Source organism: Kosakonia sp., from assembly GCF_032104925.1.
In the GTDB taxonomy this organism is placed as follows: Bacteria; Pseudomonadota; Gammaproteobacteria; order Enterobacterales; family Enterobacteriaceae; genus Kosakonia.
This window is the reverse complement of record NZ_DAMCGF010000013.1, coordinates 1-56,636: the sequence shown is the minus strand read 5'-3', so window position 1 is coordinate 56,636 and position 56,636 is coordinate 1. Positions and strand designations below refer to the sequence as shown.

Here is a 56,636-nt window from a genome sequence, read left to right as displayed (position 1 = left end):
GCGTACAGCGATCTGCCGGCGCGGGCAGAAGAGACGCGCAAAAAAGCCGGGGAAGTGAGCGGCGTGATGGATAACAAGGAGGTTTTTGATGGCCGGATTAACCGAGCTTTTAAACGAAATCGGTGATGAAAATTTGTCGTTTCAGACGCTTCACCAGTCTGTAACTGGTGCTGCGAAAAAACGCAACGGCGACACTGAAGTGAAATTCGTCACCACCGGCATCAGGCCGGGGGATCTGTATGGCCGCCTGAAAAAAACCGCGGTCATTGTGTGGATGGACGCTGACAAATTCGATGCCGCGCTGCTGAGTCTTCAGAATAAGGCTGATTAGTCGTGACCGCAGTAAATCGCGGGCGTTACGCGCCATCTGATCCGCCACCGTTTCCGGGTAGTGCGGAAGACGCTACCCGTTACGCTTACGCGTGGAATCAGCCACGGCCAGCGGTAGGGCGGGAAATAGACACCAGGCGTGATGGCTTCGGCTATCTCACGCCCAACGGCACGCGAAAACAGCTCACCTTTGCCGATCTGGCCGAAGAAGACGAAAAGCCCGATCGCTGCAAATTCCTGCGCCGCCGCCTGGCGGCTTTGCCGCAGTACCTCCGCCACCACTATGCCCGCAAGCTGGAAACGCTGGACGCGCGCGATCGCCGGGCTGGCGACCGCTGGCTGATTAACACCTTCGAACGCCACATCCTTTCCCGTATCGACACCGTTAACGAACGTTATTTGCCGGTGGGCGTAACACCCGGCGCACTGCTGCCGGTGCGCGAGCAGCTTTTGCGGTTGTTATGGGCGAGGAAAAAAGAGCTAAAACGCCTCGCGTATACGCTTGTCGATATCTTTACCAGCGAGTTTATACGCGAGTCGAATTACCAGCTTTCCCGCACCGGTGATCCGGCGTTCGCTGCGCTTTCCGGTTATGGCCGCATTGCTTCGCTGGCGCGTCATCTGAATACGCCGATCCCCGGCTGGTCTGCTTACTGCAATGAAGAGCTGGAAGCGGAAGACGCATTACGCATTGTGCTGCGTCTTGAGTCGCCCAAATGGTGGCTCAACCGCCTGCGCCGTATTCACGCGCGCTGGCGCGAACATTTGCTGATCGCCGCCGGTTACGTGCAGAAAAAATCCACGCCGTATGCCAGCGCGCCGTGCGTCAGCGAGTGGCACGCGCAAAAAAAGGCGAACACCAGATTTTTGCAAGCGATGGAGCTGGAAGACCAGGACACCGGCGAACGCACATCCCTGATCGATAAAGTTGCCGGGAGCGTGGCGAACCCGGCGAACCGCCGCCGGGAACTGATGACCAGAATGCGCGGGTTTGAAGATCTGGCGCAGCTACAAGGGCTGGCTGGTGATTTCTATACGTTAACCGCGCCGTCAAAGTTTCACGCGATGCAGCATGACGGCAAGCGCAACAACAAATACACCGGCGCATCACCACGGAAAACCCAGAAATACCTTTGCAACGTGTGGGCGAAAGTGCGCGCCGCGTGGAAGCGCCACGGCATTCGCGTTTTCGGTTTCCGCGTTGCGGAGCCGCACCACGACGCAACGCCACACTGGCACTTATTGCTGTTCATGCGCCCCGATCACGTCGGGCTGGCGCGCGCCACTTTCCGCCAGTACGCGCTGGAGGAAGACGGCAACGAGCCGGGCGCAGAAGAGAACCGCTTTAAAGTCGTGCCGATCGACAACGCGCGCGGCGGCGCGACGGGCTACATAGCCAAATACATTGCAAAGAATATCGATGGCTTCGCGCTGGACGATGAGAAGGACGACGAAACCGGCGAAGATCTGAAAGCGATGTCACGCCGCGTCAGCGCCTGGGCTTCACGCTGGGCGATTCGCCAGTTTCAGCAAATCGGCGGCGCGCCGGTCACGGTGTATCGCGAGCTTCGCCGCATGCGCGAGCGCGATCTCACGCTTCACCCGGACATTTCACCGGCCCACGTTGCGGCCGATAGCGGCGACTGGGCCGGGTATATCACGGCGCAGGGCGGGCCGCTGGTCACCCGCGACGCGCTGCGCGTGCGCCTGAGTTATGAAACCACGGAAAACGGTAATGACTTCGGCGATGACGTGTCGCGGATCTCCGGCGTCTATTCGCCGCAGGCGGGAAAAGATTCTTTAATTTTTACCCGCACCAGCGCTTACAAAATCGTGCCGAAGCTGAAGGCCGACGACACTGGCGAAAAGTTGGGCTTTTCAGGCGGCAGCGCCGCCCCTCGGAGTTCTGTCAATAACTGTACGCGGCAGGCCGCGCAAGGGTTTGACGGAGATTTACATGCCGACAGCGACGCAGCTGCACCGGCAGAAATAGCGGTGTTTGCCGGTGATGGCGCGACGCTGAATGTTGACGCGCTGACGCGGAAAGAAAAGCGGGAAATTGCGCAACGTTTAACCAGTGACGTTAAGCGGAAAAGGGGGAAACGGGGAACGCCGACACCGCCGCCGATATTAGAAGGACGCGAAACGATGATCGCGGAATTGCTGGCGGCCAAAGGGCTGGAGAGCAGCCCGGCGCTGGTGAAATCGGTGATGGCTGGCGCGGCTATCGCCTGCGGTGATCTGGTTTACAGCGTGGTGGACGGGCGCCTGGTTACACGCCGGCGCGGTGAAGAGAAATCACCGGCGCGGGTGATGGCGGCAAAGCAGCAGACCAGCAGCCTGATCAGCAGGATGAAGGCTAAATTTCGCAGAACTAAGCCGATATAAGCCGCTCTAAGTCGATATAGCACCTTGAAGACACAACCGAAATCGTTATGAGTTTCGCCGTTTTCTGCTTATAGTGTGCGCGTTTTTGTGTCATAACTAATAAATAATAAGGTTGCTGCTACATACAGCGTGGAATGCTTCGGAGGCTCTCATGACTATTCAAAAGCCAATGAGTCGTATATATGAAAAGATAAGCAATGCTGGTTTTAACCAGGCTTACATAAAAACATTACTACCAGAGTGGTGGGATGATAGCTTGGCTGAAACTCCGGCTGGTAAGCAGTATGCTAGCCTGCATTTAGCTCGTATCTTTAGCCTTGCGCCAGAAAGCCTCAAGGATGATTCAGGTTCTGTTAGTTTCTGTTTCGATGGGCATCATCGTTTTAAGCATCGTGTAGATCTGGGTGAAGATGATCTCACTGTGGCGACTGCTATCGCCTATTCAGCAGCACGAATTGTTTCGAGTAACTTCGGTATAGATTACGATCCTGATGTTGATTTGGATTGGACTTCGGTACGCGCGCAGTTGTTAAAAACATCACCTTACGTGACGCTGCCTGCTTTGGTTAGGTTCTGCCACATGTCAGGTATTCCTGTCGTCTACATTAAGAACTTCCCGCAGAAAGCCTGCAAAATGGCAGGCATGGCGCTTATGTGTGCCGGTCGTCCGGTCATTATTCTTACCCAGGCTAAAAAATACGGTTTTATGTTTTTCGACCTTGCCCATGAACTGGGGCACATAGCAAAAGGGCATCTGAAGGCCAGCGCCGAAGGTGTGTTTGTTGACAGGAAAATTGATTCTGGAGCCACGACTGATCTTGAAGGAGAAGCTAACAGCTACGCCTTTGGTTTGATGGCAGGAAAAGAATCTTTGAGGATTGTGCCAAAAGGGCGGTATTTGACTGCTGAACGTCTTGCCCGTGCTGCAAAAGCCTATGGTGAAGAGAATTCCATAGACCCGACACATGTTGTTTTGAACTATGGATTTAGCCTGAAACATTGGGGTGTTGCAACGAATGCCCTTAAGTACCTTTGCAAGGGCAATCCAGTGGATCAAGAAATCGTTCAAAGGCTGCTTATGGAAGATATCGATCTGGATTCCATTAACGATGATGATTTGGAGTTACTGACTGCACTCTGTGGGGCATAAGTAGTGATCGTTTTATCAGACAATGATGTCATTTTGAAACTTGCGCAGTGTGATTTGCTTAAGCATCTGCCTGAAATACTTGATGAAAATGAGCACGATATTTTTGTTAGCCCCTCCGCACGGTTTAAGTTGTTATCCCCTCGTAAACCTGAAAAAGCGTTGAAGCTATGTGGTAATGATACGGTTTACAGAAAAGTCTCTGACTTCCTTGATCGTGTGCAGGAAATACCAGAGGTCACAAATGAGCAATTATTCAACGAACTTGGGAAAGTTCCTCACATTGATATTGGTGAGCAATTGCTTTTAGCCTCCTGTATGGAAAACCCAGGCTCCCTCTTCATGACTGGAGATAAGCGTTGTTTGCAGGCTGTAATGGACAACCAAACTATCATTGCAACAGTGCATTCTCGCTTGATTAATAGTGTCGTGACTTTTGAAAGCGCTTTGCTTTTATCTGTAAGAATGTTGGGTTTTGATGCAGTTTATAAGCAACTACAGGAAAATCCGAAACCAGATTCAATGTTGAAACTTGCGATGCGTTCAGCACAGCACGATGATGTTTGTGGGTGTCTACTTTCATTCACCAGGCCTGTTTATGACTATCTGGCTTTCAAAGACAGGCTTCCGGTTCGGGCAGCATACATGTGATCCAATCTCTTAGGCTGTTCCTGTCAATTGAGCGGCTTTTCTTCCCCTCATCTCCCCTGCTTTAGTTGCACAATAGTGCTCAAATTTGCACAATTTTTTTGAAACTGTTTTTGCCTGATAAGCCCAGATGTGGTGTGGCCAGCCGTGTTCTGCAAGTTTGCACAAAAAAGCGGGACTTCTGCGTATGGGCTACGACCGCTCACGCGCATTAGCCTCCCCCCTCCGGGCCGATATTCAGCATCGCATATTTATTAAAGCGCACCACATCGATCCCCAGCCAGGTGTTTAACTCCTTCAGCGTTTCCATAACAAACGACATTTCATTGATGAAAAATACTTTCGCGGCCTTCTCCGAGTCGCCGAACCCGCCGACATTACATGGCATGACGGCCTACAGCACCGGCGGGATGCGGTCAGCAGCCAGCAGGTCAATGTCGCGCACTCACATGGCATCTTCTCCGGCTTTCCGGCCAGGCGAGGATACTGCACAAGCGTGCGAACGCGCGCCCGTCCCCACTCAGAGCGACGTCGCCAGCGATAGATCGGGTTGATGCCCACCCCGATTTTTTCAAAATCTGAATGACGCTATCCACCTGATTTTGCGCGGGTACTGAGGTCTTCGACGATATTCCTGGCGCCAGACTAACGCGCCCGCAGGTACAACCATCTCGGCTTTGATTGTGGCACGCCTCTGACAAAAGCAACGCTTTGCGCCGGGCTGCCATCGGGGGGGATGATAAGCCAACTGGTTAATATCAACCGCTTATCACCGGCGCTTTATCACATGCCAGTGATGAATTTTTCCGCGTGGCGGTCGGGGCGCAACAAAATACCCCTCGATCAGATCGGCGCGCGTAACTGAGGCGGTGTGAGACGTAAATAAAGGGATTTCGGCTGCAACTGAATTACAGGCAGGGCCGTTGGTTTATCTGCCTGATATCCGGCCGCCAGCGCAGCGAGAGATTGTGCAACTGTGGGACTCAGCGCGATATGAACAATTCAAACAGCGAGAAAAAAACAGTGAAATGGATCGCTACCCATCTGCCCATTATTTATGCGGTTTTGGCCGCTGTCAGCCTCTCTTCGCTGATGAGCCTTTATGACGGCCAGCCAGTTGTGAAGACCGTTACGGGCGCACTGGCCTGCGGCGTCATGACGGCGGTTCTGGCCACGTCTCTGGATTTCTTTGGCCTGCCGATCACCTCCGCAACACTCGTTGGCGCATCCGTAGGATTTATGGGCGCGGAAAAAATTCGGGACAAAATTACCAGTTTCGTCGATAGCCGGAATCGGAGAGTAAAAAGTGGGGAATAACTTTTCTTTCAGTCGGCGCAGCGATAGCAACCTGCGCGGCGTGCACCCCGATCTGGCGCGACTGGCGCGGGCAGCGCTGCAGCTTTCGCCGGTCGATTTTGGCGTCACCGAAGGGCTGCGAACTCTGGCGCGTCAAAAGCAACTGGTAGCCAGCGGCGCAAGCCAGACCATGAAAAGCAGGCACATCACCGGTCATGCGATCGACGTGTTTGCATACCCGACAAACGGCGGATCCTGGGAGTGGAAATACTATGAGACGATCGCCGCCGCCTTTAAGCAGGCAAGCGAAGCAATGGGCATCCCGGTCGAGTGGGGCGGCGACTGGCAGACGCTAAAAGACGGCCCGCATTTTCAGTTGCCACACGCGAGTTACCCGGCCTGATGGTGTCGTTTATCGGTCAATACTGGCTGAAGGTCATCACGGTGCTGATAAGTATCGCGCTGTTCTGGGCGGGAGATCACCACGGGGCAATGCAGGCAAATAACGCCTGGCGGATAAAGTGGGCGCAGCGCGATCGGGATGACGCAAACGCGCTGGCGCAACGCCAGGCGCAGGAAAGAGCAGAAGAGCACCGGCGACAGCGTGCAGCCGATGCAGAAAGGAAACAAGCCGATGAGGAACGGGCAAGTGCGCAGGCCGATGTTGATGCTGCTAAGCGTGCTGGCGACAAGCTGCACAAATCAGTCGCCGAACTTCGAAACAGCCTCGCCAGAAGTGAAACCGGCAAACTATCCGCACTTGCAGCAGAACGCGCGGCAAGGGAAAAGGCCGGCATATTGCTTGCCGACTTGCTCCGCGAATCTGACGCGGCAGCGGGAGAGTATGCAAAAGAGGCTGACCGGGCTTACACCGCCGGGCGCAGTTGTGAACGGACATATGACGCAGTGACCGGCGTGAAGACGGTCAAAAAGTGAGGAAACATCATGGAAAAAGCACAAATCAGTAAAGTAGTAAAAGACACCTACGTTGTAACCGCCGGGCCAAGCGCGACACGCTTTCTCGACTATCAGGAAGCGATGGATAACCTGCCGCTGCTTATTAAAAACTTCGGTTTCCCGGCGGGGGTAAGCAAAGAAACGGTGTATATGATCCTGGAAACAATTGAATAACCAGTGCAGCGGGCATTCGCAGAGTGCCCGCGACAGTGCGTATTCATTAAGGAACCGGCACATCGTAAACGCCGGTTTACTGTGCTTGGCGGCCGGCAAAAGCGGATTTAAGGCCGTGATCGACAGCGGGAACTGGACGATTACGCGCGGCGTTCATTATATGGGCGGCTGCGGGTTTACCACATCGCCAGCGCCGGAAGTGAAGAGCGCCAACGGGGCGGCAGAAAGTGACGATTCAACAGCGTAGACGTTATACTTGCGGCGATATTAACCCGCAAGAAAGGAGGCGCACGTATGGCATTACGCTGCCCTCGTTGCCGCGCAGCGGCAAAGACCCGAACCAGCACCGAACTAAGCCCATTAGTACGGCGCAGCTATCACCAGTGCCAGAATCTGACATGCGGTTACTGCTTCACAAGCATGACCCATATTGATGGCCCGCTAAATGAAGTCAAAACCGTACTCGGCGCAACGGTTCCGGATGTTTTCCCGCGAAGTCACAAGGGGGACGATCAGATATCGTTAGCGCTATAAAAATAACCCGCCTTTCGGCGGGTTTTTTATTTATCGAAACTTTTTCACCTGCTATGTTTTACGCCGGTTAAATAACTATTTCTATGGAGAGAAATAAAATGGCGTTAATTCATTGCCCGGAATGTGGAAAAGAAGTCAGTGATTCTGCATTAAAATGTCCATCCTGCGGGCAGCAAATAAGAAAACCGAAACGAACATTATTCGGGAAAGCGGTAAAATGGATATTTATTATATTCAACATATTTATGATTTATTGCCTATTTGCCGGTGCGGGTGGGAGTGGTGAAGTGATCGATGCCGCAACGACAGAAGCGGAACGTGCAGGCGCGACGATTGGCGCGGGCATCGGCGTGATGCTCCTGGGGGTGATATGGGTTATCGGCGATATTATTATCGGCATGATTGTTTTTCTGACCAGACCGAAAGTATAAGGAATACATTATGAATAAAATAATTATATTCATGGTGTTTTTGTTTTCGGCTTTTTCAAAAATATATGCTGCGGATAATATTGATAAGGAAGGTCTGACAACATGCCAGTCTGAAACAAACAGTGACAGGCGTCTGGCTTGTTACGATAAAATTATGCCACCTGCAGCAACTGCTCATAATAAAACAGCGGAAGGCGCCGGAAAATGGCAGATAGATTCAGAACTATCACCGGTCGATGATTCAAAAAACGTCACTCTCAGCTTGTCTGCTAATCAGCCAATTCGCTCACAATTTGGCGAGACGGTTACACCGGGTTTGTATGTTATATGCCGGGAGAATAAAACCGAGCTATTTATCAATTGGGGCGTATATCTCGGTATGGGGGATACAGAGGTGCTGTACAGGTTGGATAAAGCGAAAGCACAAACCAATTCATGGGGGATCTCTGCTGACAACAAGGCAGCCTTTTACCGGGGCAACACGATCGAGCTTGCCAAAGAGCTCGCAACATCTGCCCGCTTATTTCTTCAGGTTACTCCATATGGTGAAAACACGGTGAGCGCAACGTTTGATCTTGCCGGTCTGCCGCAAGCCATTAAGCCGCTTCAGGAAGCCTGCGGCTGGAAATAATTTGCGCAGATTTTTAAACAGACCACCGGGCAGATGCCCGGCCGCTTTGTCGATATGTAGTCAACAGGTAGACAGCTTTTGCAATAAATCCATTTATTACAATTGATTAAAGAGAGAGTTCCTTCCCCATCCCTGTCTTCCCCCACACGATGTGGGGGTTTTTTGCCCGCAATTCCACTGCTTAATTTTCCCATTGCTGTTGCCTGCCTTTCGTTATAATCCCTGCTGGATCCAGGCAGGAGCGTTTATGAATCAATCCTATGGGCGTTTGGTTACCCGGGCAGCAGTTGCGGCGACCGTCATGGCGTCGTCACTGTTGATCATTAAAATATTCGCGTGGTGGTTTACCGGTTCGGTCAGTATTTTGGCGGCGCTGGTTGATTCGCTGGTAGATATCGCCGCGTCGCTAACCAACTTGTTAGTTGTACGCTATTCGCTGCAACCGGCCGATGAAGAACATACATTCGGCCACGGAAAGGCGGAATCGCTGGCGGCGCTGGCACAAAGTATGTTTATTTCTGGTTCGGCGTTGTTCCTGTTTTTGACCGGTATTCAGCACCTTGCTAAACCTGAACCGCTTCGTGATGCTGGCATTGGTATTACGGTCACGCTGATCGCGCTGTTTAGTACTGTGATCCTTGTCACTTTTCAGCGCTGGGTCGTGCGGAAAACCCACAGCCAGGCGGTGCGGGCGGATATGCTTCATTATCAGTCTGATGTTATGATGAACGGCGCAATTCTCATCGCGCTGGGTCTCTCCTGGTATGGATGGCATCGTGCAGATGCATTGTTTGCGCTGGGTATTGGCAGCTATATTTTGTATAGCGCGTTACACATGGGGTATGACGCCGTTCAGGCATTGCTGGACAGAGCCTTACCCGACGAAGAGCGACAGGAAATTTTCACCATTGTCACCTCCTGGCCGGGCGTCAGCGGCGCTCACGATCTTCGCACGCGGCAGTCAGGGCCGACCCGCTTTATTCAAATACATCTGGAAATGGAAGATAACCTGCCGCTCGTTCAGGCGCATCTTATTGCTGAGCAGGTAGAACAGGCGATTCTGCAACGTTTCCCGGGTTCTGATGTGATACTCCATCAGGATCCTTGTTCGGTAGTACCTCAAGGACGATAAGCACGTAGAGGCTTTCGTATTTCGTTGTAAAAAAGTGAGCCAGACCAACTTTTTGTGTATAAATTACCGCCATTTGGTCTGACCTGAATCAATTCAGCAAGCTGGGATTGATATACTATTTGCAGCATAGTTGTTCGCTCCCACAGGGAGTCGCTTCGGGCCACAGAATTTTATTTTGCATTCCTAAGTTCAGAGGTAGTCATGATTAAAAAAATCGGTGTGTTGACAAGTGGCGGTGATGCGCCAGGCATGAATGCCGCGATCCGCGGTGTCGTCCGCGCAGCATTGACAGAAGGTCTGGAAGTGGCAGGTATCTATGACGGTTACCTCGGCCTGTACGAAGACCGCATGATCCAACTTGACCGCTACAGCGTGTCCGACATGATCAACCGCGGCGGCACATTCCTCGGCTCCGCCCGCTTCCCGGAATTCCGTGAAGAGCATATCCGCGCCGTGGCTATTGAGAACATGAAAAAACGCGGTATCGATGCGCTGGTGGTTATCGGCGGCGACGGTTCCTACATGGGTGCTAAGCGCCTGACTGAAATGGGTTTCCCGTGCATCGGTCTGCCGGGCACCATCGATAACGACGTTGCCGGTACTGACTACACCATCGGTTACTTCACCGCGCTGCAAACCGTGGTTGAAGCCATCGACCGCCTGCGTGACACCTCTTCTTCTCACCAGCGTATCTCCATCGTTGAAGTCATGGGGCGCTACTGTGGCGACCTGACGCTGGCAGCGGCGATTGCGGGCGGTTGCGAGTTTATCGTACTGCCGGAAGTGGAATTCAACCGTGAAGACCTGGTAGCAGAGATCAAAGCGGGTATCGCCAAAGGTAAAAAACACGCCATCGTGGCGATTACCGAGCATATCTGCGATATCGACGAGCTGGCGAAGTACATCGAAAGCGAAACTCAGCGTGAAACTCGCGCTACCGTTCTTGGCCATATTCAGCGCGGCGGCTCTCCGGTACCTTACGACCGCATTCTGGCTTCCCGTATGGGTTCTTATGCGATCGAGCTGCTGTTGCAGGGCTACGGCGGTCGCTGTGTCGGTATTCAGAACGAAAAAATGGTACATCACGACATCATCGACGCTATCGAGAACATGAAACGCCCGTTCAAAGGCGACTGGCTCGACTGCGCGAAAAAACTCTACTAAGTGCAAAAACGCCCTCAATAGCGAGGGCGTTTTTTTATCCCCATTTATTCCCTAAAGTTATAGCCAATCTTTTTTTATTCTTTAATCATTGGATGCCTTTCTGGCAGTCTGACGACATCAAAATCGATAACTTTAAGAGAGCGGGCGATGAATAAATGGGGCTTGGGGATTACATTACTGCTGGCTTCCACCAGCGTTCTGGCAAAGGATATCCAGTTACTAAACGTCTCTTACGATCCAACGCGTGAGCTGTATGAGCAATACAACAAAGCCTTCAGCGCGCACTGGAAACAAGAGACTGGCGACAACGTTGTGATTCGTCAGTCCCATGGCGGCTCCGGCAAACAGGCAACATCGGTTATCAACGGTATCGATGCCGATGTGGTAACTCTGGCGCTGGCCTACGATGTTGACGCGATTGCAGAACGTGGCCGTATCGATAAAAACTGGATCAAACGCCTGCCGGACAACTCCGCTCCGTACACCTCGACCATCGTTTTCCTGGTGCGTAAAGGCAATCCGAAACAGATTCATGACTGGAACGACCTGATTAAACCGGGCGTTTCGGTGATCACGCCGAACCCGAAAAGCTCCGGTGGTGCGCGCTGGAACTACCTGGCGGCCTGGGGTTATGCGCTGCATCAGAACGGCGGCGATCAGGCAAAAGCGCAGGAGTTTGTCAAAGCGCTGTTTAAAAATGTAGAAGTGCTGGATTCCGGTGCGCGCGGTGCGACCAATACTTTCGTTGAGCGCGGTATCGGTGATGTACTGATTGCGTGGGAAAACGAAGCGCTGCTGGCAACCAACGAACTGGGCAAAGACAAATTTGAAATTGTCACCCCGAGCGAATCTATTCTCGCAGAGCCGACCGTCTCCGTTGTCGACAAAGTGGCAGAGAAGAAAGGCACTGAGAAAGTAGCGGAAGCCTACCTGAAATATCTCTACTCGCCGGAAGGTCAGGAAATCGCAGCGAAGAACTTCTATCGCCCGCGTGATGCGCAGGTGGCGGCGAAATACGCCAGCGCGTTCCCGAAACTGAAACTCTTCACCATTGATGATGTGTTCGGTGGCTGGACGAAGGCGCAAAAAGAGCACTTCTCCAACGGCGGTACGTTCGATCAAATCAGTAAACGTTAATCTCGCCAAACGCCCTCGTAAGAGGGCGTCTTCTTTTCTGTCTGCGTAAAATCCAGGATTTTCAACTTGCCGGGCAATTTGCGCTATCATTCCGGTTCTTTCAGCAAAGGAAGCGGAAAAAATGAAAACAGTGCGTCGCGTCGTCATTGTTCTGTTGGTGCTGGCCTTACTGGCAGCGGCGGGAGCGTGGTTGTGGTTTAAAAACAGCGGTAACCCGGATGCGCTGCGCCATATCGTTACCGAACAATGTTTACCGAACATGCGTGAGCATGACTCGCCAAAACCCTGCGCCCAGGTGAACCTGAAAGGCGGCTATGTGCTGATGAAAGATCGCAATGGGCCGCTGCAGTTTTTGCTGATGCCAACGTACCGCATCAACGGCACGGAAAGCCCGTTGCTGCTGCAACCGACAACGCCCAACTTCTTCTGGCAGGCGTGGCAATCCCGCGATGTGATGAGCAAACTGCGTGGCAGCACGGTGCCGGACAACGCCATCTCCTTAACCATTAATTCACGCTCCGGGCGCACACAGAACCATTTTCATATTCATATCTCCTGCCTGCGTCCTGATGTGCGCACGCAACTGAATGACAATGCCGCACGTATCAGCAGCCAGTGGCTGGCATTTCCGGGGGGGCTGCTCGGTCATCAATATTTAGCGCGTCGCGTGACGGAAGCGGAGCTGGTGCAACGCAGCCCGTTTTTGATGCTGGCAGAAGAAGTGCCGGAAGCAAAAGCGCATATGGGCCGCTTCGCGCTGGCACTGGCGCAGCAGGCCGATGGCTCGTTTGTGCTGCTGGCCACCGAGCGTAATCTGTTAGCGCTTAATCGCGCATCGGCAGAGGAAATTCAGGATCATCAATGCGATATCCTGAAATAACCCCACCATAATTCACGTTTACTCCGCCTGCCTGTCACCGTAGACTTGCTGAAAAAAACTACAGGAGACAGGCATGTCGTTCTGGTTTTCTCACCCTCTGTTCCTTCCCTCTGTCATTGTCGGCATCACTATTGTGTTGTGGGCCACCTCGTTATTGCCGGAATTTATCACCGCGCTGCTGTTTTTTACGGCGGCGATGGTGGCGAAAATTGCTCCGCCGGAGGTGATCTTTGGTGGCTTCGCGTCATCGGCTTTCTGGCTGGTGTTCAGCGGGTTCGTGCTCGGTGTGGCAATACGCAAAACCGGGCTGGCGGATCGGGCGGCGAGAGCGTTATCGGCAAAGCTGACCGACTCATGGCTGCAAATGGTCGCAAGCGTCGTACTGCTCAGTTACGCACTGGCGTTTGTGATGCCTTCGAACATGGGGCGCATTGCGCTGTTGATGCCGATCGTCGCGGCAATGGCGGCGCGCGCGGGTATTCACGAAGGCACCCGTTCGTGGTACGGGCTGGCGCTGGCGGTCGGTTTTGGCACTTTCCAGTTATCGGCAACTATTTTGCCCGCTAACGTACCAAACCTGGTGATGAGCGGCGCGGCAGAAGGCTCTTACGGCATTCATCTTAACTATGTGCCTTATCTGCTGCTACATACGCCGGTGCTTGGCATTTTAAAAGGGCTGATCTTGATTGGCCTTATTTGCTGGCTTTTTCCCGGTCAGCCACGTGCGCCCCGCGAGCAAGCCCCTTCTGAACCGATGAGCCGGGCAGAAAAACGGCTGGCGTGGATGCTGGCGGTGGTGCTGACGTTGTGGGTTACCGAAAGCTGGCACGGCATCGGACCTGCGTGGACGGGACTGGCTGCCGCCTGCGTGACGCTGCTGCCGCGTGTGGGGTTTATCACGGGTGATGAATTTTCCAGCGGCGTGAATATTCGCACCTGTATCTATGTGGCGGGAATTCTTGGCCTGGCGATTACGGTGACGCAAACCGGGATCGGTAGCGCCGTTGGTGATGCGCTGCTGCATGTGATGCCGCTCGATCCGGCGCGGCCGTTCACCAGTTTCCTGGCGCTGACCGGCATTACCACCGCCCTGAATTTTATTATGACCGCTAACGGCGTACCGGCGCTGTTTACTACGCTTGCGCAGAGTTTTGCCGACGCCACCGGTTTTCCGTTGTTGTCAGTGATCATGATTCAGGTGCTGGGATATTCCACGCCGCTGTTGCCGTATCAGGCGTCGCCGATTGTGGTGGCGATGGCGCTCGGCAAAGTCCCGGCGAGATCGGGGATGCTGCTCTGTCTGGCACTGGCAGTGGTGACGTATCTGGTGTTGTTACCGCTGGATTACGCGTGGTTTAGCGTGCTGGGGAAATTGTGAGGTAAAACCCTCTCCCGGGTCGGGAGAGGGTAAAACAGAATTACGCCTGTTTTGCAGCTTCTGCCGCTTTAACGATCACCGCAAAAGCGTCAGCTTTCAGGGATGCGCCGCCAACCAGTGCGCCGTCGATATCCGGCTGGGTGAACAGCTCAGCTGCGTTGCCAGCGTTAACGGAACCGCCGTACTGAATGATCACTTGTTCAGCCACTTTCGCGTCGGCTTTTGCAATGTGGTCACGGATAAATTTGTGAACAGCCTGTGCCTGTGCCGGGGTCGCGGATTTGCCGGTACCGATAGCCCAAACCGGTTCGTAGGCAATTACCGCGCCTTCGAATGCCGCAGCACCCTGCGTTTTCAGCACGGCGTCGATCTGACGTGCGCATACTTCTTCAGTTTTACCGGCTTCGTTTTCTGCTTCGGTTTCACCGATGCACAGAACCGGCGTCAGACCCTGCGCTTTCAGCACGGCGAATTTCTTCGCGATCAACTCGTCGGATTCTTTGTGGTAAGTACGGCGCTCAGAGTGGCCGATGATGATGTATTTCGCGCCAATATCTTTCAGCATTTCGGCAGAGGTTTCGCCGGTGAATGCGCCAGACAGGTTAACGTCAACGTTTTGCGCGCCCAGTACAATGTGGCTGCCGTCAGCGGCGTGTTTGGCCAGATCGAGGTACATTTCCGGCGGAGCGATTGAGACAGCACAACCCGTTACGCCAGCCAGCTCGGTACGCAGGTTTGCAACCAGTTCGTTTACCATGTGGCGGCTGCCGTTCAGTTTCCAGTTACCCATCACTAAAGGATGTCGCATTTTTACTCTCCACGCGCTTGGCGAATTAAGGAATATGGCCGCCCCTCAGGGCAGCATGGTCTGTGAAACAGTATAGAGATTCATCCCCTGAAAGGCTTTGCTTTTTGTCATTTATTGTTCTCTTCCAGCGAATCAGATAGCGTCAGCTTAATCGGTTCAACAGCGAAGGTCAGCCCTTTTTCACCGTTGTCTGCTACCACATAGCGAATCGCGCCTTCCGTTTCGGCGTAGTAGGGTTTGTTTTTGCCGTTAGTCAGCAACTTTTGCAGCTTTTGCGTACTTTGTGCGGCGGTTAACGTCGGTGAAAAGGCGCGGATAAACGCCGCCATATACTCCTGAGCTTTTGCTTTCGCCGCTTTTTGCTCTGGACCTTGCACCGGCAGCCAGGTTATCTGCATCGATTTGATTTTCAGCGTACCGCGCTCCAGCGCCGTCGAGGCGTAGAGATAATCATTGATTTTCGTGGCTGCGCGCGTCAGGTTCGCCTGATCGCCCCGGCTATCCACCGCGCGAAATTCACTGAGCGCCAGCGTTGGGTTATCGGTGTTGAATTTCTCACGAAACTGACTAATCGACTGATCAAATGTCGGCGCGCCCGGCAATAAATAGGGCGCAGTGGTGGCGGTCGACGGCTCTTCTGCATGAGCCGGTATGCTGAAAACCAGCGCGGAAAAGAGCAGCCAAATGGGATAACGCCATGCTTTCATTCACATCGCCCTCTGTTGAGTTTGCTCACGATTAAAACGATATCGGGCTGGCTTGTCAAAAACTCCCGCCGCCAGGGTAAACTACGCGGCACTACGATAATAAGGAACCTTACATGGGCATACAGCAGTGGTTGTTCTCTTTTAAAGGGCGCATTGGGCGTCGCGATTTTTGGGTCTGGATGATCCTCTGGCTATTGAGTATGACGGTGCTGTTCACGCTCGCCAACGGCGGCATGCTCGATTTTCAGATGGCGGCATTTATCCTTGTGTGCCTGATCTGGCCGACAACCTGCGTGATGGTAAAACGTCTGCATGACCGGGGGCGTCACGGCGCGTGGGGTTTTTTGCTGGTGCTGGCGTGGATGCTGCTGTCGGGCAACTGGCAGGTACTGGGCGGTACGCTGGAGTGGACGGTGGGGCGTCTGATCCCGGTGGTGATTATTGTCATGATGGTCATCGACCTGGGCGCATTTGTGGGCACCCAGGGGGAAAATAAGTACGGCAAAGAGACACTGGATGTGAAATACCGCTGATCACCAGTAGTGTTCGGCGGTGATATGCCCGGGGCGGCGGCGCAGATGTTTCGCCATCTGGCGGGTATCTTTCAGTAACTGTGTGGTATCGCGCACCATCTGCGGGTTGCCGCACAGCATCACATGGCTGGTCTCCGCTGTCATCGGCAGCCCGACCGCTTCTTCCAGCGCACCGCTTTCAATCAACGCCGGAACGCGCCCGGTCAGCGAACCGGAAAGGGTTTCCCGGCTGACCACCGTCTGAATCCGCAGTTTCCCTTCATAACGTTTTTGCAGCTCCAGCATTAGCGGTAAATAACTTAAATCCGCCGCGTAGCGCACCGCATGTACCAGCACCAGGTTTTTGAAACGCTCCAGATCTTTGCCTTCCTGCAACATCGACAAGTACGGCCCAATCGCGGTGCCGGTTGCCAGCATCCACAAAGTGTCGCAGTCCGGCACTTCTTCCAGCACGAAGAACCCCGCCGCTTCGCTCACCAGTAACACCTCGTCTCCCGGCTGGAGTGCGGCCAGGCGCGGGCTAAGTTTCCCTTCCGGCACGGTGACAAGGTAGAACTCCAGATCGGGATTGCTCGGGGCGTTCACGTATGAGTAGGCGCGCTGGACGCGCTCGCCGTCAATTTCCAGCCCAAGTTTGGCGAATTGTCCGGCAGTGAAGGGGTGAACGGGGGCATGAACGGTGAGGCTGAATAGCGCATCGGTCCAGAACTGCACCTTTGTGACTTTTCCTGTTACCCAGTCCGCCATGGTTTTCTCCTGTTCTGTAGCGTTGCCTTATCTTCGTGTCTGTCGTGCGAGATTTCCAGCCCGTGAAGGCCGGAAAGCTCAATTGAACAAATACCCTTACAGTATATGACGCTGCACTTCCGGGTCTTTACGATCCAGATAGTGAATAGATTGAATACGGCGAATGGTGCGCGATTTGCCGCGGATCAGCAGCGTTTCGGTGGTGGCGATATTGCCCTTACGGGTGATGCCGTCCAGCAGGTCGCCTTTGGTAATGCCGGTAGCGGCGAAAATAACATTGTCACTGCGCGCCATTTCATCCAGACGCAGCACATTGCCCGCTTCAATGCCCATGCCGCGGCAGCGTTTTAATTCATATTCGCCAATACGACGGTTCTCTTCGTTATCGCCTTTCACCTGATGGCGCGCCAGCAGGCGGCCCTGCATGTCGCCATCAAGCGCGCGGATGACCGCCGCGGAAACCACACCTTCCGGCGCACCGCCAATGCCGTACAGGACATCCACTTCGCTATCCGGCATACAGGTGAGGATGGAGGCGGCAACATCGCCATCGGGAATCGCGAAAACACGGACGCCCAGCGCCTGCATTTCGGCAATAGTCGCGTCGTGGCGTGGTTTAGCCAGAATGGTGACCGTCAGTTCACTCAGCGGTTTGCCGAGCGCAGCGGCGACATTACGCAGGTTATCGGCCAGCGGCAGATTGAGATCGATAGCGCCTTTCGCACCAGGACCGACAATCAGTTTTTCCATGTACATATCCGGCGCATTCAGGAAACAGCCCTTATCGCCGACCGCCAGCACCGCCAGCGCGTTGGCCTGGCCCATCGCCGTCATGCGCGTCCCTTCGATCGGGTCAACGGCAATATCGACCGCATCGCCTTTACCGGTGCCGACTTTTTCACCAATAAACAGCATCGGCGCTTCGTCGATCTCGCCTTCGCCAATCACGATGGTGCCGTCTATGTCGACATTGTTGAGCATGATGCGCATAGCGTTAACCGCCGCGCCATCTGCGGTGTTCTTATCGCCACGCCCCAGCCATTTGTAGCCAGCTAGCGCTGCGGCTTCGGTCACGCGGGAGAATTCGATGGCAAGTTCTCGTCTCATAACAAACTCTATAGTGAAAGAAATTGAGCGAAGTTTATCACAGCGAGAAGAGGAGGGTTGGTAGAGCAGCCCTCTCTCCGGGGAGAGAGGGCAAGGTTGAGGCTAATTACTCGTCACGCTCTTCCCACGCCATCGCGCGTTTGACGGCTTTTTTCCAGCCGTCGTAGCGGAAGTTACGCTCGGTGGTTTCGATACCCGGGCGGAATTCGCGTTCGATAACCGCTTTTTCCTGCAGCTCATCCAGATTCTGCCAGAAACCAACCGCAAGACCCGCCAGGTACGCCGCGCCCAGCGCCGTAACTTCACGTACTTCCGGACGCTCTACGCGCGTGCCGAGAATGTCAGACTGGAACTGCATCAGGAAGTTGTTGGCAACTGCGCCACCATCCACGCGCAGCGCGTGTAAACGAATGCCGGAATCCGCCTGCATCGCTTCCAGTACATCGCGTGTCTGGAAGGCGATAGACTCAAGCGTAGCGCGAATGATGTGGTTCGCATTGACACCACGGGTCAGACCGAAAATAGCACCGCGCGCATACGGATCCCAGTACGGTGCACCCAGACCGGTAAAGGCCGGTACTACGTACACACCGTTGGTATCTTTCACTTTGGTGGCGAAATATTCGGAGTCGAACGCGTCGCTGATAAGTTTCATCTCGTCGCGCAACCACTGAATTGACGCACCCGCCATAAACACCGCACCTTCCAGCGCGTAGTTCACTTCACCTTTCGGACCGCAGCCGATGGTGGTCAGCAGACCATGCTCAGATTTCACCGCTTTCTCACCGGTGTTCATCAGCATAAAGCAGCCGGTACCATAGGTGTTTTTCGCCATCCCTTCTTTCACACATAGCTGGCCAAACAGCGCCGCCTGCTGGTCGCCCGCGATCCCGGCGATAGGAATACGTGTACCGCCTTTACCACCAATGTTGGTCTGACCGTAAACTTCAGACGATTTACGTACTTCCGGCAGCATGGCGCGCGGAATATCCAGCGCCTCCAGCATTTTGTCATCCCAGTCCAGCTCGTGGATGTTGAACAGCATGGTACGCGAGGCGTTGGTGTAATCCGTCACGTGAACGCGGCCCTGGGTCATTTTCCAGATAAGCCAGGTATCAACGGTACCGAACAGCAATTCGCCGCGTTTCGCACGTTCGCGAGAGCCTTCAACGTGGTCGAGGATCCATTTCACTTTGGTGCCAGAAAAATACGGGTCAACCACCAGACCCGTGGCGTTGCGCACATACTCTTCCATGCCGTCGCGCTTCAGTTTTTCGCAAATATCGGCGGTGCGGCGACACTGCCAGACGATGGCGTTATAAATTGGCTTGCCGGTTTCACGTTCCCAGACGATCGCGGTTTCACGCTGGTTAGTGATACCGATAGCGGCGATCTCGTCGGAATTGATATCCGCTTTCGCTAACACTTCGACCAGCGTTGAGCTCTGCGATGCCCAGATCTCCATCGGGTCGTGCTCAACCCAGCCTGGCTTCGGATAAATTTGTTCAAACTCGCGCTGTGAGACGCTGATGATGTTGGCGTCATGATCCATCACGACGGCGCGGGAGCTGGTAGTGCCCTGGTCGAGCGCAACGATATATTTTTTGTCAGTCATGGTTATGTTCCCGTAGTCACATTACAGCGAAGCTTTTTGTTGAGTCGTGGAGGCGGTGCCTTTTTCTTCTGCCGCCTCACTGGTTCCAGACGGCAGATGGCGACCAATCAGTTTACGATAACCGAATGCGCCGAGCGCCGCGCCTACGATCGGCCCGAACAGCGGGACGAGGAAGTAGGGAATATCTTTGCCGCCGGTAAAGGCAACGTTGCCCCAGCCAGCAAGCCAGGCGAACGTTTTCGGTCCAAGGTCACGCGCCGGGTTCATGGCGAATCCCGTCAGTGGCCCCATGGATGCACCGATAACCGCAATCAACAAACCGATGAGCAAGGGTGCCAGCGGGCCGCGCGGAATACCGTTGCCGTCGTCACCTAACGCCATGATGACGCCCATCAGCACAGCGGTAATCACCATTTCAACGGCGAAGGCCTGCACAAAGTTGATGTGCGGGTTCGGGTAGGTAGAGAAAATACCAGCCAGATCAAGACTTTCAACACTGCCGCGCACCATATTGTGCGTGTGTTCGAAATCGAGGAAAAGATTGTAGTAAAGCCCGTAAACAAGTGCAGCCGCGCAAAACGCGCCGGCAAACTGAGAAATGATGAAGGGAACAACTTTGCGCCCATCAAAACTAGCGAAGAGCCATAATGCAATAGTCACAGCCGGGTTCAGATGTGCGCCGGAAACCCCTGCAGTCAGGTAGATGGCCATCGCCACACCCAAACCCCAGATGATACTGATTTCCCATTGGCCGAAGGTGGCGCCAGCCACTTTCAACGCCGCGACACAGCCGACACCGAAGAAAATCAACAACCCGGTGCCGAGAAACTCGGCGATGCACTGGCCTTTTAAGGTTGATGTCTGACTCATAATCGGATCCTGCAAAAGAGTAATGGTTATTGTTAGCACGGGCGATCGCTCCCCCATGATGTCGTGTAGACATAGTGTTAATTTATCGTTAACGAGCAAAAACGAGAAATATCGAAATTAAAATGTGTGTACTGCGTCAATAAAATGAGCGTTTTCGAGCGCTGAAGCGCGTTTTTGCACCATAGCGAAATGTGAGCTGAATCATTTTTGTAACCCAGGCCTTAACAATTTAGTGGTAGGCGTGCGCGTTGCACCAGGATGAGGACGAAAAGTGTTGCAAAGCGCAAACAGCGCGGCTCTGCGCTGGACAGGGGCTGGTGGGCTTCATACAATCGGGGACAAGCGAGATCCGCTCAATATCATAAGGCGTCGCCGATTTTCGGGACGGGGATTTTTAAAGACACGCATCATTCGGGTTGCAAGAAAGCGGCGACGCACCTGCAACGCGAAGATATTAAGTGTATATCCATCAGCGCCTTGCAACTCAGGAGAGGTATGACAATGTCATTAGAAGTGTTTGAAAAACTGGAAGCGAAGGTGCAGCAGGCGATTGATACCATCACGCTGCTGCAGATGGAAATCGAAGAGCTGAAAGAGAAAAACAATAGCCTGGCGCAGGACGTACAGTCTGCTCAGCAGAGCCGTGAAGAGCTGGAGCGTGAAAACCACCAGCTGAGAGAGCAGCAGCACGGCTGGCAGGAACGCTTGCAGGCGCTGCTGGGGCGTATGGAAGAAGTCTGATTACGCTTTTCGTGCTGTCGCGGCACTGGTTGCGCGTATTCACCCCGGTAACGGCGTTGCCGGAGAAACGGGCTTAGCTACAGCGCGAAATGGGCAGGGAAAGTACGGCGATGTCGGATAAGTGAAGCGCTAGCCGGCAAAAAGAAAAAGGGCACCTGACGGTGCCCTTTTTTTACTCGATATCGAGGGGATCTTCGGAAAGGATAATGCCAGTGCTATCGGCATAAAGATGGTCGCCGGAGAAGAAGGTCACGCCGCCGAAATTGACACGTACGTCGCTTTCGCCGATACCTTCGCCCGCTGCGCCAACCGGAATGGCGGCAATCGCCTGAATCCCAAGATCCAGCTCTTCAAGATCGTCTACCTGGCGTACTGAGCCATAGACTACAATTCCTTCCCACTCGTTTTGCACCGCAGTGCGGGCGAGATCCGCGTCGATTAACGCACGACGCATTGAACCACCGCCGTCGACCAGCAGGACGCGACCACGGCCGTTTTGTTCGAGCAGATCGTACAGCAACCCGTTATCCTCGAAACATTTCACCGTGATGATTTGTCCGCCAAACGACGACCGTCCGCCAAAATTGGAAAACAGCGGTTCCACGACGTTGATCTCTTCCTGGTAAATATCACAAAGCTCAGAAGTATCGTATTTCATAGGATTAGCGTTCAGTTGCTGCGAGAACCGTCAGTATATCGCGCATCACGCGCTGTTGGCAAAATCATCAATTGTTCGTTGACATTTATCAGTTAAAGATGCGTTTGACTGAAGATTATTCCTAATACAAACAATAGATTAGTTAACAGTGCACCTTTTACCGTGCGTTCCAGCATCGGCGGCATAGCGCGCGGGTCGAGCTCGCGCAGCACAAAGCGCGCCTGTTTGATAAGCAGTGGTGCTGCCAGCACAAACAGCCAGCCCCACAGGCTTTGCAGCGAAAACAGGTTAAACAGCGCAAGGCATAACAGCGCGCCAACCAGCAGGCCAGCATGGTAACGGCGTGCGTTAATTGGTCCTAAACGGACGACAAGCGTATTTTTGCCGTTTTCGCGGTCACTTTCGATATCGCGCAGATTGTTGATATTCAGTACCGCCGTCGCCAGCAGACCACAGGCGGTCGCGGGCAGAATAATGGCCGGGATCAGCATATGCGTCTGCAAATACCAGCTACCCATTACGCTTATCCAGCCGAAGAAAAGCAGCACGGAGATATCGCCAAGGCCAAGATAACCGTATGGACGCTTGCCGACGGTGTAGGTAATGGCGGCAATAATCGACAGCCCACCGAGCGCAAGGAAACCGATGAAATCTGCCATCGTTTGTGTCGCCGTGATTACCAGCAGCAGCCCAGAGATACAACTCAGCACGATGACAATCATTAGCGCGCGCTTCATCTGCGCAAGGGAAATGGCGCCTTTTTGCATGCCGCGCAACGGACCAATGCGATCCGGTTTATCGCTGCCTTTGACCGCATCGCCGTAATCATTGGCGAGGTTGGAGAGGATTTGCAGCAATCCGGCGGTGATGAGTGCGAGCACCGCCACCAGCGGATCAAAATAGCCCTGCCACCAGGCCAGCACTGTGCCAACGACAATCGCGGCGAAAGCCAGCGGTAATGTTTTCGGTCGCAGGCTTTCCAGCCAGGCCTGGGTGAGGCTAAGAGATTGCGTTTCGTTCATAAGGTCAGCCAACAAAAATGGGGGCAAAAGCCCCCATCGAGTGTGATGAAAACGTTGTGGCCGGGATTATAAGATAAAACGGCTCAGATCTTCATCTGCCACTAAAGCATCAAGGTGCTTACTCACATAGTCTGCATCAATGGTGATCGTCTCGCCGCCCAGATCGCTGGCGTCATAGGAGATATCTTCCATCAGACGTTCCAGCACCGTATGCAAACGACGCGCACCGATGTTTTCGGTGGTTTCGTTCACCTGCCATGCGGCCTGAGCAATACGTTTGATGCCGTCTTCGGTGAAATCAATGTTTACGCCTTCGGTCGCCATCAGCGCTTTGTACTGTACGGTGACAGACGCGTTTGGCTCGGTCAGGATGCGTTCGAAATCTTCCGTGGTTAACGCTTTCAGCTCAACGCGGATTGGCAAACGGCCTTGCAGTTCCGGGATCAGATCCGACGGGCTGGCAATCTGGAACGCGCCAGAGGCAATAAACAGAATGTGGTCGGTTTTCACCATGCCGTGTTTGGTCGATACGGTGCAGCCTTCCACCAACGGCAGCAGATCGCGCTGCACACCTTCGCGGGAAACATCCGGGCCCGAAGTGTTACCGCGTTTACAGATTTTGTCGATCTCATCGATAAACACGATCCCGTGCTGCTCAACGGCTTCGATAGCGTCCTGTTTCAGCTCTTCCGGGTTCACCAGTTTCGCCGCTTCTTCTTCAATCAGCAGCTTCATCGCGTCTTTGATTTTCAGCTTACGCGGTTTCTGCTTCTGGCCACCCAGGTTCTGGAACATGGACTGGAGCTGATTGGTCATCTCCTCCATGCCCGGAGGCGCCATAATTTCTACGCCCATCGGTGCGGCAGCGAGATCGATTTCAATCTCTTTGTCGTCGAGCTGGCCTTCGCGCAGTTTTTTGCGGAAAGACTGGCGCGCAGCGGATGGTTCAGCGGCTTGTTCCGGCTGGCCCCAGTTGTTTTTCGCTGGTGGGATCAGCACGTCGAGAATGCGCTCTTCGGCCATCTCTTCCGCGCGGTAGCGGTTTTTCTCGATCGACTGACTACGCACCATTTTCACTGCCGCATCGGTCAGATCGCGGATGATAGAATCCACTTCTTTCCCAACGTAGCCGACTTCGGTGAACTTGGTCGCTTCAACTTTGATAAATGGCGCGTTGGCCAGTTTTGCCAGGCGGCGGGCGATTTCGGTTTTACCGACGCCGGTTGGGCCAATCATCAGAATGTTTTTCGGCGTGACTTCATGGCGCAGCTCTTCATCAAGCTGCATGCGGCGCCAGCGGTTACGCAGGGCAATCGCCACAGAACGCTTCGCCGCGTCCTGGCCGATAATGTGTTTGTCCAGTTCGCTGACAATTTCGCGTGGGGTCATTTCAGACATGGGAGATCCTTACGCTTTATAGGCTAATTCTTCGATGGTGTGGAAGTGGTTGGTGTAGATGCAGATATCGCCTGCAATCCCCAACGCCTTCTCAGCAATTTCGCGTGCGCCAAGCTCGGTGTTTTCCAGCAACGCGCGGGCAGCGGCCTGGGCGTATGGCCCGCCGGAACCGATGGCGATCAGGTCATTTTCCGGCTGGATCACATCGCCGTTACCGGTGATGATCAGCGACGCGGTTTCGTCGGCAACCGCCAACAGTGCTTCCAGCTTGCGCAGCATGCGATCGGTGCGCCAGTCCTTTGCCAGCTCGACAGCCGCTTTCACCAGATGACCCTGGTGCATTTCCAGTTTGCGTTCGAATAATTCAAACAGAGTGAAGGCATCGGCCGTGCCGCCGGCAAAGCCCGCAATGACTTTGTCGTTATACAGGCGGCGAACTTTTTTCACGTTGCCTTTCATTACGGTGTTGCCCAGTGTGGCCTGGCCATCACCGGCGATAACGACATGGCCGTTACGGCGTACGCTTACGATTGTTGTCACGAGCAGACCCCTTGGTTACAAATGCACAATACAGCGCCCCGCACGGTGTACGGGGCAGAATGCAATTATAAATGGGGGGTGTTTTAGGGGTTTCAACCCCCGGCGGCAAGACGGATGCAGTTTGCGTGACCGGCCATTTTCAGGCGACTGATGGTGGCATCGGCGCTCTCTTTGCCTTTCACCGGGCCCATCACCACGCGATTCCAGCCGTTGTTGCTGGTAATACGCGAGTCGAAACCTTCAAATGCCAGCTGTGCACGCACGGTTTCTGCCTGATCCTGGCCTTTAAACGAACCGCACTGGATAAGCCAGCGGCGATCGTCCTTTTTCTCAGCCGTTTGCGGTTGCGCCTTCGGCGTTTCCACTTCACGTGTTACCGGCGCGGCTTGTTGCGTTTTCGGCTGTGACGCAGCGGTATGCGGCGGCGTTTGCAGCAGATCCTGATACGGTTGCGAGGTGGCCGGTTTTTGCTGCGTTGCGCTTTGCGTCTGGCGCGGCGGTGGCGTGGTTTGCGTAGTACGCGCCTGCTGCTGCACGGGCTGCTCCGTCACGCGCGGTTGCGTGCGCGGCTGCTGTGCTTGTACCGGCTGCGACTGCGTCCACTGCTGTTGCTGCTGTTGCATCTGCACCTGTTGCTGCGCCTGGCGCTGACGTTGCAGCGTTTGCTGGCGCTGCTCCGGCGTCTGTTCGTTCCACGGCACTTCGTTGAGCTGCGTCGGCTGCTGGCGCATGTCGGCCTGCATCTGCGCTAAAAGCTGACGCTGTTCGTCGGTCAATTGCTCCGGTTTTTGCACTTCACCACCGGCCGTCGGCTCGGTTGGCGCTCGTACGCCAGGCTGGCGGCTTTCCAGTTCTTTAATGTAGCGCCAGCGCTCTTCCGGTTTCGGCGGCAGGCCGTTGCCGGTCATTTTCTGGTTTTGCAGTGACTCGGATTCTTCTTTTTTGTGGTGCGTAATAAAGTACAAACCACCGATAAAGGCGACCAGCACGGCGGCCGCAATGGCGACCATAGCTGGAGAGACCGCAGACTTGCTGCGCTGTTTTTTCCTTGAGTTACTCGTCTTTCGCCGCGCAGGAGCCGACTGGCTGCGGCGTACATAATCTCGTTGTGCCACTATCGTTTCGCTGTATTTATTTCGTTTATCAGCCCGCCATGTTACTTAAGCGACGGGGTTTTGACCAGAAGAGGGCGTCTGAAAGGCCGCGCCTTTACTTCAGCGCCCGGGTGCTGCCGCGCAGGATTAATTCACACTCCAGCAAGCGCGAACCGCTGCTTACGTTATGCCCCTGCAACTGCTCCAGCAGCAATAACATGGCTTCGCGACCAATCTGATAACGCGGTTGCGAAACGGTGGTCAACGGCGGGTCGCTGAATTCAGCCAGGGAAATGTTATCAAAGCCAATGATCGATAAGTCGTCCGGTACTTTCAAACCCCGGCGTTTAGCTTGCGACAGGGCGCCAAGCGCCATCACATCGCTGTGACAGAACACTGCCGTTGGCGGCTTCGGTAGCATCAATAACTGATCCAACGCCCGCGCGCCCGCCTCAAAAGTGAAATCGCCGCGCGTGATGTAATGCGGATCAACGGTCACGCCAGAGCGGCGCAGCGCCTGAACATAGCCCTGCAAGCGGTAATGGCACAGCGGCATCTCTTCCGGACCGGCGATACAACCGATTCGCTGGTGACCCTGTTCCTGCAAATAGTTAACGGCATTAAAGGCGGCGGTCAGGTTATCAATATGCACCGTCGGCAACTCCAGCTCCGGCGCGAATTCGTTAGCCATCACCATTGGCGGCAAATTGCGTTGCTCTTCAATGCTGGCGTCAAACGGCAAACGCGAGCCGAGCAGCAGCATGCCGTCGATTTGCTTGGTGATAATCAGGTCGATAAAGGTTTTTTCCTGCTGATTTTGATGGGCGCAGTCGCCAATCAGCACCAGATAGCCGTGTTCCGCGGCGGTCACTTCAATGCCGCGAATAATCTCGCTGAAAAAGGGATCGCAAATATCCGGCACAATCACCAGCAGTGTGCGTGATTCATTGCGTTTGACGTTGCGTCCCATCGATTGAGGCAAATAACCCACTTCCATTGCCGCTTGTTCCACCCGATTGCGGGTAGCCTGCGACACTTTTTCCGGGTTCATTAATGCACGTGACACAGTTGCCGTCGAAACCTTTGCTTTCATGGCAACATCTTTCATGGTCGCTGCCGCAACCTGATTTTTGGGTTTCACCTTGTTCTCCTCGCATGCACGGCGCAGGCGTTGTCACATTTTTATCAGATAGTTAAGCGCACCGGTTACAGAATTTTCATGAAAAGTGTGATGAAAGTTGAATTTTATACGCTGGCTCGCAGCCTTAACTTTCAATCGGGTCGACATCCAGCACCCATTTCACCCGCCGAGCGTCCGGCAGGGTGTTAATCAGGGCCAGCGCGCCGGTGACGATATGCTGCAGGCGAATACGGGAAGGGTGTTGTAGCAGCAACTGCCAGCGGTAACGCCCGGCGCGTTTGGCCGCCAGCGCCGGAACCGGGCCCAGGATCCAGAGCTGGTTGTCCGCCAGTGGGCTGGCTTGCAGCAGATTTTTAAGCTGTTGCAGAAACAGCGGCGCGTGCTGGTTGTTCTGATCTTCCGCGCGGATCAGCACATGGCTGGTCCACGGCGGCAATTGCATGGTTTGCCGCTCCGCCAGCGCCTGTTCCGCGAAGGTGTCATAGCCTTTATGCAGTAGCGTTTGCAGAAGCGGATGTTCCGGGTGGTGCGTTTGCAGTACCACTTCGCCCTGTTTGCCTGCGCGCCCGGCACGGCCGGAAACCTGGGTATAAAGCTGGGCGAAACGCTCGGCAGCGCGGAAATCTGCCGAAAATAACGCGCCGTCGACATCCAGCAGCGCAACCAGCGTAACATCCGGGAAGTGGTGGCCTTTTGCCAGCATTTGCGTGCCAATCAGAATGCGCGCGCCGCCGCGATGGACTTCGGCAAGATGCTGCTCCAGCGCGCCTTTGCGGCTGGTGGTATCGCGGTCAATGCGTGATAGCGGCACACCGGGAAACATCGGCGTTAACGCGTGTTCCAGCTGTTCAGTGCCAAGGCCAACAGGCAATAAATGTGTAGAACCGCAGGACGGACACTGGCGTGGCACCGGGCGCTGGCTGTCGCAGTGGTGACAGCGCAAATGCTGCTGCGCCTGGTGGAAGGTGTAATAGTGGTCGCAGCGCGGGCATTCCGCTATCCAGCCGCAGTCATGACACAGCAATGCAGGCGAAAAACCACGGCGGTTAAGGAACAAAATAACCTGATTTCCCGCCTGTAAATGCTGGCGCATACGGTTGATGAGCGCCGGCGCCAGGCCGGCCTGTAACGGCTGGCCTTTCAGATCCAGCACATGCTGCATCGCGGGTCGCGCGTGGCCTGCCCGGCGGGTCAGGCGCAGCAGATTGTATTTGCGTGACCGCACGTTGTGCAGGGTTTCCAGCGCAGGTGTTGCCGAGCCAAGAATGATCGGGATCTGCTCACTGTGAGCGCGGTAAACCGCCAGATCGCGGGCGTGATAACGCCAGCCTTCCTGCTGTTTATAGGAGCTGTCATGCTCTTCGTCGATGACGATCACGCCAAGGTTCTTAAACGGGGTAAACAGCGATGAGCGCGTGCCGATCACAATCGCCGCTTCACCGCTCTTTGCTTTTTGCCATGTGATCAGGCGTTCGCTGTCGTTCAGCCCGGAGTGCAGCACTTCAACTGGCGCGTTAAAGCGCTCGCGAAAACGGGCGATAGTTTGCGGTGTCAGACCAATTTCCGGCACCATCACCAGCGCCTGCTTTCCCTGCGCCAGCACGTTTTCCAGCACGCTTAAATAGACTTCTGTTTTACCGGAACCGGTCACGCCCGCCAGTAACCAGGCGGAAAAGCGATCCGCTGCGCTGTGAATAGCGCCAACGGCGGTGGCTTGCTCTGTGTTCAGGCGCAGTCGGTCGCCGCTTACGGAAAATGTCGTGCGCCAGTCATTAAAGGCTGGTGTTTCGCTGTTCATCTCCGCCAGCCCTTTGGCGCGCAGCGCTTGCAGGGTAACGCTTTTCAGATCCAGCGCTGCCAGTTGATGCTGCCAGATTTTGCCTTTTCGCAGCGCCGAGAGCGCCTGTTGTTGTTTGGCTGATTTGACGCGGTTGATGTCCATCGCCTGGCCCTGCTCGGTCGCGAACCAGTAGCCCTGGAACTCCGCGCTGGCGGGCTTAGTCTGGCGCAGCAGAACGGGAAGGGCGTTAAACAACACATCCCCGATCGGATGGTGGTAATAATCCGCAGCCCACAGCAATAACCGCCAGACCGCCGGAGAAAAAACCGGTTCGCTGTCGAGCACCTCTTCCACGCTCTTGAGATCGGCCAGTGGCAGTTCGCTTTCGTCGCCCACTGACAGCACAATGCCGACGCGGTGCTGGTTACCAAACGGCACACGCACGCGACAACCCGCGCGCGCGGACATCTCATCCGGCAACAGGTAATCGAACGTGCGGGGCAACGGTACAGATAGCGCAACGCGGGCGACGGGCATCTCATCATCCTGACTTGAAAACTGGCGGGATAGTATACACATTGTTGCTACCGGCGAGCGGATCAGTTTGCATGTGCTGGCTAATTTCTGTATGATTCGCCGCCTTTGATGCGTTTTGAACGTGCCAAAGATACACTTACATATTAACTCGCGTGGTGTCTGGCGTTAGGGCTGGAAGAGCGACGCGGCCTTAAACTGAGGTTTCCCATGAAAAAAGGTATTCACCCGAATTATGTAGCGATTACTGCAACCTGTTCTTGCGGTAACGTGATCAAAACCCACTCCACCGTGGGTCACGACCTGAACCTGGACGTATGCGGCAAATGCCACCCGTTCTTTACTGGTAAACAACGTGTTGTTGATACCGGTGGTCGTGTTGAGCGTTTCAACAAACGCTTCAGCATCCCGGGCAGCAAATAAGTTGCCAAAGAAAAAAGCGCCGAAAGGCGCTTTTTTTGTCTCTGCGTTTTGCCGAAGGGGCGCTTTTTTGTGATAAAAGTCACAAAAATATTGCTCTGCTTAAAAAGTGAGCATATGCTTTTCGCCATCCATTCCTGTGACATTGGGCGGAAAAATGAGCGATTTGCTGACGGCTGTGAAAAACGTATTTATGTCTTACCTGCTCTCGCTGGCGGAAGTGCACCCGGAAGTGACGCGCTTCTGAGTGAGCCGATAAGATAAACAGATTGAAACAAAAAGGGCGGAAGATATCTTCCGCCCTTTTTTATTGCGATCAGTATTCCCACGTATCCGGGTCGATCCCCAGTTCACGCATAATCACTTTCGCCTCTTCCGGGATTTCGTCGCTGCGCTCTTTACGCAGGTCTTCATCGTTCGGCAGGGGTTGACCGGTAAACGCATGCAAAAACGCTTCACACAACAGCTCGCTGTTGGTGGCGTGACGCAAGTTGTTCACCTGACGACGGGTACGTTCATCGGTGAGGATTTTTAACACCTTAAGAGGAATGGAAACCGTAATTTTTTTTACTTGCTCACTCTTCTTGCCGTGCTCAGCGTATGGGCTGATATATTCGCCGCTCCATTCAGCCATGAGATACCTTTAATCCTCTCAGTCATTAGTCTAAACCCGGACACCGCCGGGCCGTAATTCCGCGTAGTTTACCGTAGAGTCAACATGGTGACACGGTGTATCGCTCAGCTACCGGTACTAAAGCGTATAATTTTAACGGCTATTGTACTTTTGCTCAATCTATACGCAAAGAAGTTTAGATGTCCAGATGTATTGACGTCTATTGTCGCAATGTTTACTCTGTCGTGAGACTTTTCATCCATTAAGCCAGGAAGCCTTCACCATGACGCGTAAACAGGCCACCATCGCAGTGCGTAGCGGATTGAACGATGACGAGCAGTACGGTTGCGTTGTCCCGCCTATTCATCTCTCCAGTACTTATAATTTCACCGGCTTTAACGAACCCCGTGCGCATGACTATTCGCGTCGCGGCAACCCAACGCGTGATGTGGTTCAGCGTGCGCTGGCAGAACTGGAAGGTGGCGCGGGCGCGGTATTGACCAATACCGGCATGTCGGCAATTCATCTGGTGACGACCGTCTTTCTCAAACCAGGCGATCTGCTGGTTGCGCCGCACGACTGCTATGGCGGTAGCTATCGCCTGTTCGATAGTCTGGCGAAACGCGGTTGCTACCGGGTGAAATTTGTTGATCAGGGCGATGAGCAGGCATTGAAAGCGGCGCTGGCGGAACAACCGAAGCTGGTGCTGGTCGAAAGCCCAAGCAACCCGCTGTTGCGCGTTGTGGATATCGCGAAAATCTGCCAGCTTGCGCGTGAAGCTGGCGCAATCAGCGTGGTGGATAACACGTTCCTGAGCCCGGCCCTGCAAAACCCGCTGGCGCTGGGCGCGGATTTGGTGCTGCACTCCTGCACCAAATATCTCAACGGCCATTCCGATGTGGTGGCGGGCGTGGTGATTGCGAAAGATGAGGCGACTGTCACCGAACTGGCATGGTGGGCGAATAACATTGGCGTCACCGGCAGCGCCTTCGACAGCTATCTGCTGTTGCGCGGTCTGCGTACGTTGTCGCCGCGCATGGAAGTGGCGCAGCGTAATGCTCAGGCGATCGTCGATTTCCTGCAAAAACAGCCGTTGGTGAAAAAACTGTACCACCCGTCTCTGCCGGATAATCAGGGGCACGAGATTGCTGCGCGTCAACAAAAAGGCTTTGGCGCGATGTTAAGTTTTGAGCTGGATGGCGACGAACAAACGCTGCGTCGTTTCTTAAGTGGTCTATCGTTGTTTACGCTGGCGGAATCATTAGGCGGGGTTGAAAGTTTAATCTCCCACGCCGCGACAATGACCCACGCAGGCATGGCGCCGGAAGCGCGCGCCGCAGCGGGAATTTCTGAGACGCTATTGCGTATCTCAACCGGTATTGAAGACAGTGAAGATCTAATTGCCGATCTGGAAAATGGCTTCCGGGTCGCAGCTGAGGGGTAAACATGAGTGTGATTGCGCAGGCAGGGACGAAGGCTCGTCAGCTGCACAAATTTGGTGGGAGTAGTCTGGCGGATGTGAAATGTTACCTGCGTGTCGCAGGGATCATGGCGGAGTATTCACAACCGGGCGACATGATGGTTGTCTCGGCCGCAGGCAGCACCACCAACCAGCTGATCAACTGGCTGAAATTGAGCCAGACTGACAGGCTTTCTGCGCATCAGGTTCAACAATCGCTGCGTCGTTATCAGAGTGATTTAATCAGTGGGCTGTTGCCCGCCGCTATCGCCGACGGTCTGACCAGCGAGTTTATTCACGATCTTGAACACCTGGCGGTGCTGCTGGATGGTGGCATCACCGACGCGGTTTACGCCGAAGTAGTTGGCCATGGTGAAATCTGGTCGGCGCGTTTAATGGCCGCCGTGCTGAACCAGCAAGGTCTGGATGCCGCCTGGCTGGATGCCCGCGATTTCCTGCGTGCCGAACGCGCGGCACAGCCGCAGGTAAATGAAGGTGCGTCTTATCCGCTGCTGCAACAACAGCTGGCGCAGTATCCGGGCAAACGTATTGTGGTGACGGGCTTTATCAGCCGCAACGAAGCCGGTGAAACCGTGCTGTTGGGACGTAACGGTTCGGACTACTCGGCCACGCAAATTGGCGCGCTGGGCGATGTTACCCGCGTAACCATCTGGAGTGACGTGGCCGGTGTTTACAGCGCGGACCCGCGTAAGGTGAAAGATGCCTGCCTGTTACCGCTGCTGCGCCTTGATGAAGCCAGCGAGCTGGCACGTCTGGCGGCACCGGTGCTGCATGCGCGCACGCTACAACCGGTCTCCGGCAGCAATATCGATCTGCAATTGCGCTGTAGTTACCACCCGGAACAGGGGTCGACACGCATTGAACGCGTGCTGGCTTCCGGCACCGGGGCGCGGATTGTCACCAGCCATGATGATGTCTGCCTGATTGAGTTTGTTGTACCGTCCGGGCAGGACTTCAAACTGGCGCACAAAGAGATTGACCTGATCCTTAAACGTGCGCAGGTACGCCCGCTGGCGGTTGGCGCACATGCTGACCGCAACCTGCTGCAGCTTTGCTACACCTCAGAAGTGGTCGATAGCGTCTTTAAACTGCTTGATGAAGCCGGTTTGCCGGGCGAATTGCGTTTGCGTCAGGGGTTGGCGCTGGTAGCGATGGTTGGTGCGGGTGTTTGTCGCAATCCGTTGCACAGCCACCGTTTCTGGCAGCAGCTTAAAGGCCAGCCAGTGGAGTTTATCTGGCAATCTGACGAAGGTATTAGCCTGGTCGCCGTGCTGCGCGTTGGCCCAACGGAAAGCCTGATTCAGGGGCTGCACCAGTCGCTGTTCCGCGCGGAGAAACGCATAGGTCTGGTGCTGTTTGGTAAAGGCAATATTGGTTCCCGCTGGCTGGAGCTGTTCTCGCGCGAGCAGAGCGCGTTGTCGGCGCGTACCGGTTTTGAATTTGTGCTGGCGGGCGTGGTGGATAGCCGCCGCAGTTTGCTGAGCTATGAAGGGCTGGATGCCAGCCGTGCGCTGGCGTTCTTTAATGATGAAGCGGTAGAGCAGGATGAAGAGTCGCTGTTTTTGTGGATGCGCGCCCATCCGTACGACGATCTGGTGGTGCTGGATGTCACCGCAAGCTCGCAGCTGGCGGAGCAGTATCTGGATTTCGCCAGCCACGGCTTCCATGTGATCAGCGCCAACAAACTGGCCGGAGCCAGCACAACCGATACCTATCGTCAGATCCACGATGCGTTCGAAAAAACCGGTCGCCGCTGGTTGTATAACGCCACTGTTGGCGCCGGTCTGCCGGTGAATCATACCGTGCGCGACCTGCGTGAAAGCGGTGATTCGATTCTGGCGATCAGCGGAATTTTCTCCGGTACGCTCTCCTGGCTGTTCCTTCAATTCGACGGCACCGTGCCGTTTACCGATTTAGTGGATCAGGCTTGGCAGCAAGGGTTGACCGAGCCGGATCCGCGCGTTGACCTTTCCGGCAAAGATGTGATGCGCAAGCTGGTCATCCTCGCCCGCGAGGCGGGTTACGATATCGAACCAGACCAGGTGCGCGTAGAGTCTTTAGTGCCTGCGGGTTGCGAAGAGGGATCGGTCGATCACTTCTTTGAAAATGGCGATGAGCTGAATGAACAGATGGTGCAGCGCCTGGAAGCCGCCCGTGAAATGGGGCTGGTGCTGCGTTATGTGGCGCGTTTTGATGCCAACGGTAAAGCGCGCGTCGGCGTCGAGGCCGTTCGGCCGGAACACCCGCTGGCGGCGGTTTTACCGGGGGATAATGTTTTTGCCATTGAAAGTCGCTGGTACCGCGATAACCCGCTGGTGATCCGTGGGCCGGGCGCGGGGCGCGATGTGACCGCTGGCGCTATCCAGTCGGATATCAATCGCCTCGCACAGTTACTGTAATTCCTTTCTTTTATCCTCTCCCGGGACAGGGAGAGGATGCTGTGCGGCATCATGAACTTTTTTCATCTTCGCTGAACATTCCTCACACAGAATAGTGATTTTCCTGTTGACGCCCCGATCGTTTTCCGTCATTTTTACATCTGGACGTCTAAACGTATAGAAGTTCACAAAACAACAGACAATGACACGCGATTGATGAGGTAAGGTATGAGCTTTTTTCACGCCAACCAGCGGGAAGCCCTGAATCAGAGCCTGGCGGAAGTTCACGGCCAGATTAATGTTTCCTTTGAATTTTTCCCGCCGCGCACCAGTGAAATGGAACAGACCTTATGGCACTCCATCGATCGTTTAAGCAGCCTGAAGCCGAAATTTGTTTCGGTAACTTACGGTGCAAATTCGGGTGAGCGCGATCGCACACACAGTATCATTAAAGGCATCAAAGATCGCACCGGGCTGGAAGCGGTGCCGCATTTGACCTGCATCGATGCCACACGTGACGAGTTGCGCACTATCGCGCAGGATTACTGGAACAACGGCATCCGCCACATTGTGGCGCTGCGCGGTGATTTACCCCCGGGCGGCGGTAAGCCGGATATGTACGCCGCCGATCTGGTGACGTTGTTAAAAGAGGTCGCCGATTTTGATATCTCCGTCGCCGCTTACCCGGAAGTTCATCCGGAAGCGAAAAGCGCACAGGCCGATCTGCTGAACCTGAAACGTAAAGTGGATGCGGGCGCGAGCCGCGCGATTACGCAGTTCTTCTTCGATGTGGAAAGCTATCTGCGCTTTCGCGATCGCTGTGCAGCAACCGGTATTGATGTTGAGATCGTGCCGGGCATCCTGCCGGTCTCCAACTTTAAGCAGGCGAAAAAATTCGCCGATATGACCAATGTGCGTATCCCGGCGTGGATGTCGCAGATGTTCGACGGCCTGGATGACGACGCGGAAACCCGCAAGCTGGTGGGCGCGAATATCGCCATGGATATGGTGAAAATTTTAAGCCGCGAAGGGGTGAAAGATTTCCACTTCTATACACTGAACCGCGCCGAAATGAGTTACGCCATTTGCCACACGCTGGGCGTTCGCCCGGCAGTGTAAGAGAGGGCACCATTTGGGAAACGGCAGGTTTTGCACGTTAAGTTTTTGTATTGACTTGCTGTAAAGGTCATTATTTCCCTGTAGCCAGTTTTTATTGTTTCGCCAGATACTGTCTCCTGTCAGGTTGGTATGTTCATGGCCTGACGGAGATAAGTGTGACAATAATTCTTCATTGAGATGCAGATTACTCCCTTTCCGCGGGTTAATGGCGATACGGTATTGCGCCATGGGATGGCGGTGGTAAAAAGCGTAAGTCCACTGGCGCGGTAACTCTGGTTTCCCGTACCACGATCTCTTATTTTGCCGGGACGATGCATTAAGACGGCTCCGGCAAAGGTATTAAGGGCTTCTTTCCTTAAATTCAGGCGTAAAGCTTGGTGTGTCCATACACTCTTCCTACGCTTAAACTATAAGGCAGAATCGTCTACCGGGAGGCAGCCCACTTGCGGCTACACAGAAAGGACAGTTTGGGCGGCCCGTCTCGTACAAGACCGTTACCTGGTTAAGCGGCTTTAGCTTTCTTTAAAACCGCCCTGCAAGGCGGTTTTGTCGTTTACAAGGCAAAAGACCAGGCCAATCCAATATGATCTTACTTTGATTCAGGTCCAATACCTGTTCCTGTAGGTTTAATTGATTTGGAGTGAATCCATCCACTAACGGGTTCACCATCTTTTTTTAAAAAAATAACAGATGAAAAACCTTTATACTCTGCATACTGAGTAATTTGATCCCCGTTAATAATAAACAAACCTTTCATCTTACATGTTTCATCAGGGGCGCTATAAAAATAAACTCTATTAGTATCTGCTACCACATACCCTGAGTCTGATGACGGGGTTAAATCTTGATATTGCTCAGCAATCGCATTAATTTCATTGCATCCTCCCCAGGATAGAAAAGAAGAAAGCAGGAGGCTCAATCCAAAGATAAATTTCATAGTCACTTTTCTCTCTTCATTATTGTTATTAATTTATCAGCATAGTGAGGGTCTGTCGCATATCCTGCATGTTGTAATCCTCTGGCCCAATCGCAAGGATCTGTATAATCGAACAAGAAATGATATCTTTTGTTTTTGACAAAGAAATCAGATCGACCTGAGATATTTTTCTCATAGGAATTATATTTCATAAATTTATCAACAATCGGTGTCTTAATACCGTTCACAAACTCATGCGGATTAACCAACATAAAATTTGGTTCTCCGTGAGCCAAGCCGCCAGTTTTCGGTATCGTATTTTGCTGGAATTCCGTCATCGACAAAAAACCTACGAGACGCGGTTTTTTTCCCCCAGTCCTGGCACGAAAGTATGATGAAACCGATCGGGAAAGGCTGGCGTGGATATATAGCCTGGAACGACACTCTGTTATTCGGGCTGGCTCCTGGCGGAAAAGTAAGATCTGGATTAAACAGTGGTAGTGGCGACAATATTCCAGTTATGCCAAACCGGATTAACACATTTTTTGGCAATAAACTGGAGGCCTGCTAGGGGATAACAAATCATTCTCAGGGATACAGCTATACCAAAGAAATTCAAAATATTATCAAAGGGAAAGCATTCCCCTACGGAAAATAGTGACGGGTTCGTCCTGCAAAATAAAAGAACCTTCAGAGATCTTTCTTTTGTTGAACGCAATTTTTCATCTGAGAAACCCGGTGGCTTTTGCACTGAAAGTGTGAATGGTTGGAATTTAGCCTACTATCTTCCGTTTACCAAACGGTGCCAGCAAAAACGGGACAGAAAAGCCGGATAACAATCCGGCTTTTTTAGGTAAGCGCTATTCCCACTCTTCAAGAAAACGCTGCCCGTACTGATCGGCGACCAGTAGCGCGGCATAGACCTGATCCGGTGTCGCACCGCCCGGCATATTGTGAATGGTTTCCCCTTGTGCACAGGCAGCCTGCGCCACGATGCGCATTTTCTCTGGAATGTCAGTTTTAATCCCCAGTTGCGCCAGCGTAATTGGCAAACCCACGGTATGACACAGGGCGGCGACGGTTTCGATCTCTTCCAGCGGCGCGTTCTCCAGTACCAGTTGAGTTAAGGTGCCAAACGCCACTTTTTCGCCATGGTAGTAATGATGCGCTTCCGGAATTGCCGTGATGCCGTTATGAATGGCGTGTGCTGCCGCCAGCCCGCCACTCTCAAAACCGACACCGCTGAGATAGGTATTGGCTTCCACCACGCGCTCCAGCGCAGGCGTCACCACATGCTGTTCGGCGGCGAACATCGCTTTTTCACCCTCTTCAAGCAGCGTGTTGTAACACAGCTCCGCCAGCGCGAGGGCGGATTGTGTACATTGACCGCCCGCCATGGTTTTTGCGCCGCTGCGTGAACAAGCACGCGCTTCAAACCAGGTCGAGAGTGCATCACCAATCCCGGCTGCCAGCAAACGCGCAGGGGCTCCGGCGACAATTTTGGTGTCGACAATCACCCGATCCGGGTTGTTGGGCAGCAGCAAATAACGGTCGAACTCGCCACTGTCGGTGTAGATAACCGACAGCGCGCTACAGGGCGCATCGGTCGATGCGATAGTGGGGGCAATCGCCACCGGCACGTGCATGAAATGCGCCAGTGCTTTGGCAGTATCCAGTGTTTTACCGCCGCCGATGCCGAGTACCGCGCCGCAGCGGGCGCTTTCTGCCACACCGCGCAGCCGGTCAATTTCGTTTTGTGAACATTCGCCGCCGAACGGCGCGATTTCGCAGGCCAGCCCGGCATCCACCAGGCTTTTTTGCAGCGTTTCCTGCGCAAAACCGAGAACAAATTTGTCACCGACCACCAGCCAGCGATCGGCCAGCGGTTTGAGATAGTCACCGAGGCGGGTGATAACGTCTGCACCCTGGATATACTTGCCCGGCGACTGAATGATGCGGTCCATATACTACCTCCTTACAGGTTGAGGTTGCCAAAAGCTGTTTTCCAGTCCTGTTCAAACTTCTCAATGGCTGACTCTACTGCGGGTGTATTGAGCATTTGTTGCGCTACATCTAATGGGAGCGTGATCGCTTCGCATCCGACCAACAAACACTCCAGTGCCTGGCGCGGCGTTTTAAAACTCGCGGCTAGCACTTTGCTCTCTGGCGCATGGAGTTTCAGCAGGGTTTGCAGCTCCTGCACCATGCGGATCCCGTCTCCGCCCTGTGCATCGACGCGGTTAACATACGGGGCGACATATTTTGCGCCCGCCAGCGCGGCAAGCAGCCCCTGCGCGGCGCTGTAAACTGCTGTACCCAGCGTGACAATGCCCTCTTTTTTCAATTGCTTGATGGCGGCCAGGCCTTCAGCAGTGACCGGAATTTTGACCACAATATCCGGCACGGCGTTATTGAGGCGTTTCGCCTCCGCCACCATGCCATCCGCTTCGCGGCTCATCACCTGGGCAAACAGCGTTCCTTGTGGGCCAATAACGCGCTGCAGGCGTGGCAATACGTCCCAGAGGGAGTCTTTACCGGCGGCGATAATGCTCGGATTGGTGGTTACACCCGCCAGCGGGTAAATCCGCGCCAGGCGCTCCACTTCCGCTACGTTTGCGGTGTCGAGATACAGTTCCATCATGCTTCCTCATATAACGTTTCTGCACACAGCATAAGAGCGCGGGTTGTGTGCTCGCCATATAACAAATCTGCCAAACACTGGACAAATGTGATCGAGAGAGCAAAGTGCGAGCTGGCTCACAAGTTGCGTGATGGCGGATGAAAAGGGGTGTTGTAGCGTGATCTTGAAACAAAAGTGGTTTTTTTAACGTACAAAAATCCAGTGCTGGCGTTATTCGTCCAGCGGGGACTTTTCGCTGAGATGGCTGTGATACTGCTGGCGGTATTCCGAGGGGGAGCGTTCCGTGTTTTTACGAAACAGGCGGCAGAAGTAATTACTGTCAACAAACCCGCAGCTGTGCGCCACTTCTTTCACTTTTAAATCGTACCTTTTGAGCAGCGTTTTAGCGTGCTCCAGCCGGGTATGAGTCAGATATTCGTTGAAGCCAACAGAACCGGTTTTCTGAAACAGATGCGACAGGTAATTGGGTGAGATATAAAACGCCTGCGCCACCGATTCACGCGTGAGCGGCAAAGCGTAATTTTCGTCGATATAGTCGCGAACAGCTTCGAACAGCGCCTGACTGCGCGATGCGGTTTGGATCTGGCTACCAAGCAAGTCATGACAGTGGCTGAGCAGGCTGGTGACGATCAGACGTGCGGTTTGCTGTTCGTGCGGCTGCATCTGCATTTCATGCAGCGTTTGCAGCAAGAAAGAGCCGACGCGTGGACCGCGACGCGCAACATGTTGTTTCGCCAGGTTTTGCAGCATGGCGCCATCCCACTGCGTGACGTTAAAACTGAGCTGTTGCTTGCCAAACAGCACGCTTAATGTGGTGGCCGGTAGCTGCCATTGTGGATGATTCCAGCTACCTGCGGGAACATACAGCACGTCGTGCTGCGACATCCGCGCGGTTTCGCCGTTGATCCCCGTATCGGTCATAGTTCCTTCCAGCACAATTTCCAGGCGCGGGAAATCCACCTGGCAGGCCTGCGCAGGCGCGGTTCCGGTCACGCCCGCAAAGTATATCTGCCGTAGCGGGGCCGGGCCGTTTATCAGGCGCGAGATAAGATGGCTGACATCGAGACTCATGATGTCCCTTTGGTTGCTGGCGAAGGGACAACCTTAACTGGCAGGATCAAAAAAGGCCACAACCAGTGTGGCCTTTTGCGATGATAGCGAAATTAACCGGTATTACGCATACCCGCCGCCACCCCGGCGATCGTGACCATCAGCGCTTGCTCAACGCGGTGATCCGGCTCTTTGCCTTCTTCTTCCGCAAGGCGCGAGCGGTGCAGCAGCTCGGCCTGCAACACGTTCAGCGGGTCGGTATAGATGTTACGCAACTGGATGGATTCGGCGATCCACGGCAGATCGGCCATTAAGTGCGAGTCGTTGGCGATTGCCAGCACCACTTTGATATCCGCTTCCAGCAGTTTGCGCAGCTCACTACCCAGCGCCCACAGTTCAGGTTTCACCAGACGCTGATCGTAATATTCCGCCAGCCACAGGTCGGCTTTCGAGAACACCATCTCCAGCATGCCCAGACGAGTGGAGAAGAAGGGCCAGTCGCGGCACATGGCTTCCAGCTCGCTCTGTTTGCCGTCTTCCACCACTTTCTGCAACGCCGCGCCCGCGCCCAGCCAGGCTGGCAGCATCAGGCGGTTTTGCGTCCAGGCGAAGATCCACGGGATTGCGCGCAGCGATTCAACACCGCCGGTCGGGCGACGTTTCGCCGGACGAGAGCCCAGCGGCAGTTTACCCAGTTCCTGCTCCGGCGTGGCGGAACGGAAGTACGGTACGAAATCTTTGTTTTCGCGCACATAGCCGCGGTACATATCGCAGGAGATGGTTGAGAGCTCGTCCATAATATGGCGCCACTCGGTTTTCGGCTCCGGCGGCGGCAGCAGGTTGGCTTCCATGATCGCGCTGGTATAGAGCGACAAACTACTGATGGTGACTTCCGGCAGACCGTATTTGAAGCGGATCATTTCGCCCTGTTCGGTAACGCGCAAACCCCCTTTCAGGCTGCCTGGCGGTTGCGAAAGCAGTGCGGCGTGAGCCGGCGCGCCGCCACGACCAATCGAGCCGCCGCGACCGTGGAACAGTGTCAGTTCGATTCCTGCTTTTTCGCAGGTTTTGATTAATGCGTCCTGCGCCTGGTACTGTGCCCAGGAAGCGGCCATCACGCCCGCGTCTTTCGCCGAGTCGGAGTAGCCAATCATCACCATCTGTTTGCCCTGGATAAAGCCGCGATACCAGTCGATATTCAGCAACTGGGTCATCACGTCGTCGGCGTTATTCAGGTCATCAAGGGTTTCAAACAGCGGCGCGACCGGCAGCGCAAAACCGATACCGGCTTCTTTCAGCAGCAGGTGAACTGCCAGCACGTCTGAAGGCGTCTTCGCCATTGAGATCACATACGCGGCGATGGATCCACGCGGCGCTTCGGCGATCACCCGGCAAGTGTCCAGCACTTCGCGGGTCTCTTCGCTTGGCTCCCACTGGCGCGGCAGCAGCGGACGTTTAGAGTTCAGTTCGCGGATCAGGAATGCCTGTTTGTCCGCTTCCGACCAGCTTTCGTAGTCGCCAATACCCAGGTAACGCGTTAATTCGCCCAGCGCTTCCGTATGACGGGTGCTCTCCTGACGAATGTCGATGCGTACCAGCGGCACGCCAAAACTCTTCACGCGGCGTAATGTATCGAGCAGTTCCCCGTTGGCGATAATGCCCATGCCGCAGGCCTGCAACGATTTATAACAGGCGTAGAGCGGTTCCCACAGTTGCTCGTTTTGCACCAGCAGTCCGGCCGGTTTCGGTAATTTCTGGCCTTTCAGGCGTGCTTCCAGCCAGGCCTGGGTGGCCATCAGATCGCCGCGCAGCTTCTTCATCAGATAGCGATACGGTTCACGCGCGCCTTCTGCGCCCGCCAGTTCGCGCAACTCGTCGGTACACTCCACCATCGACAGTTCGGAAATCAGCAACTGAACGTCCTTCAGGAACAGATCGGTTGCTTTCCAGCGGCTGAGCAGCAGGACATGACGGGTGATATCAGCGGTAACGTTCGGGTTGCCGTCACGGTCGCCGCCCATCCACGAGGTAAAACGCACCGGCACAAAGTCCACCGGCAGTTTGTAATTGAGGTTCTCTTCCAGCTGTTCGTTCAGCTCGCGCAGGTAATTTGGCACGCCTTCCCACAGGCTGTTTTCCACCACCGCAAAGCCCCATTTGGCTTCATCTACCGGGCTTGGACGGTTTCTGCGGATTTCATCGGTGTGCCAGGACTGGGCAATCAACTGGCGCAGGCGGCGCATCAGCTGGTGGCGTTCATAATCGGCGATATCGCTGTTATCTAGCTGCTTTAAGCAGTTATTTACTTCCACCATTTTGTGGATCAGCGTACGGCGAGTGATTTCGGTCGGGTGCGCAGTCAGCACCAGCTCCAGCGACAGTGATTCAATCGCTTTAATAATTGTGGCTTCGTTGAGATTGGGTTGGTCTTTCAGCTTTCTGATGGTCTGGGCAATCACTTCCGGGTTGCTGGCCGCTTCGCCTTTCGCCGAAATGCTATGGTATTGCTCGGCGGTGTTAGCAAGGTTCAGGAACTGGCTAAACGCGCGGGCTACCGGCAGCAGTTCGTCATTGGACAGATTCTGCAAAGTGGTGAGCAGTTCCTGACGGCTGGCTTCATTCCCGGCGCGGGAGGATTTGGACAGCTTACGGATTGTTTCTACCCGGTCGAGAATGTTCTCGCCGAGAGCATCCTTAATGGTATCTCCCAGCAGTTTGCCGAGCATACTGACATTACTACGCAAAGCGGAATATTGTTCGTTCATGTTACCCCAGACACCCCATCTCATTTTATTTTGTTATACCTGCCGTTGCGCAGATATAAGACACCGTCTTTTATAAAGCCACGTAAAACCCACCGCGTCAATTGTTGCGAAATCGCTTCAGCAAACGAATAAATGTCGGCAATTTACGAAATTTAATTCGCATCGTGTCCAATAAGTATTGCTTATGGGATCGTGACAATTGTCACGCTTTTTCGCACATAAAAACCCCCTCATACGAGGGGGTAAAAAAGCGAAAATCACTTCAGTGCCAGCAGAAATGATGAACGACCTGGGTGATGAGTTCGCGTGTTGGTTTAATAAAGCGGGTTTCCAGATATTCATCCGGCTGATGCGCCTGGTTAATAGACCCCGGCCCCAGCACCAGCGTCGGGCAAAGTGTCTGAATAAAGGGCGCTTCGGTGCAGTAGTTCACTACCTCGGTTTCGACGCCGAGCAGTTTTTCTACCACTTCCACCAGTTGGTGATCCGGCGGGCATTCGTATCCCGGGATCGGCGGGTGCAGTTCAGAAACGGTTAAACGACCCGGCCAGCGGGAACTTACCGGCTCCAGCGCATCGTTTAACAGCCCATTGAGATCGTTAAGCGTCATGCCCGGTAGCGGACGAATATCCATATGCAGTTCGCAACAGGCGCAGATACGGTTTGCCGCATCACCACCGTGAATATGCCCAAGGTTCAATGTTGGATACGGCACGGTGAACGCGTCGTAGTGATAACGTTCTTTCAGGCTGTCGCGTAGTTGCAGAATATGGCCGATGGCATCGTGCATCAGTTCGATGGCGTTGACGCCGCGCGCCGGATCGCTGGAGTGGCCGGATTGACCAAGAATGCGAATCGCATTGGAGATATGGCCTTTATGTGCACGCACCGGCTGCAAAGAGGTCGGTTCGCCAATGATGGCGCAGTCCGGGCGCAGCTGCGTGTTCTCGGAGAAATAGCGCGCACCGGCCATGCTGGTCTCTTCATCGGCGGTGGCGAGCACATACAGCGGCTTGCTCAGTTTTGTCACATCGACGTCACGCAGCGCATCAAGAATAAAGGCGAAAAAGCCTTTCATGTCGGCGGTGCCCAGACCGTAGAGCTTGTTGTCATGCTCGGTGAGCGTAAACGGGTCGCGCGTCCAGCGCCCATCATCGAACGGCACTGTGTCGGTGTGACCGGTCAGCAACAGGCCGCCCGCGCCGGTTCCGGCACTGGCAAGCATATTGAATTTGTTACGGGTGCCGGGAACCGGCTGCACTTCAACCTTGAAACCGAGATCGCCAAACCATCCAGCCAGCAAATTGATTAAAGACGCATTGCTCTGATCCAGCGCTTCTTCCGTCGCGCTGATCGACGGCGTGGCTATCAGGGCGCGGTAGATCTCGATAAATGGTGGCAAATTCATTTTCATTGTTGACATACCTGAGTTCGTGATAGTATCAATATTCATGCACTAAATGTGAATAAAAATACATTAATGTTGAGCGTAAAGGAACCCATGCGGCGACTTTGCTCAGCGACGCGGGATTGATGCCGAGTCTTTCCCTGGCACACATGACGTAAGAAGGTAAACCGCCCCAATGTTGAACACATTAATTGTGGGTGCCAGCGGTTATGCTGGTGCAGAGCTAGTGACCTATGTAAATCGCCATCCTCATATGAACATAACCGCTTTGACGGTTTCTGCGCAAAGTAATGATGCAGGAAAATGTATCTCTGATTTACATCCGCAGTTGAAAGGCATTGTTGATCTCCCGTTACAACCGATGTCCGATATTGGCGATTTCCTGGAGGGCGTGGATGTTGTCTTCCTCGCCACCGCCCATGAAGTTAGCCACGATCTGGCGCCAACCTGCCTGGCGGCGGGATGCGTGGTGTTCGATCTCTCTGGTGCGTTCCGCGTTAACGATCCCGCGTTTTACGAAAAATTCTACGGCTTCACCCATCAGCATACCGATCTGCTGGCACAGGCGGTGTATGGGCTGGCGGAGTGGAACCATGACAAACTGAAAGAAGCGCAATTAATTGCCGTGCCGGGGTGCTATCCGACGGCGGCGCAGTTGTCGTTAAAACCGCTGATCGACGCCGGGCTGCTGGATTTGAACCAGTGGCCGGTGATCAACGCCACCAGCGGCGTCAGCGGCGCGGGGCGCAAAGCGGCGCTTTCTAACAGTTTCTGCGAAGTGAGCCTGCAACCGTACGGTGTTTTCAACCATCGCCACCATCCGGAAATCGCTACTCACCTTGGCGCGAGTGTGATCTTCACCCCGCACCTGGCGAGCTTCCCGCGTGGGATCCTTGAAACCATCACCTGCCGTTTGCAACCGGGCATTACCCACGCACAGGTGGCGGATGTGTTCAAACAAGCGTATGGCGATAAACCACTGGTGCGTCTGTATGACAAAGGCGTTCCGGCGTTGAAAAACGTGGTTGGCCTGCCGTTCTGCGATATCGGTTTTGCGGTACAAGATGAGCACCTGATTGTCGTCGCCACGGAAGATAACCTGTTGAAAGGCGCGGCGGCGCAGGCAGTGCAGTGCGCGAATATTCGTTTTGGCTATGCTGAAACTCAGTCACTTATTTAAATTGAACAGGCGTGATCGTGATGATGAATCCATTAATTATTAAGCTCGGTGGCGTACTGCTGGATAGCGAGGAAGCGCTGGAGCGTTTGTTTACGGCACTGGTGCACTATCGTGAATCTCATCAGCGCCCGTTAGTGATTGTCCACGGCGGCGGCTGCGTGGTGGATGAGCTGATGAAACAGCTTAACCTGCCGGTTAAAAAGAAAAATGGCCTGCGCGTAACCCCGGCGGATCAGATTGACATCATCACCGGTGCGCTGGCCGGTACGGCCAACAAAACCCTGCTGGCGTGGGCGAAGAAACACCATATCGCCTCTGTCGGCCTGTTCCTCGGTGATGGCGACAGCGTGAAAGTAACGCAACTGGATGAAGAACTGGGGCATGTCGGCCTGGCACAACCGGGTTCACCGAAACTGATCAATGCGCTGCTTGATGGCGGCTTTTTGCCGGTGATCAGCTCCATCGGCGTCACCGATGAAGGTGAGCTGATGAACGTCAACGCCGACCAGGCAGCAACCGCACTGGCTGCAACATTGGGCGCAGATCTGATTCTGCTCTCTGATGTAAGCGGTATTCTGGATGGCAAAGGCCAGCGTATTGCCGAGATGACAGCGGCGAAAGCGGAGCAACTGATTGCCCAGGGCATCATTACCGATGGCATGATCGTAAAAGTAAACGCGGCGCTGGACGCGGCGCGCACGCTGGGTCGCCCGGTGGATATCGCCTCCTGGCGTCATGCCGAGCAGCTACCCGCGCTGTTTAACGGCACGCCGATCGGCACCCGTATTCTGGCGTAACGACACAACAATTTATGTAGGCCGGGCAGGCGCTGCGCCGTCCGGCAAAACGGATAAAGAGAAGGAAGCAAACTATGGCACTTTGGGGCGGGCGTTTTACTCAGGCAGCGGATCAACGGTTCAAACAGTTCAACGACTCTTTGCGCTTTGACTATCGCCTGGCGGAGCAGGATATCGTTGGCTCTGTGGCCTGGTCTAAAGCGCTGGTGACCGTTGGCGTGCTGACTGCGGCTGAGCAGCAGCAACTGGAAGAAGCGTTGAATAATCTGCTGGAAGAGGTGCGCGCTAATCCGCAGCAGATCCTGCAAAGCGACGCGGAAGATATTCACAGTTGGGTGGAAGGCAAGTTGATCGATAAAGTGGGTCAACTGGGCAAAAAACTGCATACCGGGCGCAGCCGTAATGACCAGGTAGCGACCGATCTGAAACTGTGGTGTAAAGACACCATCAGTGAATTGCTGCTGGCGAATCGCCAGTTGCAGAGCGCGCTGGTGGTGACGGCGGAAAATAACCAGGACGCAGTCATGCCTGGTTATACTCACCTGCAACGCGCGCAGCCGGTGACGTTCGCGCACTGGTCGCTGGCCTATGTTGAGATGCTGGCGCGTGATGAAAGCCGCTTGCAGGATACGCTAAAACGCCTGGATGTCAGCCCGCTGGGCAGCGGCGCGCTGGCGGGAACGGCTTATGAAATCGACCGTGAGCAGTTAGCGGACTGGCTGGGTTTTGCCTCGGCAACCCGCAACAGCCTGGACAGCGTATCCGACCGCGACCACGTGCTGGAACTGCTCTCTGACGCTTCAATCGGCATGGTGCATCTGTCGCGCTTTGCCGAAGATCTGATTTTCTTTAACTCCGGCGAAGCGGCGTTTGTTGAGCTTTCTGACCGCGTAACCTCTGGTTCTTCACTGATGCCGCAAAAGAAAAACCCGGATGCGCTGGAGCTGATCCGTGGTAAATGCGGCCGTGTGCAGGGCGCGTTAACCGGCATGATGATGACGCTTAAAGGCCTGCCGCTGGCGTACAACAAAGATATGCAGGAAGACAAAGAAGGGCTGTTCGATGCGCTCGACACCTGGCTTGACTGCCTGCACATGGCGGCGCTGGTGCTGGACGGCATTCAGGTGAAACGCCCGCGTTGTCAGGAAGCGGCGCAGCAGGGTTACGCTAATGCCACCGAACTGGCGGATTACCTTGTCGCGAAAGGCGTACCGTTTCGCGAAGCGCACCACATCGTTGGTGAAGCGGTGGTGGAAGCGATTCGCCAGGGCAAACCGCTGGAAGATCTGCCACTTGCCGATCTGCAAAAATTCAGCGATGTGATTGGCGATGATGTTTATCCCATTCTGTCACTGCAATCCTGCCTTGATAAACGTGCGGCGAAAGGCGGCGTGTCACCGGTGCAGGTCGCGCAGGCCATTGCGGATGCGAAGGCGCGGTTGGTGTAAGCACGCTACAGTTTGCAAACAGGAGCCTGGCGTTACGCCGGGCTTTTTTATGCAAAAAAATGCGGACGCTAAGGTCCGCAAAACGTTCACGTTGGCTTTAGTTGTTCAGAGAGAAACAGAGGGTAGTTGCCTCATCACGGGTCAAGCTGAGGTGCCGCTTCGTTTCTGGTGCTAATTATTGAACAGAATGCTTGATAGGGATAATCGTTCGTTGCTATGCTATCTATCGCCATGAACTATCGTGGCGACGGAGGATGAATAATGAATATTCGTGATCTTGAGTACCTGGTGGCGTTAGCCGAACACCGCCATTTTCGCCGTGCAGCCGATTCTTGCCACGTCAGCCAGCCCACGCTGAGCGGGCAGATCCGTAAACTGGAAGATGAACTTGGCGTAATGCTGCTGGAGCGTACCAGCCGCAAAGTGCTGTTCACCCAGGCGGGTTTGTTGCTGGTAGATCAGGCGCGCACTGTGCTGCGCGAGGTCAAAGTGCTGAAGGAAATGGCAAGCCAGCAGGGGGAAACGATGTCCGGCCCGCTGCATATTGGCCTGATCCCAACCGTTGGACCTTACCTGTTGCCGCACATCATTCCGCTGTTGCACCAGACTTTCCCGAAACTGGAAATGTATCTGCATGAAGCGCAGACGCATCAACTTCTGGCGCAACTGGACAGCGGCAAGCTCGACTGCGCGATCCTCGCGCTGGTGAAAGAGAGCGAAGCCTTTATTGAGGTGCCGCTGTACGATGAGCCAATGATGCTGGCGATTTATGAAGATCATCCGTGGGCGAACCGCGAATGTGTGCCGATGGCTGACCTGGCGGGCGAAAAGCTGCTGATGCTGGAAGACGGGCACTGCCTGCGCGACCAGGCGATGGGCTTCTGCTTTGAGGCGGGTGCGGACGAAGATACCCATTTCCGTGCGACCAGCCTGGAAACGCTGCGCAATATGGTCGCCGCCGGGAGTGGCATCACGCTGCTGCCTGCGCTTTCCGTTCCGCGCGAGCGTAAACGCGATGGCGTGGTGTATCTGCCGTGTATCAAACCTGAACCGAAACGCACGGTTGGGCTGGTGTATCGCCCGGGTTCGCCGCTGCGCAGCCGCTATGAGCAGCTGGCAGAGGCCATCCGTGGTGCGATGGATGGCCATTTCGACACAGCGTTAAAACAGGCGGTTTAAGCCGTTTAATGCCGCTACCCGGTAGGCTTCCGCCATTGTCGGGTAGTTAAAGGTGGTGTTAACGAAGTACTCAATGGTGTTACCGCCACCTTTCTGCTCCATAATCGCCTGGCCGATATGAATAATTTCGGCCGCGCGCTCGCCAAAGCAGTGAATTCCCAAAATCTCTTTCGTTTCGCGGTGGAACAGGATCTTCAGCGTACCGACATTCATGCCGACAATCTGCGCCCGCGCCAGGTGTTTAAACTGCGCGCGACCCACTTCATACGGCACTTTCATGGCCGTGAGCTGCTGTTCGGTTTTGCCCACGGAACTGATCTCCGGAATGGTATAAATCCCGGTCGGAATATCTTCAATCAGATGCGCCGTGGCTTCGCCTTTGACCATCGCCTGCGCGGCAATGCGCCCCTGGTCGTAAGCCGCTGATGCCAGGCTGGGGTAACCAATCACATCGCCTACCGCATAAACGTGCGGCAGCGCGGTCTGGTACATGCTGTTAACCTTCAACTGACCGCGTCCGTCCGCTTCAAGGCCAATATTCGCCAGTTGCAGGCTGTCGGTGTTCCCGGTACGGCCGTTGGCGTAGAGCAGGCAGTCGGCTTTCAGTTTTTTGCCGGATTTCAGGTGCATAATCACCCCGTCATCCAGCGGCTCGATGCGCTCGTACTCTTCGTTATGGCGGATAACGACGCCACTATTCCAGAAGTGATAAGAGAGTGAGTCCGACATCTCCTGATCAAGGAACGCCAGCAGGCGATCGCGGGTGTTGATCAGATCCACTTTGACATTCATACCGCGGAAGATCGACGCATATTCGCAACCGATCACCCCCGCGCCGTAGATGATCACATGGCGGGGCTCGTGATGCATATCAAGGATCGAGTCGCTGTCGTAAACACGGGGATGGGCAAAATCGACATCGGCCGGACGGTAGGGGCGTGAGCCACAGGCGATAACAAATTTTTCGGCGGTGATGGTTTCGACAGTGCCGTCGTGGCACTCCAGCGCCAGTGTGTGGTCATCAATAAAATGGGCGTTGCCTTCTAAAATTTCGCAGCGGTTACGCTCATAAAAGCCCTGACGCATGCGCGTTTGCTGATTAATCACGCTTTCAGCATGGTTCAGGATATCGGCGAAAGAGGAGCGGAGAAGGCGGGTGTGGTCACTGTAGAGCGGGTTTTGGTTGAATTCGATAATACGGCTAACGGCGTGGCGCAACGCTTTTGAGGGGATAGTGCCCCAATGCGTACAGCCGCCGCCGACATTGTGGTAACGCTCAATAACCGCGACCCGTGCTCCTTGTTTAACCAGGCCCATGGCTGCGCCTTCGCCGCCGGGGCCGGAGCCTATTACTATTGCATCATAATCGTAGGAATGTGGCATGGTAAGGCTTACCTGTTCTTATACATAAAAGCAACATAATACTAACATCAAAGCGGCGGTAACCCAATTATCGTTGTGCTCTTTTGCCACGAAAAAGAAGAAACTGCGCGTAAACAATCAGTCACAATCCAGTACAATCGGATCGGATTTATTCTCTGGTATAGTGCCAGCGGGCCCCTGGAAGGATTCAAACATCGTGATGGGTGTAAGAGCGCAACAAAAAGAGAGAACGCGGCGTTCGCTGATCGAAGCCGCATTTAGCCAACTCAGCGCGGAGCGCAGCTTCGCCAGCCTGAGCCTGCGGGAAGTCGCCCGTGAGGCAGGTATTGCGCCAACGTCTTTTTATCGTCATTTCCGGGATGTGGATGAACTCGGTCTGACCATGGTGGATGAAAGCGGGTTAATGCTGCGCCAGTTGATGCGCCAGGCGCGTCAGCGTATTGCGAAAGGCGGTAGCGTTATCCGCACATCGGTTTCCACATTTATGGAATTTATCGGCAATAATCCCAACGCTTTTCAGCTCCTGTTGCGGGAACGCTCCGGAACGTCCGCAGCCTTTCGTGCGGCGGTGGCGCGTGAGATCCAACATTTTATTGCGGAACTTGCCGACTACCTTGAACTCGAAAACCATATGCCGCGAGCGTTCACTGAAGCGCAAGCCGAAGCGATGGTGACGATTGTCTTCAACGCCGGCGCTGAAGCGCTGGATGTGGGGGCGGAACAACGCAGGCAACTAGAAGAGCGACTGGTACTACAATTGCGCATGATTTCAAAAGGCGCGTATTACTGGTATCGCCGTGAACAGGAAAAACTGGCGCATCAACCGACGAGTGAAGGATGAGTAATGAAACAGTCTGGTCAAGATAAAGGTACGTTGCTGCTGGCGCTCATCGCTGGCTTATCGATTAACGGTACGTTCTCCGCCGTGTTCAGCTCGATTGTACCGTTTTCAATATTCCCGATTATCTCGCTGGTGCTGACGGTGTATTGTCTGCATCAGCGCTATCAAAATCGCACGATGCCGGTGGGTCTGCCAGGCCTTGCCGCCGCGTGTTTTATCCTCGGTGTGCTGATTTACAGTACGGTGGTGCGCGCCGAGTATCCGGATATCGGTTCTAACTTCCTGCCTGCCGTTTTGTCGGTGGTGCTGGTTTTCTGGATTGGTTTTCGTCTGCGCGATCGCAAACACGAAGCCTCTGAATAAGCATTATCCCCTCTCCCTGCGAGAGGGGATTTTCATTCCCAATGAATCAAGTGTTGAAAGTTATTAATCCCTTTGTTCTGCGTTTGCGAAATAACTCCCTGCCAGAATCCATCAATAATTTATTAATTAAAAAAATCTACGGTAAAACGCATCTCATCTGATGTACTGATCCGGCATTTTATTCGGTTGCCTGACGATCGCTTGATCCAGGTGACAGGTTAAAATTAACTCTGGACATCCTCATGAAAAAAATAACACAACTTCTGTTAGCCACGGCCGGTTTAGTTATTTCGGTCGCCGCATTCGCGGATACAATAAAAACGAATGAGAGCGAGCATCGTATTCCAGCGGTAAAACTCATTAATACGCCGGATAACCACTCGGCGTTTATTAAAGGTTCTGTTCCCTCGCTGGCGAAGCTCTCGTCGCAAAATCTCTACTTCAGCAATACATTCGAAGAGTGGCAGAAAGGAGTACATCCGGCACCGAAGAAGCAATACGTGGTGACGATGAAAGGCAAACTTAAGTTCAGGGTAAGCGATGGCTCAACCTTCATCATCGAACCCGGCACGGTTCTGCTTGCGGCAGACACGGCGGGCGAAGGTCACAGCTGGGATATTGTCGACGGTAAAGAGTGGGTTCGCGTTTATATTCCGGTGGGTGATGATGACCACTTTATTGCCGATAAATAACCCGTAAAACGCATTATTTCTCAGCCCTGTTTCTCGCGGGGCTGATTGTGTAATATCAGAAGTGAACATCTCTGGTGATATAAATACCGCGTCAGAACATTCACAAATCATTATAAAATAATGTTAGCGCGATCACGTTCCGCAATGGTCATTATCCTGATAAATAAATAGTTGCATGCAGCAGTCATTTGCGTCTCACCGCTATTATTCGGCTGGCCTGATTGATAGGCCAGCCGTTAAACGGAATTGCCGGGTTTTATATAGCGCTATTTATTTTACGCGTAAGCAGTACGCCACACTCCATATGGTGCGTATACGGGAATTGATCGAACAGCGCCAGACGTGAAATATCGTGTGTCTGGCTCAATGCTTCCAGGTTTTTACACAGCGTTTCCGGGTTGCAGGAGATATACAGAATACGCGGATAGGCCTGCACCATTTTCTCGGTTTCCGCGTCCAGCCCGCTGCGCGGCGGATCGACGAAAATCGTTTCGCACTGGTAGCTCGCAAGATCGATACCCTGCAAACGGTTAAAAGCGCGCACGCCATTCATCGCCTGCGTAAATTCTTCGGCGGACATGCGAATAATCTGCACGTTATCAATGTGGTTAGCCGCGATATTGTATTGCGCTGCCGCCACGGACGGTTTGGCGATTTCGGTTGCCAGCACGCGATCGAAATTGCGTGCCAGCGCCAGCGAAAAGTTGCCATTGCCGCAATACAGCTCCAGCAGATCGCCCGTTGAATCGCGCGTGACATCAAGCGCCCATTCCAGCATTTGGATATTCATCGCGGCGTTAGGCTGCGTAAAGCTGTTCTCCACCTGGCGGTAGATCATCTCTCTGCCACCGACCGGCAGACGCTCATCGACAAAATCCTGATCCAGCTCGATTTTAGTTTTGGTCGCACGGCCAATTAACTGCACATTCAGATTCCTGGCGCGCAGCGCGTCACGCAGGTGCGCGGCTTCTGCCTGCCATTCATCATCCAGCTTTTTGTGATAGAGCAGAGTAACAATCGCCTGGTTGCTCATGGTGCTCAGGTAATCAATCTGGAACAGCTTATGACGCAGTGTTTTATTGCCGCGTACCGCCTCGATCATCACCGTCATTAATTGGTTAATCAGCTCGCTTGCTGCCGGGAAGCTGTCCACGCGGATCCGCGATTTCGTCTGCTGATCGAAAATGATGTGGTAGAGATCGTCGCCGTCATGCCAGATGCGGAATTCGGCGCGCATACGGTAATGGCTGACCGGTGAGCGAAACACCTCCGGAAGCGGCGCGGAAAAAGGCGTCATCATTGATTGCAGACGCACCACTTTTTCGGCCAGCTGGGCTTCGTACTGTTCTGTCGGCAGGTGTTCGGGGGTCATCATGCTTCCTGAGTGATTAAGAATAACGCGGGGATTGTAGGCATTGCTCAGGCGATGTCCAGCCCCGGATGTGAGCTAAATAGTCAGTTAGCAGTCTGGACATCCATATGTTACAGAATGTAGCATCCTTGTTCCGGTCCTGTGAGTTAAAAGGGAACCCAGTGAGAATCTGGGGCTGACGCGCAGCGGTAAGGATCAAGGTGAGAGAGCAGACACTGCCTGTTGGGTGGGAAGTCGCTTTCTTGATGTACCTCCAAGCCCGAAGACCTGCCGGTATACGTCGCATCTGGTGACATCATCGCGTGCTATTGATGGAACCTGCGGCATCCTTACTCTTTTGTGGATGCTTTCACAATGATTAAAAAAGCTTCGCTGCTGACGGCGCTCTCCGTCACAGCTTTTTCCGGCTGGGCGCAAGATAGCAGCTCAGACACTTTGGTGGTGACAGCAAATCGTTTTCAACAACCGGCTAAGACGGTGCTTGCACCAACTGAAGTGGTGACGCGTGAGGACATCGATCGCTGGCAGTCGCGCTCACTGGTTGATGTGCTGCGTCGCCTGCCTGGAGTTGATATCGCGCAAAACGGCGGATTAGGCCAGACCGCTTCGGTTTATGTGCGGGGTACAGAAGCGAAACACCTGCTGCTGCTGATTGATGGCGTTCCGGTTGCGCGCTCAGGGATTTCCAACGATCCCGAGCTGAATCAAATCCCGCTCTCTTTAGTGCAACGCGTTGAATATATTCGCGGGCCGCGCTCTGCCGTGTATGGCTCCGGGGCGATTGGCGGCGTGGTTAACGTCATTACCATGACCGGCAATGAGAAATCACAAATCAATGCCGGCGTAGGCTCGAAAGGCTATCAGACCTACGACGGTACGCTGCGCCAGCGCTTTGGCGACACCGTGGCGACGGCGGCGGGTTCTTATACCAGCACACGCGGTTTTAATGTGCAGCCCGGTTCAACCTGGGATCATGACAGTGATCGCGATGGTTATCGCAACAAAACGTTCTGGGGCAGCCTGCAGCACAAGTTCAACGATAACGTCGACGGTTTCTTTCGCGGCTACAACTTTAGCAATAACGTGGATTACGATCTTGGCAGCCCACCGTTCGCGCCAGACTATAGCGCCGATGAGCGTCAATTGTTTGTGCAGGGTTGGGATACCGGACTGAATTTCGCCGAGGGGATCTATTCGTCCCAGTTGCTGGCCAGCTACCAGAAAAGCAAAGACTACAACTACAGCAGCATTTATGGCCGTTATAACGACGGCACCACGCTGGATGATATGGAGCAGCGATACATTCAGTGGGGTAACAACGTTGATGTCGGCAAAGGTTCTGTTGGCGCGGGCGTAGACTGGAAACAAGAGCGGCTGGTTTCATCGAATAAAACGACGCGCGATGCTTATGAGCGTGAGAATACGGGCTTGTACCTGAACGGGATGCAGCAGTTCGGCGATGTCACGCTGGAAGCCTCGGGCCGTGAAGATAAAGATGACGAGTTCGGCTGGCATGGTACCTGGCAGACCGCTGCCGGCTGGGAGTTCGTTGAAAACTACCGTCTGACCGTCTCTTATGGCACTGGCTTCCTGGCGCCTTCTTTAGGCCAGCAGTTTGGTGCGAAGCGTTTTGGCATTGCTTCCAACCCGAACCTGAAACCGGAAGAGTCCAGACAGTGGGAAGCGGGTGTTGAAGGCTTAACCGGCCCGCTGGACTGGCGTTTGTCTGCCTATCGCTATGAGATTGAAAACCTGATCACCTATAGCAATACGGCTTACTACAACATCAACTCTGCCACTATTAAAGGCGTTGAGTGGACGGGCAGCGTAGATACCGGCATTTTCTCGCATCGCGTGACGCTGCAATACATTGATCCGCGTGATGATGAAACCAATGAAGTGCTGCCGCGTCGTGCGAAGCGTCAGGCGAAGTACCAGCTTGACTGGTCCGTATTGAATGTCGATATGGATCTGGCCTGGGAGTACTTCGGTAAGCGCTATGACAACCGCACGTCAACCTATAATCCTGAGCAACGTATTTTGCCAAGTTATAGTACGGTTGATTTTTCTGCCTCATATCCTGTGACCTCTCATTTAACAGTTCGTGGTAAAATCGCCAACCTGTTCGATAAAGAGTACGAGACAGCATATGGCTACCAAACTGCAGGACGGGAATACACCTTGTCTGGCAGCTACACCTTCTGACGCACGTCCCACCGTGCTGGTGTTTGACTCCGGCGTCGGTGGGTTATCCGTTTATGATGAGATCCGGCATCTCCTGCCGGATCTGCATTACATCTACGCGTTTGACAATGTCGCTTTCCCCTATGGTGAGAAAAGCGAAGCGTTTATCGTTGAACGCGTTGTCGAAATCGTCGCCGCCGTTCAGGCCCAATACCCCCTCGCACTGGCCGTTATTGCCTGTAATACGGCGAGCACCGTATCTTTGCCCGCGCTGCGGGAGACGTTTTCCTTCCCTGTCGTCGGCGTAGTGCCTGCTATCAAACCCGCCGCGCGTCTAACGGCGAACGGCGTGGTAGGGCTGCTGGCCACGCGGGGTACGGTGAAGCGTCCTTATACACACGAACTGATTTCGCGTTTCGCGAATGAGTGTCGGATTGAGATGCTGGGATCGGCGGAGCTGGTCGTATTGGCGGAAGCGAAACTGCATGGTGAAGCGGTCTCGCTGGATGAACTGCGCCATATCCTTCGCCCCTGGCTGCGCATGAAAGAGCCGCCGGATACGGTGGTGCTGGGATGTACGCACTTTCCTTTACTGCAAGACGAGTTGCTGCAAGTGTTGCCGGAAGGAACGCGTTTGATTGATTCAGGCGCGGCAATTGCGCGTCGTACTGCCTGGCTGCTTGAACACGAAGCGCCGGATGCGAAATCTTCCGATGAGAATATTGCCTATTGCATGGCATTAACGCCAGAGACTGCGCAATTATTGCCCGTTTTGCAGCGCTATGGGTTCAAAAAGCTCGAAAAACTGGCGCTTTAGCGCAGTTTTGCGCAAAAAAGAGACGGTTGAAAAGTTTTTTGAAATTAGGGGTTGTCAGCGGGAATTAA

Annotated in this window: 55 protein-coding genes, 1 pseudogene and 1 riboswitch; of the genes and pseudogenes, 31 read left to right on the top strand and 25 right to left on the bottom strand. The window is 54.2% G+C overall.

Annotation, left to right across the window (positions count from 1 at the left end; genetic code table 11):
- Positions 1-88 precede the first annotated feature (88 nt).
- From RT644_RS20360 to RT644_RS20345, 4 genes are all read left to right on the top strand, one after another.
- Positions 89-331, top strand: a complete 243-nt coding sequence (locus RT644_RS20360) for a hypothetical protein (RefSeq protein ID WP_045512342.1) — start codon at positions 89-91, stop codon at positions 329-331.
- Between the two features lie 2 nt (positions 332-333).
- Positions 334-2,718 (top strand): replication endonuclease, encoded by a 2,385-nt coding sequence (locus RT644_RS20355; protein WP_313627846.1) that lies wholly within the window; start codon positions 334-336, stop codon positions 2,716-2,718.
- 151 nt (positions 2,719-2,869) lie between these two features.
- Positions 2,870-3,868, top strand: a complete 999-nt coding sequence (locus RT644_RS20350; RefSeq protein ID WP_313627844.1) for a hypothetical protein — start codon at positions 2,870-2,872, stop codon at positions 3,866-3,868.
- Between the two features lie 3 nt (positions 3,869-3,871).
- Positions 3,872-4,516 (top strand): hypothetical protein, encoded by a 645-nt coding sequence (locus RT644_RS20345; RefSeq protein ID WP_313627842.1) that lies wholly within the window; start codon positions 3,872-3,874, stop codon positions 4,514-4,516.
- Positions 4,517-4,724: 208 nt separating this feature from the next.
- On the opposite strand, the gene RT644_RS20340 is transcribed toward RT644_RS20345, so the two are convergent.
- Positions 4,725-4,901: a hypothetical protein gene (locus RT644_RS20340; protein ID WP_313627841.1), complete on the bottom strand. Its 177-nt coding sequence runs from the start codon at positions 4,899-4,901 to the stop codon at positions 4,725-4,727.
- A 605-nt stretch (positions 4,902-5,506) separates the two neighbouring features.
- Between RT644_RS20340 and RT644_RS20335 the strand changes: the two genes are divergently transcribed.
- The 12 genes from RT644_RS20335 to RT644_RS20280 all read left to right on the top strand — a co-directional run bounded on the left by RT644_RS20335 (position 5,507) and on the right by RT644_RS20280 (position 14,227).
- Complete coding sequence (locus RT644_RS20335; protein ID WP_020455939.1) at positions 5,507-5,830, top strand: phage holin family protein; 324 nt, start codon at positions 5,507-5,509, stop codon at positions 5,828-5,830.
- Entirely contained in the window at positions 5,820-6,212 is a 393-nt protein-coding gene (locus RT644_RS20330; protein WP_313627838.1) for a M15 family metallopeptidase, read from the top strand. The genes RT644_RS20335 and RT644_RS20330 overlap by 11 nt, the downstream gene beginning before the upstream one ends.
- Positions 6,212-6,745, top strand: coding sequence for a DUF2514 family protein (locus RT644_RS20325; protein ID WP_313627836.1), 534 nt, complete (start codon positions 6,212-6,214; stop codon positions 6,743-6,745). Before RT644_RS20330 ends, RT644_RS20325 begins: the two co-directional genes overlap by 1 nt.
- A gap of 9 nt (positions 6,746-6,754) precedes the next feature.
- Positions 6,755-6,940, top strand: coding sequence for a hypothetical protein (locus RT644_RS20320; protein ID WP_020455942.1), 186 nt, complete (start codon positions 6,755-6,757; stop codon positions 6,938-6,940).
- 294 nt (positions 6,941-7,234) lie between these two features.
- Positions 7,235-7,474 carry an ogr/Delta-like zinc finger family protein gene (locus tag RT644_RS20315; protein WP_313627835.1) on the top strand — a complete coding sequence of 80 codons (240 nt, stop codon included), beginning with the start codon at positions 7,235-7,237 and terminating at the stop codon, positions 7,472-7,474.
- A gap of 98 nt (positions 7,475-7,572) precedes the next feature.
- Complete coding sequence (locus RT644_RS20310) at positions 7,573-7,905, top strand: zinc ribbon domain-containing protein (protein ID WP_313627833.1); 333 nt, start codon at positions 7,573-7,575, stop codon at positions 7,903-7,905.
- Between the two features lie 10 nt (positions 7,906-7,915).
- On the top strand, positions 7,916-8,536 hold the full coding sequence (locus tag RT644_RS20305; RefSeq protein ID WP_020455945.1) for a type VI secretion system-associated protein TagO: 621 nt from the start codon (positions 7,916-7,918) through the stop codon (positions 8,534-8,536).
- 247 nt (positions 8,537-8,783) lie between these two features.
- The gene (gene fieF / locus RT644_RS20300) at positions 8,784-9,668 is read left to right on the top strand and encodes a CDF family cation-efflux transporter FieF (RefSeq protein WP_313627831.1); all 885 of its coding nucleotides are present in this window, start codon (positions 8,784-8,786) and stop codon (positions 9,666-9,668) included.
- A gap of 201 nt (positions 9,669-9,869) precedes the next feature.
- Positions 9,870-10,832 (top strand): 6-phosphofructokinase, encoded by a 963-nt coding sequence (gene pfkA / locus RT644_RS20295; RefSeq protein ID WP_017459651.1) that lies wholly within the window; start codon positions 9,870-9,872, stop codon positions 10,830-10,832.
- Positions 10,833-10,979: 147 nt separating this feature from the next.
- Entirely contained in the window at positions 10,980-11,969 is a 990-nt protein-coding gene (locus RT644_RS20290; RefSeq protein ID WP_020455947.1) for a sulfate ABC transporter substrate-binding protein, read from the top strand.
- Positions 11,970-12,090: 121 nt separating this feature from the next.
- Positions 12,091-12,849, top strand: a complete 759-nt coding sequence (locus RT644_RS20285) for a CDP-diacylglycerol diphosphatase (RefSeq protein WP_313627830.1) — start codon at positions 12,091-12,093, stop codon at positions 12,847-12,849.
- A gap of 73 nt (positions 12,850-12,922) precedes the next feature.
- The gene (locus RT644_RS20280) at positions 12,923-14,227 is read left to right on the top strand and encodes an SLC13 family permease (protein WP_313627828.1); all 1,305 of its coding nucleotides are present in this window, start codon (positions 12,923-12,925) and stop codon (positions 14,225-14,227) included.
- A 40-nt stretch (positions 14,228-14,267) separates the two neighbouring features.
- On the opposite strand, the gene tpiA is transcribed toward RT644_RS20280, so the two are convergent.
- Both tpiA and RT644_RS20270 read right to left on the bottom strand, forming a co-directional pair.
- Positions 14,268-15,035, bottom strand: coding sequence for a triose-phosphate isomerase (tpiA, locus tag RT644_RS20275; protein WP_017459647.1), 768 nt, complete (start codon positions 15,033-15,035; stop codon positions 14,268-14,270).
- Positions 15,036-15,142: 107 nt separating this feature from the next.
- Entirely contained in the window at positions 15,143-15,742 is a 600-nt protein-coding gene (locus RT644_RS20270; protein WP_020455951.1) for a YiiQ family protein, read from the bottom strand.
- 113 nt (positions 15,743-15,855) lie between these two features.
- Here RT644_RS20270 and RT644_RS20265 point away from each other — a divergent pair, with 113 nt between their 5' ends.
- Complete coding sequence (locus tag RT644_RS20265; protein ID WP_020455952.1) at positions 15,856-16,275, top strand: DUF805 domain-containing protein; 420 nt, start codon at positions 15,856-15,858, stop codon at positions 16,273-16,275.
- Here RT644_RS20265 and fpr read toward each other — a convergent pair whose 3' ends face one another.
- The 4 genes from fpr to RT644_RS20245 all read right to left on the bottom strand — a co-directional run bounded on the left by fpr (position 16,276) and on the right by RT644_RS20245 (position 20,614).
- Positions 16,276-17,022 carry a ferredoxin--NADP(+) reductase gene (gene fpr / locus RT644_RS20260; protein WP_020455953.1) on the bottom strand — a complete coding sequence of 249 codons (747 nt, stop codon included), beginning with the start codon at positions 17,020-17,022 and terminating at the stop codon, positions 16,276-16,278.
- A 96-nt stretch (positions 17,023-17,118) separates the two neighbouring features.
- Positions 17,119-18,129, bottom strand: coding sequence for a class II fructose-bisphosphatase (gene glpX, locus RT644_RS20255; RefSeq protein ID WP_017459643.1), 1,011 nt, complete (start codon positions 18,127-18,129; stop codon positions 17,119-17,121).
- A 106-nt stretch (positions 18,130-18,235) separates the two neighbouring features.
- The gene (glpK, locus tag RT644_RS20250) at positions 18,236-19,744 is read right to left on the bottom strand and encodes a glycerol kinase GlpK (protein WP_020455954.1); all 1,509 of its coding nucleotides are present in this window, start codon (positions 19,742-19,744) and stop codon (positions 18,236-18,238) included.
- Positions 19,745-19,765: 21 nt separating this feature from the next.
- Positions 19,766-20,614, bottom strand: coding sequence for an MIP/aquaporin family protein (locus RT644_RS20245; protein WP_017459641.1), 849 nt, complete (start codon positions 20,612-20,614; stop codon positions 19,766-19,768).
- A 495-nt stretch (positions 20,615-21,109) separates the two neighbouring features.
- On the opposite strand from RT644_RS20245, the gene zapB reads away from it, so the two are divergent.
- The gene (gene zapB, locus RT644_RS20240; protein WP_086873298.1) at positions 21,110-21,355 is read left to right on the top strand and encodes a septal ring assembly protein ZapB; all 246 of its coding nucleotides are present in this window, start codon (positions 21,110-21,112) and stop codon (positions 21,353-21,355) included.
- 172 nt (positions 21,356-21,527) lie between these two features.
- Here the strand turns inward: zapB and rraA are convergent, their stop codons facing one another.
- The 7 genes from rraA to priA all read right to left on the bottom strand — a co-directional run bounded on the left by rraA (position 21,528) and on the right by priA (position 29,525).
- The gene (rraA, locus tag RT644_RS20235; RefSeq protein ID WP_313627824.1) at positions 21,528-22,013 is read right to left on the bottom strand and encodes a ribonuclease E activity regulator RraA; all 486 of its coding nucleotides are present in this window, start codon (positions 22,011-22,013) and stop codon (positions 21,528-21,530) included.
- Between the two features lie 92 nt (positions 22,014-22,105).
- Positions 22,106-23,035, bottom strand: coding sequence for a 1,4-dihydroxy-2-naphthoate polyprenyltransferase (gene menA, locus RT644_RS20230; protein WP_313627823.1), 930 nt, complete (start codon positions 23,033-23,035; stop codon positions 22,106-22,108).
- A 66-nt stretch (positions 23,036-23,101) separates the two neighbouring features.
- Entirely contained in the window at positions 23,102-24,433 is a 1,332-nt protein-coding gene (gene hslU, locus RT644_RS20225; RefSeq protein WP_020455958.1) for an HslU--HslV peptidase ATPase subunit, read from the bottom strand.
- A 9-nt stretch (positions 24,434-24,442) separates the two neighbouring features.
- Positions 24,443-24,973, bottom strand: a complete 531-nt coding sequence (gene hslV, locus RT644_RS20220) for an ATP-dependent protease subunit HslV (RefSeq protein WP_020455959.1) — start codon at positions 24,971-24,973, stop codon at positions 24,443-24,445.
- Between the two features lie 92 nt (positions 24,974-25,065).
- Positions 25,066-26,088 carry a cell division protein FtsN gene (ftsN, locus tag RT644_RS20215; protein WP_313627822.1) on the bottom strand — a complete coding sequence of 341 codons (1,023 nt, stop codon included), beginning with the start codon at positions 26,086-26,088 and terminating at the stop codon, positions 25,066-25,068.
- Positions 26,089-26,182: 94 nt separating this feature from the next.
- Positions 26,183-27,208: a DNA-binding transcriptional regulator CytR gene (cytR, locus tag RT644_RS20210; protein WP_045512302.1), complete on the bottom strand. Its 1,026-nt coding sequence runs from the start codon at positions 27,206-27,208 to the stop codon at positions 26,183-26,185.
- Positions 27,209-27,332: 124 nt separating this feature from the next.
- Positions 27,333-29,525: a primosomal protein N' gene (gene priA, locus RT644_RS20205; protein WP_313627908.1), complete on the bottom strand. Its 2,193-nt coding sequence runs from the start codon at positions 29,523-29,525 to the stop codon at positions 27,333-27,335.
- A gap of 207 nt (positions 29,526-29,732) precedes the next feature.
- Here priA and rpmE point away from each other — a divergent pair, with 207 nt between their 5' ends.
- Positions 29,733-29,945, top strand: coding sequence for a 50S ribosomal protein L31 (rpmE, locus tag RT644_RS20200; protein ID WP_007369223.1), 213 nt, complete (start codon positions 29,733-29,735; stop codon positions 29,943-29,945).
- 313 nt (positions 29,946-30,258) lie between these two features.
- Here rpmE and metJ read toward each other — a convergent pair whose 3' ends face one another.
- Positions 30,259-30,576, bottom strand: a complete 318-nt coding sequence (gene metJ / locus RT644_RS20195; protein WP_007369220.1) for a met regulon transcriptional regulator MetJ — start codon at positions 30,574-30,576, stop codon at positions 30,259-30,261.
- Positions 30,577-30,838: 262 nt separating this feature from the next.
- On the opposite strand from metJ, the gene metB reads away from it, so the two are divergent.
- From metB to metF, 3 genes are all read left to right on the top strand, one after another.
- Entirely contained in the window at positions 30,839-31,999 is a 1,161-nt protein-coding gene (gene metB / locus RT644_RS20190) for a cystathionine gamma-synthase (protein ID WP_020455964.1), read from the top strand.
- A gap of 2 nt (positions 32,000-32,001) precedes the next feature.
- A complete protein-coding gene (locus RT644_RS20185; protein ID WP_020455965.1) occupies positions 32,002-34,434 on the top strand; it encodes a bifunctional aspartate kinase/homoserine dehydrogenase II in 2,433 nt (810 codons plus the stop codon).
- A gap of 207 nt (positions 34,435-34,641) precedes the next feature.
- On the top strand, positions 34,642-35,532 hold the full coding sequence (gene metF, locus RT644_RS20180) for a methylenetetrahydrofolate reductase (RefSeq protein WP_017459628.1): 891 nt from the start codon (positions 34,642-34,644) through the stop codon (positions 35,530-35,532).
- On the opposite strand, the pseudogene RT644_RS20175 reads toward metF, so the two are convergent.
- The 8 genes and pseudogenes from RT644_RS20175 to argE all read right to left on the bottom strand — a co-directional run.
- A pseudogene (locus tag RT644_RS20175) lies at positions 35,431-35,882 on the bottom strand (Tn3 family transposase); the annotation flags it as partial. The gene metF and the pseudogene RT644_RS20175 overlap by 102 nt on opposite strands.
- A 239-nt stretch (positions 35,883-36,121) precedes the next feature.
- Entirely contained in the window at positions 36,122-36,475 is a 354-nt protein-coding gene (locus RT644_RS20170; RefSeq protein ID WP_313627821.1) for a hypothetical protein, read from the bottom strand.
- On the bottom strand, positions 36,472-36,786 hold the full coding sequence (locus RT644_RS20165; protein WP_313627820.1) for a glucosaminidase domain-containing protein: 315 nt from the start codon (positions 36,784-36,786) through the stop codon (positions 36,472-36,474). Before RT644_RS20165 ends, RT644_RS20170 begins: the two co-directional genes overlap by 4 nt.
- Positions 36,787-37,308: 522 nt before the next feature.
- Positions 37,309-38,412: a glycerol dehydrogenase gene (locus tag RT644_RS20160; protein WP_045512293.1), complete on the bottom strand. Its 1,104-nt coding sequence runs from the start codon at positions 38,410-38,412 to the stop codon at positions 37,309-37,311.
- Between the two features lie 11 nt (positions 38,413-38,423).
- Positions 38,424-39,086, bottom strand: a complete 663-nt coding sequence (fsa, locus tag RT644_RS20155) for a fructose-6-phosphate aldolase (protein ID WP_020455967.1) — start codon at positions 39,084-39,086, stop codon at positions 38,424-38,426.
- A gap of 213 nt (positions 39,087-39,299) precedes the next feature.
- Positions 39,300-40,160, bottom strand: coding sequence for an AraC family transcriptional regulator (locus RT644_RS20150; RefSeq protein ID WP_313627819.1), 861 nt, complete (start codon positions 40,158-40,160; stop codon positions 39,300-39,302).
- Positions 40,161-40,252: 92 nt separating this feature from the next.
- A complete protein-coding gene (gene ppc / locus RT644_RS20145) occupies positions 40,253-42,904 on the bottom strand; it encodes a phosphoenolpyruvate carboxylase (RefSeq protein ID WP_269232600.1) in 2,652 nt (883 codons plus the stop codon).
- Positions 42,905-43,166: 262 nt separating this feature from the next.
- Positions 43,167-44,318, bottom strand: a complete 1,152-nt coding sequence (argE, locus tag RT644_RS20140) for an acetylornithine deacetylase (RefSeq protein WP_020455970.1) — start codon at positions 44,316-44,318, stop codon at positions 43,167-43,169.
- A gap of 169 nt (positions 44,319-44,487) precedes the next feature.
- Between argE and argC the strand changes: the two genes are divergently transcribed.
- From argC to oxyR, 4 genes are all read left to right on the top strand, one after another.
- A complete protein-coding gene (argC, locus tag RT644_RS20135) occupies positions 44,488-45,492 on the top strand; it encodes an N-acetyl-gamma-glutamyl-phosphate reductase (RefSeq protein ID WP_313627817.1) in 1,005 nt (334 codons plus the stop codon).
- A gap of 20 nt (positions 45,493-45,512) precedes the next feature.
- Complete coding sequence (gene argB, locus RT644_RS20130) at positions 45,513-46,289, top strand: acetylglutamate kinase (RefSeq protein ID WP_020455972.1); 777 nt, start codon at positions 45,513-45,515, stop codon at positions 46,287-46,289.
- A gap of 74 nt (positions 46,290-46,363) precedes the next feature.
- The gene (gene argH / locus RT644_RS20125) at positions 46,364-47,737 is read left to right on the top strand and encodes an argininosuccinate lyase (protein WP_160271412.1); all 1,374 of its coding nucleotides are present in this window, start codon (positions 46,364-46,366) and stop codon (positions 47,735-47,737) included.
- A 261-nt stretch (positions 47,738-47,998) separates the two neighbouring features.
- The gene (oxyR, locus tag RT644_RS20120) at positions 47,999-48,916 is read left to right on the top strand and encodes a DNA-binding transcriptional regulator OxyR (protein ID WP_017459619.1); all 918 of its coding nucleotides are present in this window, start codon (positions 47,999-48,001) and stop codon (positions 48,914-48,916) included.
- On the opposite strand, the gene sthA is transcribed toward oxyR, so the two are convergent.
- On the bottom strand, positions 48,899-50,299 hold the full coding sequence (gene sthA / locus RT644_RS20115) for a Si-specific NAD(P)(+) transhydrogenase (RefSeq protein WP_044489539.1): 1,401 nt from the start codon (positions 50,297-50,299) through the stop codon (positions 48,899-48,901). The genes oxyR and sthA overlap by 18 nt on opposite strands.
- A gap of 196 nt (positions 50,300-50,495) precedes the next feature.
- Between sthA and fabR the strand changes: the two genes are divergently transcribed.
- From fabR to RT644_RS20100, 3 genes are all read left to right on the top strand, one after another.
- Positions 50,496-51,140: an HTH-type transcriptional repressor FabR gene (gene fabR / locus RT644_RS20110; RefSeq protein WP_017459617.1), complete on the top strand. Its 645-nt coding sequence runs from the start codon at positions 50,496-50,498 to the stop codon at positions 51,138-51,140.
- A gap of 3 nt (positions 51,141-51,143) precedes the next feature.
- Positions 51,144-51,503 carry a YijD family membrane protein gene (locus RT644_RS20105; RefSeq protein ID WP_020455977.1) on the top strand — a complete coding sequence of 120 codons (360 nt, stop codon included), beginning with the start codon at positions 51,144-51,146 and terminating at the stop codon, positions 51,501-51,503.
- A 242-nt stretch (positions 51,504-51,745) separates the two neighbouring features.
- On the top strand, positions 51,746-52,195 hold the full coding sequence (locus RT644_RS20100) for a hypothetical protein (protein WP_269232603.1): 450 nt from the start codon (positions 51,746-51,748) through the stop codon (positions 52,193-52,195).
- Positions 52,196-52,451: 256 nt separating this feature from the next.
- On the opposite strand, the gene trmA is transcribed toward RT644_RS20100, so the two are convergent.
- Positions 52,452-53,567 (bottom strand): tRNA (uridine(54)-C5)-methyltransferase TrmA, encoded by a 1,116-nt coding sequence (trmA, locus tag RT644_RS20095; RefSeq protein WP_313627906.1) that lies wholly within the window; start codon positions 53,565-53,567, stop codon positions 52,452-52,454.
- A 117-nt stretch (positions 53,568-53,684) separates the two neighbouring features.
- A riboswitch (cobalamin riboswitch) is annotated at positions 53,685-53,857 on the top strand.
- Positions 53,858-53,921: 64 nt separating this feature from the next.
- Here trmA and btuB point away from each other — a divergent pair.
- Entirely contained in the window at positions 53,922-55,772 is a 1,851-nt protein-coding gene (gene btuB / locus RT644_RS20090) for a TonB-dependent vitamin B12 receptor BtuB (protein ID WP_020455981.1), read from the top strand.
- Positions 55,717-56,568, top strand: coding sequence for a glutamate racemase (gene murI / locus RT644_RS20085; RefSeq protein WP_044489540.1), 852 nt, complete (start codon positions 55,717-55,719; stop codon positions 56,566-56,568). Before btuB ends, murI begins: the two co-directional genes overlap by 56 nt.
- The last annotated feature ends 68 nt before the right edge of the window (positions 56,569-56,636 follow it).

Excerpts from the sequence above, each read along its gene's own strand:
- RT644_RS20245 (WP_017459641.1), bottom strand. The coding sequence starts at position 20,614 with ATGAGTCAGACATCAACCTTAAAAGGCCAGTGCATCGCCGAGTTTCTC.
- RT644_RS20350 (WP_313627844.1), top strand. The coding sequence starts at position 2,870 with ATGACTATTCAAAAGCCAATGAGTCGTATATATGAAAAGATAAGCAAT.
- argC (WP_313627817.1), top strand. The coding sequence starts at position 44,488 with ATGTTGAACACATTAATTGTGGGTGCCAGCGGTTATGCTGGTGCAGAG.
- hslU (WP_020455958.1), bottom strand. The coding sequence starts at position 24,433 with ATGTCTGAAATGACCCCACGCGAAATTGTCAGCGAACTGGACAAACAC.
- RT644_RS20340 (WP_313627841.1), bottom strand. The coding sequence starts at position 4,901 with ATGCCATGTAATGTCGGCGGGTTCGGCGACTCGGAGAAGGCCGCGAAA.
- RT644_RS20265 (WP_020455952.1), top strand. The coding sequence starts at position 15,856 with ATGGGCATACAGCAGTGGTTGTTCTCTTTTAAAGGGCGCATTGGGCGT.
- RT644_RS20150 (WP_313627819.1), bottom strand. The coding sequence starts at position 40,160 with ATGAGTCTCGATGTCAGCCATCTTATCTCGCGCCTGATAAACGGCCCG.
- RT644_RS20310 (WP_313627833.1), top strand. The coding sequence starts at position 7,573 with ATGGCGTTAATTCATTGCCCGGAATGTGGAAAAGAAGTCAGTGATTCT.
- RT644_RS20305 (WP_020455945.1), top strand. The coding sequence starts at position 7,916 with ATGAATAAAATAATTATATTCATGGTGTTTTTGTTTTCGGCTTTTTCA.
- RT644_RS20315 (WP_313627835.1), top strand. The coding sequence starts at position 7,235 with ATGGCATTACGCTGCCCTCGTTGCCGCGCAGCGGCAAAGACCCGAACC.
- glpK (WP_020455954.1), bottom strand. The coding sequence starts at position 19,744 with ATGACTGACAAAAAATATATCGTTGCGCTCGACCAGGGCACTACCAGC.
- RT644_RS20360 (WP_045512342.1), top strand. The coding sequence starts at position 89 with ATGGCCGGATTAACCGAGCTTTTAAACGAAATCGGTGATGAAAATTTG.
- glpX (WP_017459643.1), bottom strand. The coding sequence starts at position 18,129 with ATGAGACGAGAACTTGCCATCGAATTCTCCCGCGTGACCGAAGCCGCA.
- argB (WP_020455972.1), top strand. The coding sequence starts at position 45,513 with ATGATGAATCCATTAATTATTAAGCTCGGTGGCGTACTGCTGGATAGC.
- rraA (WP_313627824.1), bottom strand. The coding sequence starts at position 22,013 with ATGAAATACGATACTTCTGAGCTTTGTGATATTTACCAGGAAGAGATC.
- fsa (WP_020455967.1), bottom strand. The coding sequence starts at position 39,086 with ATGGAACTGTATCTCGACACCGCAAACGTAGCGGAAGTGGAGCGCCTG.
- tpiA (WP_017459647.1), bottom strand. The coding sequence starts at position 15,035 with ATGCGACATCCTTTAGTGATGGGTAACTGGAAACTGAACGGCAGCCGC.
- RT644_RS20270 (WP_020455951.1), bottom strand. The coding sequence starts at position 15,742 with ATGAAAGCATGGCGTTATCCCATTTGGCTGCTCTTTTCCGCGCTGGTT.
- fpr (WP_020455953.1), bottom strand. The coding sequence starts at position 17,022 with ATGGCGGACTGGGTAACAGGAAAAGTCACAAAGGTGCAGTTCTGGACC.
- trmA (WP_313627906.1), bottom strand. The coding sequence starts at position 53,567 with ATGACCCCCGAACACCTGCCGACAGAACAGTACGAAGCCCAGCTGGCC.
- rpmE (WP_007369223.1), top strand. The coding sequence starts at position 29,733 with ATGAAAAAAGGTATTCACCCGAATTATGTAGCGATTACTGCAACCTGT.
- metJ (WP_007369220.1), bottom strand. The coding sequence starts at position 30,576 with ATGGCTGAATGGAGCGGCGAATATATCAGCCCATACGCTGAGCACGGC.
- metF (WP_017459628.1), top strand. The coding sequence starts at position 34,642 with ATGAGCTTTTTTCACGCCAACCAGCGGGAAGCCCTGAATCAGAGCCTG.
- RT644_RS20335 (WP_020455939.1), top strand. The coding sequence starts at position 5,507 with ATGAACAATTCAAACAGCGAGAAAAAAACAGTGAAATGGATCGCTACC.
- RT644_RS20165 (WP_313627820.1), bottom strand. The coding sequence starts at position 36,786 with ATGACGGAATTCCAGCAAAATACGATACCGAAAACTGGCGGCTTGGCT.
- RT644_RS20320 (WP_020455942.1), top strand. The coding sequence starts at position 6,755 with ATGGAAAAAGCACAAATCAGTAAAGTAGTAAAAGACACCTACGTTGTA.
- ppc (WP_269232600.1), bottom strand. The coding sequence starts at position 42,904 with ATGAACGAACAATATTCCGCTTTGCGTAGTAATGTCAGTATGCTCGGC.
- RT644_RS20160 (WP_045512293.1), bottom strand. The coding sequence starts at position 38,412 with ATGGACCGCATCATTCAGTCGCCGGGCAAGTATATCCAGGGTGCAGAC.
- RT644_RS20285 (WP_313627830.1), top strand. The coding sequence starts at position 12,091 with ATGAAAACAGTGCGTCGCGTCGTCATTGTTCTGTTGGTGCTGGCCTTA.
- sthA (WP_044489539.1), bottom strand. The coding sequence starts at position 50,299 with ATGCCACATTCCTACGATTATGATGCAATAGTAATAGGCTCCGGCCCC.
- btuB (WP_020455981.1), top strand. The coding sequence starts at position 53,922 with ATGATTAAAAAAGCTTCGCTGCTGACGGCGCTCTCCGTCACAGCTTTT.
- RT644_RS20100 (WP_269232603.1), top strand. The coding sequence starts at position 51,746 with ATGAAAAAAATAACACAACTTCTGTTAGCCACGGCCGGTTTAGTTATT.
- priA (WP_313627908.1), bottom strand. The coding sequence starts at position 29,525 with ATGCCCGTCGCCCGCGTTGCGCTATCTGTACCGTTGCCCCGCACGTTC.
- menA (WP_313627823.1), bottom strand. The coding sequence starts at position 23,035 with ATGAACGAAACGCAATCTCTTAGCCTCACCCAGGCCTGGCTGGAAAGC.
- RT644_RS20185 (WP_020455965.1), top strand. The coding sequence starts at position 32,002 with ATGAGTGTGATTGCGCAGGCAGGGACGAAGGCTCGTCAGCTGCACAAA.
- RT644_RS20280 (WP_313627828.1), top strand. The coding sequence starts at position 12,923 with ATGTCGTTCTGGTTTTCTCACCCTCTGTTCCTTCCCTCTGTCATTGTC.
- oxyR (WP_017459619.1), top strand. The coding sequence starts at position 47,999 with ATGAATATTCGTGATCTTGAGTACCTGGTGGCGTTAGCCGAACACCGC.
- metB (WP_020455964.1), top strand. The coding sequence starts at position 30,839 with ATGACGCGTAAACAGGCCACCATCGCAGTGCGTAGCGGATTGAACGAT.
- argH (WP_160271412.1), top strand. The coding sequence starts at position 46,364 with ATGGCACTTTGGGGCGGGCGTTTTACTCAGGCAGCGGATCAACGGTTC.
- RT644_RS20105 (WP_020455977.1), top strand. The coding sequence starts at position 51,144 with ATGAAACAGTCTGGTCAAGATAAAGGTACGTTGCTGCTGGCGCTCATC.
- zapB (WP_086873298.1), top strand. The coding sequence starts at position 21,110 with ATGACAATGTCATTAGAAGTGTTTGAAAAACTGGAAGCGAAGGTGCAG.
- RT644_RS20325 (WP_313627836.1), top strand. The coding sequence starts at position 6,212 with ATGGTGTCGTTTATCGGTCAATACTGGCTGAAGGTCATCACGGTGCTG.
- pfkA (WP_017459651.1), top strand. The coding sequence starts at position 9,870 with ATGATTAAAAAAATCGGTGTGTTGACAAGTGGCGGTGATGCGCCAGGC.
- murI (WP_044489540.1), top strand. The coding sequence starts at position 55,717 with ATGGCTACCAAACTGCAGGACGGGAATACACCTTGTCTGGCAGCTACA.
- argE (WP_020455970.1), bottom strand. The coding sequence starts at position 44,318 with ATGAAAATGAATTTGCCACCATTTATCGAGATCTACCGCGCCCTGATA.
- fieF (WP_313627831.1), top strand. The coding sequence starts at position 8,784 with ATGAATCAATCCTATGGGCGTTTGGTTACCCGGGCAGCAGTTGCGGCG.
- RT644_RS20290 (WP_020455947.1), top strand. The coding sequence starts at position 10,980 with ATGAATAAATGGGGCTTGGGGATTACATTACTGCTGGCTTCCACCAGC.